Origin of the sequence: Teichococcus vastitatis, assembly GCF_003604215.1 — a bacterium.
GTDB classification, from domain to species: domain Bacteria; phylum Pseudomonadota; class Alphaproteobacteria; order Acetobacterales; family Acetobacteraceae; genus Pseudoroseomonas; species Pseudoroseomonas vastitatis.
Map to the genome: position 1 here is coordinate 1 of NZ_QXGS01000017.1, position 56439 is coordinate 56439.

A 56439-nucleotide genomic window follows, 5' to 3' on the forward strand; every position below is an offset into this window, starting at 1 on the left:
CTGAGGCCGCGACCCGGCCGCCGATGCGGTTCGTCGCCTTCAAGAGCGAGAAGCAGCTCGACGTGCAGATCCTGCACTGCGCGAACTCGGAGTGCACCAACTGGTCGAGCTCCTGAGGCGAGGACGTCCGAGCCTCGATGCCTAACTCAGCCAGGCGGAGCTGGAGGGCTGGTGTGACGAGCGTCTGCCTCAGTTCAGCGCAGAGATGCGCGATGATCTCGACCCGCGTTCCTTGGAGCGCGAAGAGCACGGTCCAGGATCGTGCCGCATAGCCGGCAAGCCCTGCTTCCGCCACTGTGAGGATAGCGGGCTGTCGCTGGCTCCGGTGATCGCCTGCCACGGCTAGGATCCGGATCGTGCCGGCTTCCGCTTGAGGAAAGGCAGTAGGCAGGTTGAGAAAGCTGAAGGTGATGCGGCTTGCCATGAGGTCGCTCAGGGCCGGTCCGCCACCCCTGTAGACAATATGGGTCACCGACACACCTGCCCTCATCTGAACAGGTGGTCTGCCAGGTGCTGTGACCCTCCGATTCCTGCTTGCTCCGCTTCGCGGCGAAGCAGTGAGACGAGACCTTGCAGATCCTGAGCCGGGAGGGACGCTGGAACGCAGAGCGCCAGCGGGATATCTTCCAGCACCGAGACGCCAGCAAAGGCCACACGGTGATCCAGATCGCGAGATGGTACGATCAGGGAGGTCATCACGTGGTTGCTGGCCGATGAGATCAGCAAGGTGTAGCCGTCCGCTGCCGCACGGATGGCTACGCCGTGCCGAAGGCTCCGCCGGCGCCGGCACGGTTGTCGACCATCAAGCTGGTACCGAGCGCTGCCTCCAGGCGGGGTATAGTATCGTTTGATGCACCGGCTGCGAAGGGAACAATCACGGCCACCGTGCGCTTCGGCTATCGCGACTAACCAGCCGCAGGGCGGCAGGAGCCGCCTATAGCGTACCTATCAAAGCAAGACAACTCTTGCGTTGCAGCGCTCGCCGTCTGCGACCGCGTTGTTCCTTCCGCATCGGGCATTCGTTCTCTTTTTGTATTCTTGCGGATAAAGTGCAGAAAACAAACCCATGCTTAAGATCGTTGCATCCCGCAGGATACAAAATAACAAGGTCTGGAGGGTATTTCCTCAGAAAGCTTGACGCCAGCGCCTGCTGTCATTCCCGCCTGCTGAGCCTCTGCAAAAGCCGGCATCATGTGGACTGCCTGCTTCGGAACAGCTGAACTGAGGTGGTCCTCGGGATTCGGGCATTTGGATTAGCTCGGTTAGGCCTCAGAAGGACGGACCCGATGACGAGCAAGCGGACGCGGTATTCAGCGAAGTTCAAGGTCAAGGTGGCAGTGGAGGCGCTGCGGGGTGAGCTGACGACAGTGCGCCTGGCGACCAAGTGGCGGGCCGTGGAGGAGATGGCCGCGGGATTTTCCGGCCGGACAGCGGCGCAGGAGACGAAGTCGAAGGAGGCCGAGGTGGAGAAGCTGCATGCTAGGATCGGACAGCTGCTGGTGGAACAGGACTTGCCCGACGAGAGGCTACGGGGCAGCTGAGATGAGGAGACTGGCGGCCTGACGCCAACCAACCGAGCTTATCCCCTCTACCTAACTGTGCGGCCAATGGGAACCACCTCAGAACAGCTCGGCTACAGCCGCTTGACCATTGTTCTCCGCCCGTTGATCTGATGCTGATCGCACCCGGACAAAAAAAATCAAACGGACTCGGGAGCGCGGCATAGGTGGAAGGCCTACGGAACGCTCCGGGAACCGGGCGCAATGTCGGGCTTGGCGGTTCCGCCGCAAATGCGACCACGGCAGGAACGTTGACTGTCCACATTTACGAAACAAGACCGCCACGGCGCTCCTTGTGCTAACGTGGCTGAAGCGGAACCTCGCCTCTATCGTGGCTCCAGGATCAATCTTTCGCCGCGGAGCGGGGAGGGGTCAGGCAGTGGTCGCCAGCCTCGGAACACCGGGCGTAGGCCGGAGGCCAAACTCGCAACCACAATTCTCCGCAGGATAAACGGAAACCATTCCGGTTCAAGCGAAGACAAGGTCGCCTGCACGCAGATTGCTCACGCCTTCCAGCAGAATCTCACCCGTCTCGTAAACGGCCGGGAAGCTCAGCAGCAGGCCCCTGGCAGTCTGCGTGAAGGTCAGGTCGGCCGCCGAGACGTAGTAGCCGCTGAGATCAATCTTGTCGGTACCAGATTGGAAATCGCGGATGGTGTCACGCCCGCCATTCGCGTCCGAGGCGTCACCGCTGTCGCTGTAGGCGTAGAGGAAGATATCGCTTCCGGCGCCGCCCCGCAGGTAATCGGTGCCGTAACCGCTCGAGATGATGTCGTTGCCGTCGCCGCCGCTGATGCCGTCGGTGCCACTTCCGCCATGGAGAATGTCATGGCCGGCGCCACCCAGGAGCTGGTCGTTGCCACCACCGCCGAAGATGCGGTCATTGCCCGCGCCGCCATCCAGGAGATCGGCACCGTCGCGCTCGGCATAGGCGAAGGTGGCGCCGGCCGTCAGGCCACCGGCCCCGTAGCCGTAAATGGTATCATCGCCGCTGCCGCTCTGCACGAAGTCGCTGCCATAGCCAGCATAGATCGTGTCATCGCCGGAGCCGGAACGGATCGTGTTGTTGCTGAGCTGCGCCGGGGTATCGTGCAGACCATCGCCGTAGATCGTGTAGTTCGCCGTACGAGTAGAGAGGTTAATGTTATCCGCTTTTGCGGAACCATAGAAAATTGGCATGGCTTGTTCTCTCTCGGCACAGGCAGGAACGCTCTGTGGAGAGGTTTACCGGACCACTCGAGTCAATGCTCATGTCGAATCACTAGTATGCACGCATAAGTAGTAAAATACCCGTGAACATACACCATATAATTAATATTCTGTTCACACCTGTTGCCAAGTAGTGAATCAAAGGAACACCGAGCTGACCTGAGCCGCGGCACTTCTGCCAGCGGCAGGTCGCGTCCGTGGCTTGTTTGGAGACGGACATAGCGGGCAGACGGTGTCCGCAAGAGCAGATCATTGGGGTGTTGCGGGAGCAGGAAGCTGGGCTGAAGGCGGCGGATCTCTGCCGCCAGCATGGGATCTCGGAAGCGACCTCCTATGCCTGAGAGGCTAGGTATGGCGGCCTTGGTGTGTTGGAAGCCAAGCGGCTGCTGGGCGAGGCGATGCTGGACAACGCCGTGCTGAAGGACCTCGCCGCAAGAACGTATGGCCCACCCCGTCCGCAAGCAGTTTTGCGACCTGGTCTGATCAGTCTACGCCAACGTATCCGGTCTCGGAGCGACGCCCCGGCCAAGATGGAGATCCGCGCGTCCTGGTCCTCATAAAGTTCACGGCGTCGAGCGCCATTTTTTGCGTCAGGTTTCCAGTACGCCGATCGACTGTCAGGCCATCTTACTTCCACCACCCGCAGACCTCATCCAGCCGCTCGCGCCGGGTGGGCGCGAACGACCGATCCCTGGCGCTACGACATGCTCGTGCCCTGCATCCCGAACCGCTGCCCGCTGCGCAGCACCGCGCAGATGATCCGCGCCAGCTTGGCCGCCAGTGCCACCACCACGGTGTTCACGTGCGCTCGGGCCCGTAGTCCCCCCGCAGCCAGTCACCCAGTGGTGTTTCGGCCGTCGACAAGCTCGGCAGCGCGGCGCGGGCACCGTGGATCAGCATCTTGCGCAGGTACGCATTGCCGCGCTTGCTGATCCCCAGCAGCTTCGGTTTGCCGCCTGTGGTCATCTGCCTGGGCACCAAACCTAGCCACGCCGCCAGATCTCGGCCGCGTCCGAACGTTTCAGCCTTGCCAACCGCGGCGACCAGCGCCGTCGCGTTCAGGGGGCCGATACCCGGGATCGTGGTCAGCAGACGGGCGGCCTCGTCGGTGCGGGCGTGCAGCGCGAACTCCTCGTCAAAAGCCAAGATGCGCCGGTCCAGTTCACGCCACTCCGCCCGCTGGTCCTCCACCAGCAGCCGGGTGCGCGGGCTGAGCGCGGCCTGATCCTCGACCAGCAAGGCTTCGAGGAACAGTTCCAGCTTGCGCCGTCCCTGGGGCACGGTGATGCCACGCTCGAGCAGGATGGCGCGCAACTGGTTGATCAAGGCCGTCCGCTCCCCCACCAGTCGGTCCCTGGCACGATGCAGGCTCTGCATGTCGAGCTGGGCTTCGCTCTTGAGCTCCACGAACCGCATGGCCGGTCGGGTCGCCGCCTCGGCAATCGCCTCCGCATCCCGGTCGTCGTTCTTTTGCGCCTTCACGTAGGGGCGCACGTACTCAGGGGACATCAGCCGGACCTCGTGGCCCTGCTCGCGCAGCCTGCGGCCGAGGTGGTGCGCTCCACAGCAGGCCTCCATCGCCACTACGCAGCCCGGCATACCCGCCGCCAGCTTGGCGATCCCATCCCGGTGCAGGCGCCGCCGCATGAGCACGCGCCCTCCCGCATCCAGGCCGACCACGCTGCAGCTGTTCTTGCCCAGGTCGATCCCCAGCACTGCGATCTGCATTGACCCGCTCCCATTCCTCCAGTTGCCCCCTCAGCCTAGGGTGAGGAAAGCGAGGGGTGGGCCATCCCATAAAGTTCTGACGCCTGCGGCCAAGGCGGGCGGCGGCTCACGCCCGGGAGGTGCATGGGATCAGCCCGTGGCAGACATGTTCGCTGCTCGGCGCCGACCGGACGTCGATCCGCTACCGAACCCGGCGCCTTGACGATCCGCCAGGTTCGGGCGAGGCGGTGGGAACTGGCGGCCGGACGCCGTCGGTTCGGCTATCGGTGGCTGGGGATCCTGCCGGCATGGGAGGGCGCGGTTGAACCACCAGAAGCTGCGGCGGCTGCATGCCGAGGAGAAGCTGCCGGTGCGCCGTCGAGGTGGCGGGAAGCGGGCTGTGGGCCTGCGGCCGCCGATGGTGCTGCCGAAGGCATCGAATCGGCGCTGGTCGCTGGTACTTCGTGTCCGATGCGCTAGCCGGCGGGTGACGGTTCCGCATCCTGGCAGCGGCCGGCGGCTTCAGCCGCGAGTGCCTGGCGCTGGTGACCGACACGTCGCGATCCGGCGCCCGGGTGGCCCGCGGGCTGGACGCCGTGATGGCGCAGCGAGGTCGCCCCCTGATGTGCGCCAGCAACAACGGCACCGAACTCACCAGCAACGCCATGCTGAAGTGGAGCCAGGACCGGCAGGTGGAGTGGCATCCTATCGCCCCTGGCAGGCCGCGGCAGAACGCCTTCGTGAAAGGCTTCAACGGCCGCTTGCGTGACGAAGGCCTGATCGAAACCCCGTTCACCTCGCTGGCTCACGCCCGAGCGGTGCTGGCCAGGTAGCAGACCGACTACAACCACGTCCGGCCGCACTCAGCTCACCCTGGGCTGGACTTTCTTCGGAGAGGTGGAGGTTCCTGATGAGGCAAAGGGAACTCCATGACGCAGCAGAGACGGTTCACGAGGGACTAAGAGGGCGAGGCGGTCCGGCTGGTCCGGACAAACGGGCGGAGCCAGCACGAGATCGCCGCGGATCTCGGGATCGGCCTGTTGACGCTGATTCGATGGATCAGCCGAAGCCGGGACCGGCCAATCGATGCGCCGCACCGCTCCGGACAGGAAGACGTCGCGGCCGGGTTGAAGCGGCTGCGGCGGGAAAACGAGATCCTCCGCCAGGAGCGGGACATCCCCAGGCGGGCCACGGCTTTTCGCTCGGGAGGGAAGTCGGTGAGGTTCGCGCTCGTCGATGCGGCGAAGGAGGAGTTCCCCATGCATCATCTCTGCCACGTTCTTGGCGTCAGCCAGAGCGGCTCCTTTGCCTGGAGGCCGCCTGGCCTGCCGCCGCCAGCACGAGGTGCTGCTCGTCCATGGCCATTCGGCCTTTGCGCTGTCCCATGGCACCTGTGGCAGCCTGCGGATGACGCGGGAACTGCAGAACAGCGGCCTGGCCGTCGGGCGCCGCCGGACGGCCCGCGTGATGCGGGAGAATGGCCTCCGCGCCCGGCAGACGGGGCGGTTCCGACGAGCCACCAACACAGCCACCATGCCTGGCCGATCGCGCCCAACCTGCTGGACCAGGACTTCTCAGCCGATGGCCCCGGCCAGAAGGGGCAGCGACATCTCATGTATCTGGACCGCGAAGGCTGGCTGCATCTGGCGGTGGTCATCGACCTGTTCGCACGACGCATTGTCGGCTGGGCCGTGGCGGATCGGCTGCATCGGGAGCTCGCCCTGGCCGCCCTCCGCAAGGACCTCCTTATACGCCCCCGGCCCCAGGGCTGATCCATCATGCCGACCGTGGCAGCCAGTCCTGCTCCACGGACTACCAGGCCGCCCTTCGAAAGCACGGCCTCCTGATCTCGATATGGGGCACGGGGACTTGCTACCACAACACGGTGGTGGAGCGTTCTTCAAGACGCTGAAGTCGGAACTCGTCTGGCGCACCGTCTTCGAGACCCGCCATGAAGCCAAGCAGGCCATCAGCCGCTACATCGACGGCTTCTACACCCTGTCCGGCGCCACTCCGCGCTCCATATCGCAAGCCCGGCCTAGTTCAAGAGGATGGCTGCCAATCGATCCAACGCCTCCCCACCCAACCAAAGCAAGTCCAGGCGACATCCGCCGAGATTGGCAGGCGAGCCATCAAGTCCCGGATGGCGGAAATCCTTGCCAACCCGCTCCCGCAACGGCGGACAATCATCGAGAATTTTAGCTCAACCTCAAGAAATTTCTGGGCTCAGGTTCACCGATCATGAAGCGGCTCACGCCGCCGCCCGGGAAGCTCTCATCGCAGTGCGCTGGATCATGCCGGAAAGCGTGTGGACCCAAAGCATCGAAGCTCGGGCGTGTTGCCGGAGATGCCGATTTGGCGAGTGTTGGGGAGCTGATGTTTCCGGCTGGGGGGAGGTGAGGGAGGCGAACCGCCTGTGCCACAGAATCCGACGGATGCACCGCATCATCGCTCCGTTCCGAGGGTCGTGATCCTCAATGCGGCTGGAATAGTCCGCGCCCTTGCACGGTCTCAGGTCGCGCCACTGCGCGGACGCTTTCGCAGCGAGCGGACGAAGCCGCGGTTAGCGGCAGTGAAACCGAGCGTCTCGCAAAAAGATGCCAGATCATCGCATTCCTGCTCGGTGGCAATGGTGAGCTGGTCACAGCCCGCCGTGCGTGCCGCCTGGGAAGCGGCCTTGATCAACAGGCGGCCGATCCCGTTCCGGCGCTCCGCCTCATCGACAACCAAGGCGGTGATCTGCGCCACAGGCCGGTCCGCTTGTAAAACGCTGTTCCAGTGAAGAGCGATCAGCGCGCTGACCGCGCCGTTCCACGCGGTGGCCACCAGCACAGTGCCGGACGGATCGCCAAGAACCCGTTCCACACGCTCCGCCACCTGACGCTGTTCCACGCACAGTCCGAGTTGTCGGAGCAGGCCCGCGATCTCCAGCGTATCTGCGGGCAGGGCGGTCCGGACCTCCACGCCCGAGCGACTGCCAAACACCATGGTCCCCCCGTCCGAGCTTGTTGAAAAAGCAGGCTGCCGCGACACAGCCGCCCTGCGCTTTCGTGGAGCGGATCGCTTGGGAAGTCTATGCGCCTTCCCGATCCTGCTGGCGCTTCGACCCTTCACCGGGTCCCAAGGTTCAGGACCTGCCCCCCGGCGCAGAGGAGTTCATGCCGAATGAAGCTTGTCTGTCGTGGAGCCGCGTTCACCGGGCAGAAAACAAAAAGCCCAGGGTTGATCGCCGATTAATCATCGCGACGCGATGGTTGCGGATCAGCCTGCGGCGCGTTCCAGCATGCCGGGCACAGTGTCGCCGTCGCGGATGGAGGTCAGGAGGGCCGCGGCCTTGTCCGCGCCCAGCACGGGCGCAACCAACTCGCGGAACTTGGCGTCGAGTTCGGCATCGGTCAGCGGCTGTTCGGGATCGCCCTTCCGGCTCGGCTGTTCGTGGTCGAAAACGCGGCCGTCCAGCAGCGTCAGGCGAAGGCGGGCAGCCCGGCGCTTGGGATAAGCCTCCGCCAGATCCGGTGCCATGCTGACGGAAACCTTCGGCATGAAGGCGAGCAGGGTCGGATCGCGCAGCCGGGCGGGGGCGAAAGCTTCCAGCCGTACCCCGCCAAGGTGCAGCAGGGCGGCGACGCAGTACTGCACACTGAAACGCGCCTCCTGCTCTGATGTGACAACAGGTCGATCGCACATCTCCGCCGTGGCACGGTAACCGGCGACGTGGATCGCCTCAATATCGTGGGGGGTGAAACCGTGGCGGTCACGCAGCGCCAGCAGCCCATCCAGCGCAGGAAAGATGTGACCACAGCAGCCATGATTCTTGAAGGTCATGCTGCCGATCACGAATTCTTCGTCCAGACCCGAGAGGGCCTCCATCCATCGGCCAGTGGAGTCACTAGTGGCCGCGGCGAAGCCGGCCTCGCCATGCAGCACGTCCGGCGCGCCCGTCACTTCGGCGGCGGCGGCACGCGCAGCCAGGATGCCCGCTTCGGCGGCATGGCCTGCGTGCAGGGGCTTGCTCATGCCCTGACCTCGGAAGGCCTGCTGCAGGCCTCCGCTGGAGGTGGCGGCGAGCGCGATCGCATGGCCGATCCTTACGGCATCGCTGCTCAGCAGTAGGGAGGCGGCCACGGCAGCGCTGATGGTGCCCACCGTCGCCGTGGTGTGCCACATGTGGTAGTGGCTGGGCTGCACCGCGAGGGCGATACGCCCTCCTACCTCGTAGCCAGCGGCCATGGCGCGCAGCAGCGCATCCATGCCGGCGCCTCTCGCCTGCGCCACGGCCAGGGCGGCGGCGATCGTGGGGCTGCCGGGATGCAGGCCGGAATCGCGATGGATGTCGTCGAACTCGAGTGTATGGCTGGCAACGGCGTTCAGCAGCGCGGCATGGCGCGCCGCGCCGCGCTGCCCATCGGCATAGCAGATCGCCTGGCCCTGTCCCCGTTCATCGGCCAGGGCAGCCGCCAGCAAGGTGGCGGGCGCGCGGCGCGTGCCGGGCAAGGTTGCGGCGAACCAGTCCAGCAGTGCCCGCCGGGCGTGGTGCTCCAGTCCTCCCGGCCAGGGGCGCCGGTGCCAACTCGCCGCGTGGACGGCAAGGGTGGTCAGCGGATTTCCGATCACCGTAGGACCACCAGCCCGTCTACAGCGCGGACGCCCTGCCCCTCGGGCAGCACGAATAGCGGGTTGATCTCCGCTTCCAGCAGCCGCTCCCCCGCTGTTCCGGCCATGGTGGCGAAGGCCATGACCGCATCCACCAGCGCCGGCACATCCGCTGCCGGGGCGCCCCGGTAGCCGCGCAGCAGGCGCGCCGCCTTCAGTTCCTCCACCATCGCCTCGGCATCGCCGCGCGCGATCGGCAGCAGGCGCAGGGCGGTGTCCTGGAACAGCTCCGCCGCCACCCCGCCGGAGCCGAGCAGGATCACCGGTCCCAGCTGCGGGTCGCGATGGAAGCCCAGGATCATCTCCACGCCGCCCCGAACGCGCTCCTGCACTAGGAAGCCCTCGGGTGTCGGCGCCCCGGCCTGTTGAAGCCTGTGCAGCATGGTGGCACAGGCGTCCGGCACCTCACCCGCCGCCAGCCCGACGCGGACGCCGCCGATGTCGCTCTTGTGGGCAATGGCGCGGGACAGCACCTTCAGCACCACCTCTCCTGCCAACTCATGCGCCGCGGCCGTGGCGGCCCGCGCATCGGCGGCCACGTGCTCGCGTGTCACCGGCATCCCGAAGCGGGCAAAGAGGGCCTTGCTCTCGGCCTCGTTGAGGTTGCCAGGGGGAAGGCTGGCCAGCACCGACGGGTTCTCGGCCACTGCTTGCGGCGCGGCCGGCACCGTGGGGCGATGCAGGGCTCGCAACACGGTGGCACAGCTTTCCGGCGTGGCGAAGGCGGGGATGCCCTGGCTGTTCAGCAGCCGCACCAGGTGCGGGGCGTGCGGGCTGACATAGGCCAGCACGGGCTTCCCGCTGCGCGCCTGGCACTCGACGATGGCGCCCGCCACGATGTCCGGCGTGGCCAGCGCAGAGGAGCCGATCACCACCACCACCGCATCATAGCCGGGGCTTTCCAGCAGCGCGTCGATGGCGCCGCGGAACAGGTCAGGCCGTAGCCCGGCCAGCGTGACGTCCACCGGATTGCGTCCGATCGCGCCGGGATCCTCGTTCAGCAAGGCAGCCAGGCGCCGGGTGGTCGCCATGTCCGGCGCGGGAACCTCGATGCCGGCCAAGCCGCAATTATCGGCCAGCAGCGTTCCGGCGCCACCCGTGGAGGTCAGGATGGCCACCCGGTTCCCTGCCATGCGGCGCCCGGAGGCCAGGGCGGCCGGGATGTCGAGCAGATCGGTGAAGCTTTCGGCGCGGATCACGCCGCACTGCCGGAACAACGCGTCGTAGACACGGTCCGCCCCGGCAAGTGCGCCGGTATGGGACGTCGCGGCCCGCGCACCGGACTCGGAGCGGCCGACCTTGTACACCACGATAGGCTTGCCCAGCTCCGCCGCGCGTCGCGCGGCCTGCTTGAAGACCTCGGGCCGCCGCAGCCCTTCCATGTAGACGGCGATGACGTCGGTGGCCCCGTCCTCCAGCAGGTGCGTGATCATCTCGCTGCTGTCGATGTCCGCCTCGTTGCCGGTGGAGACCAGCTTGGCGAAGCCGATGCCGCGATCCGCCGCGCGCGACAGCAGGGAACCCAGGATGCCGCCGCTCTGCGACACCACCGAGATGCGGCCGGCGGCGAGGTTGCCCACCTCCAGCGCGCCGGTGGCGGAGAGCATCATGCCGTCCGTCAGGTTCACCAGCCCGATCGTGTTGGGGCCGAGCAGCCGCATCGTTCCGGCGGCCTCCTTCAGGGCTTCCTGCCGGCGGCCGCCGGTCTCATTCGCCTCGCCATAGCCGCTGGCCAGCACGATGGCCGCCTGGCAGCCCTTCGCCGCGAGATCGCGCACCGCCGCCTCGGCCCGCTCCGGGCCCAGCAGCACGATGGCGGCATCCGGAGCGCCGGGAAGCGAGGCGATGTCGGGGAAGCAGCGCAGCCCGGCGATGCTGTCGGTGCGCGGGTTGACCGGCCAGATCTCGCCATCGAAGCCGTATTTCTGCAGATAGCCGACCGGCCTGCCGGTCATCTTGCCGGCATCGGCGGAGGCACCGATCACCGCGACGCTGCGCGGATGCAGCAGGGCGCCGATTCCGTTCATGCCACGCCGCCTTTTCCCTGCGCGGCGCGGCGTTGCGCCACGCCTTCCAGAAATGCCGCGACGGATTCCTGATGCTCGCGGGAACTGTAGCAGATCGCCTGCGCCTGGCTGCCGAGTGAGAAAACCTGCTCCACCGACAGCTCGAAGGTTTGGTCGAGGATGTTCTTGCCCAGCGCCAGGGCGGCGGGGGCGCCGTGGCTCAGTTCGGTGGCCCAGTTGCAGGCGTCCTCCAGCAGCCTCGCGGCGCCCGTGACGCGATCGATCATGCCGATCCGCAGCGCTTCCTCCGGCTCCACCGTGCGGCCGGTGAAGATCAGCTCCTTGGCGCGGGACAGGCCGACGCGGCGCGGCAGGAAGTACATGCCCCCCCCATCCGGGATCAATCCCCGCAGGATGTAGCTCATGGCGAAGCGTGCGTCGTCGGAGGCGATGATGAAGTCGCAGCACAGCGCGACATCGCAGCCGAGGCCGGTGGCCGCGCCGTTGACCGCCGCGATCGTCGGCTTGGGCAGGGAGTGCAGCATGGAGATGGCATGGTGCGTGCGCTGCTGCCGGCGCCAGCCGTTCAGCGCCACCTCACCCGGCGGCACCGACAGGCGGGCCTGCATCGACTTCACGTCGCCGCCGGCGCAGAAGCCCTTGCCGGCTCCGGTGACCACCAGTGCCTTGATGGAATCGGTTCTCGCGACATGGTCCAGCGCCGCCATCAGTTCCGCCCGCATGGCATCGTCGATCGCGTTGCGCGCGGTTGGGCGGTTCAGGGTCAGCACAGCGACGGAGCCTTCCGCCCGAAGAAGGATGGCGTCGGCTTCACCGGAATAGGAGGTCATGATGCTCGGTCCTCGTCAGGATCTCGCGGCTGCGTTCAGCGGCCGCGGCAGGCAGGCGCCTTGGTTCCACGCCCGCAGGCATTCCGTGGCACCCCCGAAATATTGGCGGAAGTTCTGTTGCGTGACGTAGCCGAGATGCGGCGTCAGGATCGTGTTGGGAGCCTCGCGGATCGGATCGCCGGCAGCCATCGGCTCGGGCTCATGCGTGTCGATGGCGGCGCCGCCCAGATGGCCGCTCTGGAGAGCACCGATCAGCGCCGCTTGGTCCACCAGCGGGCCACGCGCGGTGTTCACCAGCAGCGCGCCCCGGCGCATGAGCCCGAGCTCCGCCGCGCCGATGATGCCGCGCGTTGAGGGGCCGAGACCCAGATGCAGCGTCACCACGTCGGCCCGCCGGAACAGCGTGCCTTTGTCGACCAGTTCGGCACCGGAGGCCTCGGCGGTCGCTGCCGTCATGTTCGGACTCCAGGCCAGCAGCCGCATGCCGAAGGCGCGACCGATGGCGGCCACCCCGGCACCGATCCGCCCCAGCCCGGCGATGGAGAGCGTCGTGCCGTCGAGGCCCAGCCCAGCGCCTTCCTGCCACGCACCCTGCCGCAGCCGTTGCTCCTGCTGGGGAATGCGACGCGCGAGAGCCAGGATCAGCCCCCAGGTCAGCTCCACCGTCGGCGAGGCGAGTGATGGCGTGCCGCAGACAGCGACGCCGGCGGCATCGCAAGCGTTAAGATCCAGCGTGCGGTTGTGCATGCCCGTGGTCACCACCAGGCGCAGCCTCGGCAGCCGCCGCAGCAGGGTGGCCGGGAAGGCGCTGCGCTCGCGGATCAGCACGACACCATCCGCGTCGGCGAGCCGGGCCGCCAGATCATCCTCGTTCAGCTTCTCGTTCAGGAAGGTGACGGGCAGGCCGGACCAGTCGGCCGACTCCGGCGCCGCGTCACCGAAATCATCCAGCACCAGGACACGGCGGAGCGGGGCGCGCGGTGTCATTCGGCCCGGATCCCGGCGCGCGTCACGACTTCCTGCCAGCGCTTCCGGTCCACCTCGATGAAGCGGGCGTAAGCGGCCGGGGTGGGGCTCGCCTCGATATCCACGCCTTCCTCGGACAAACGCTGCTTGGCGCCCGCCTCGGCCAGCGTGGCGTTCAGCGCGCCGTGCAGCGCCGCCACCCGATCGGCCGGCAGGCCGGCGGGACCCAGCAGCCCGTACCATGTCGAGGACAGGATCGCCGGAAAGCCCTGCTCCACCGTGGTCGGCACGTCGGGCAGGAACTCCAGGCGCCGCGGGGCGGCCACGGCCACCGCCCGCAGCCCGCCCGAGGCGATGTGGGGCCGGAGCGGCGCCGCGGCGTTGGTCAGGATCTGGACGCGTCCTGCCAGGACGTCCGTGATGGCAGGCCCCGTCCCGCGGTAAGGGATGTGCTCCATCTCGGCGCCGAATTCGAGCGCGAGCAGTGCGCCCAGCACATGTCCCGTGGTGCCCACACCGGGGCTGGCATAGGACAGCGGCGGCATGGCCCGGCGGGCCAGGTCCCGCAGCTCGCCCATGGCGCGGGCCTCGACCTTGGGGTTCACCGTGATGACGTTGGGTGCGTTGCCGATGAAGCCGACCGGCGCGAAATCCCGGATGATGTCATAGGGAACCTTGGGCTGCACCAGGCTGCTGATCAGGAAGCTGCCGCTGCCACCCAGCAGCAGCGTGTAGCCATCGCTGGCCGATGTCGCCACGGCCTCGTTGCCGAGGATGCCGCCGGCCCCGCCACGGTTCTCCACCACAAAGGTCTGGCCGAGCCGCGCGGCCATGCCTTCCGCGATGACACGGCCGACGATGTCGTTGCTGCCACCGGCCGCGAAGGGGATGATCAGACGGATCGGCCGGTCGGGATAGCGCTCCTGGGCGCGAACAGCGGGTGCGTGCAACCCGATCAAGCCGGGGAGCAGCGTCAGGGCCGTACGGCGGTTCATGGGCGTTTGTCCTCCGGTGGCTGACCCGTGCGGCCATGCCACCGGGTTCCGTGTTTCCCACAGTCTCCGCCGGCGAACGAGGTACGCGAAGTCCAAGAGTTTCTTGCCGTACCCCAACCTGATGTTAGGCTAAGCCATGCATCGTCCGATCTTGCCTTTTGAGAGCCTCTGGGCCTTCCGCGTCATCGCGGAAACCGGCAGCTTGACCGCAGCGGCAGCGGTGCTGGGCATCACTCAACCCGCCGTAAGCAAGCGGCTGCGCAATCTGGAAGTGGTGCTGGGATGTCCGCTGGTGCGGCGCGGCGTCAATGCCATTGCCCTGACCGAGGCCGGGCAACATTTCGCGGACGAGTTGCGGAGTGGTTTCACCCAGATCCAGGCCGCCGTGGATCACCTGCGCGCCGAGCGGTCGCCGCTTCGCATTCGCGCCTACACCACCTGGGCACTGCGCTGGCTCATCCCGCGCCTACCGCGCTTCCATGCGGACCATCCGGGCATCGACGTGGAAGTCTCCACATCAACAGCCGTGGTCGATCTGGCGCGGGAGGGCGTGGACGCGGCTGTGCGCACGGTTGCCAAGGGCACGCCGCCGCCGCCAGGAGGGCGGCGCCTGCAGTCTGTGGACATCTCGCCTTTCGCGGCCCCGGCAATGGTTGCAGGTATGTCGGGTCACTGGCCCGCCTCCGCGCGGCTGCTGGGCAGCAGGATCCGTCCCGGGGACTGGGAGTTGTGGCAGCGAGAAGCCGGCTTTGCCGCGACTCAGCCGCCCCTGCTGTTTGAAAGCACGACGCTGGCCATCCAGGCCGCGATGGAGGGCCTCGGCATCGTCATCTGCTCCCCCTCCTTTGTTCGGGAGGAGGTTGAAACGGGGCGGCTGGTGCGCCTCTCGGAAACCAGCATCCCGACGGGCGACCTGTACTGGTTGTTTCTGCCAACGGGTCGTCTCGGAGACGCGATCGGCACCTTTGCGGACTGGCTCGTCCGCGAAGCCCGGAGCTGAAGCCCTGCCTCTGTTCGGGGCTTCCCCATTGCTGGCGGAATTTCTCGCGTTCCGGTGAGGGTGCATACCGACCCCATCGGGGCTGCGCGAGATGAAGCCGGAAGGACTGCTCCGGCATTCCTGGTCGGCCCATGCTCCGGCCGCAGATCATGTCGATGTTTCTAAACAGGTTTATAGATGATGGCGGAGGCAAATGGGTCAGGCGACGATGACGGCGAGCCGAAGCAGAAGCCGCGCCGGCTGATGAGCATCTCCATACGGGTGGCGCTGGCGATCTTCCTCGTCAGGAACCTCGGACGAGGGCTCGGCTGAGGCCGGGTGGTAGTGCAGGATCCCTGCTGCTTCGTCCGGATGCTGGTTCCAGAAGGCAGCCGGTTTCCTCCTGCCGGAGGATCGTTTCATTGGCGTATCGGGCGCTTCATAAAGCGTTCGGGTGGGCCTTGAACGTTCCCTCTGTCAATCGCCTGGGGTAGGATCCGCTTGTTTGATGCAGCATCATTCCGGCACATGACGAGCGGGGCATCGACGGCTGGGGCGGGGTCAATATGGCAAAAGCCCGCCCGGTCAAGAGCCGGGCGGGAAGGGAAGGTTCGTTCGGGTGGCAAGAGACAGGTACTACAATGCACACAACGGCAATTTTAGGTTGTGGTTCCCGGAAGAATACATTTTTCAAGATATAGAAGAAAATGGATCGGACTGGCAGGCGAGCCACCGCGACCATGTCACGACGATCGCTGGCAACGATCGCCGTCGAGCAGGTCGCTGGGGAACCGCGCCTGCTCTCCAGGTTGATCTCCAAACGGTGACCTTCCGTTTAGCTCAGCGGAGGAGAAGCAACGTCTTGCATTCTTTCAAACATGGCCCCGCATGTGACCGCCCCGAACAACAACAGCGCGGCCCAGGGACCGGCTCCGTCGAGCACGGCCCCGAAGAGTGGCGCACCGACCGTTTGACCCGACGCGACCGCCAGGAATGGTATTCCGAGCCCAAGTTCGGGCCGGTCCGGAAGGAGCGCGATGCCCCGGATCAGCAGGACGCCGCTGGAGACAATATAGGCGACCCCGAACAGGCCCATCGCCGCGAAGGCGAGTAGCGGAGCCACCGTGGCAGCCGCGAGGATCCCGTAGCAGAGGGCTATCCCGAAGAGCGCCGCTTGGTGGATCGACCCGATCCCGAAGCGGGCGACGAGCATGCCGGTTGATGATCCGGCGAGCCCGCCGAGACCCAGCGCAATCCAGGCAACCGGAATGTTGGCCTCCGGAAAGCTGAGCACGCTGCGCAGGATATGGGCACCGAATGTCCAGACCGCGGTGCTCGAAACGCCCATCAGGAAGCCAGCCACGCACAAGCCAGCCAAGCCCGGTCGTGCCAGATCCTGTGAGATCCCGGCATCATTTCTTCGCACAGGCGAGCCTGCCGGCAGTGCGAACCATAGCCAGATCGTTATCAGCCCGCCGATCAAGGCGAACAGCGCGTAGAGTTCGCGCCAGGCCGTACCGACAACCATCGCGACGATGCCGGAGAACACGATTCCCGCCGCCGTGCCGGAATTGATCATTCCATTTGCCTTGGGACGCGCGGGCCCGTCGAATCCCTGTGCAACAGCCGCTGCAAGCGGCGGCGAGGTAAAGCCGGTGCTGAGCCCGGCCAGAGCGATCGCGGCCCCCAGCACCGAGGTCGAAGGAGCAAGGGCAACCAGTCCCACGCCGAGCGTTGCGGTGAGGCCTGCCAGCACGGCCATCATTCGTGCCCCGAGCCTCGCACCCAGCAGTGACGCGGCGACGATGCCCACGCAATAGGCGGCGAAGGCCCCGCCGCTCACCCACCCCGCTGCAACGGCGCCGAGCGGTAGGTCCTCCCGGATCTGCGGCAGCAAAAGGCCATAGGCGAAGCGGGCCAGCCCGTAGGACAAGGCCGTCAGCGCGAAGGCAGCAGCGACAAGGTTGCCGCCGCCTTTCAAGGCGCAGATCTCCGCGCCGCCTCGAGAAGCGAGACGGCCGCAGCCTTGGCCTCGTCGATCACAGAGAGATCAGCGACGCTTGCCGCCGCTGTCGCCCCCTCGAACAGAAGCCAGATCTGCGTCGCGAGGCTGTTGTCATGTCGCCTGAGCACCGCCTGCACGCGCGCGGCGATCATATCGCGGAACTCATCCTTTTGCCGCCGGACAAGAGCGACAATCTCCGCGCTCGCACCGGAGAACTCGGCACGGGCGCGCAGGAGCATGCATCCCCGCGCGCCATGCTCCTCCAGCCAATGCCGCTGCGTATCAAACAGCACAGCCACCGCGTCATCGTGATCCCTGGCGCATTCGAGGCGCCGATTGAAGCGGCGATGCCGCTCCTCGAGAACGGCAAGTACCAGACCGTCCTTGGAGCCAAAATGCTTGTACAGCGTTCGAGTGGAGGCCCCCGATGGCGCCAAAACCTTGTCCACGCCGATCCCGCGGAAGCCTTCGACCTCGAAGGTGGCTGCGGCACCCGAGATGATATCCGTTCGCTTGTCCATGCCGATAATGTAAAGCGATCGTTTTATATAGCAAGGCGCTGCCGCCGAATGTCCTGTTTCGGCGAGATCGGCCGTCCACAATCAGCGGATTGATGGTGGCCTCATCCGTTGGCCCGGAGGCTCACCCGCCATCGGTGCATCTGTGACAAAGGATGCCGGCTTCCATGGTCTTGGGGAGGCGTGAATCGTCGGCTTGGACAGGATCCCGAATCCACCAGCGTAGAGGCTGATACAGAGCGGTGACGCCGACAATGGCTTGCCGGTGACACAGGCCAAGCGGTCTCGCACACCGTCGCGCAGTGGGCCTTCATTTGGCGCCCAGTTCTCAGGACCACATCCCTATAGTTCTGACTGCCCTGCCAAGTGCTCGAAGATGGATTTCTGGACGCCATGGATGCCTTCGGTGAACCTGGTTGCTCGCGCGGTCGGATGGCCGTCAACATCATCCCTGCGTCACCGGCAGCGCGAGGGCAGGTTGAACGGTGGCCGTTCACTGTTCGGCACAAGAATCATCTCCATGCAACTGCCGGATCCTCAGTGCCAAGGCATCCCATTGCGCCAGACACTTCGATCCGTTCAGCAGTTCCTTGGAGAACGGAGATCCCTCAAGAGGCCACCGCCTGGGCATCGGACTGATCAGATCCCTGGCGAGGCACCGTCAGTCCTTGCTTCTCCGCCCTTTCTGTTGAGAATCTGAACCAGAGCGGTGGCAAGTTCCCCGGCGCGGAATGGCTTGCTCAGGCGTGGAAGGTCGGCGGCAACGCCGTCATCCTCCGCGTAGCCGGAAACCACGAGCACGGGCAGGTGGGGCCACCTGGTTCGCAGTTGCTGCGCCAGACTTGTGCCGGTGATGCCTGGCATCAGGTGATCCGTTATCAGGATGTCGAATACCTCACCCCGCTCAGCAACCTGCAGAGCGCCTTCCGCCGATGCTGCCTCGATGACGCGATAGCCAAGGTCGCTCAGCATATTGGCCGTGCTCAGCCGTACAAATTCCTCATCGTCGACCAGCAATGCTGTGCCCCGGACCGGCACGGCCGCGGACGTGCTGGATGGTGGTGCCACCGCATCAGGGGGAGCATCGCTCTGCGGCAACCAGAGCTCGACATTGGTGCCGAGACCGGGCCGGCTCCGGATGGTGAGAGCGCCACCCAACTGCAAGGCGAGGCCATGCACCATGGAGAGGCCGAGACCGGTTCCCTTGCCGATTCCCTTTGTTGAGAAAAACGGTTCGATGGCTCGGGCACGCGTAATCTCGTCCATGCCTGTCCCGGTATCCGCTACCGACAGGCAGATGTAGTTTCCGGGCATCAGCCCTGGCCTGTTGGGGCTTACGATGGTCTTCGCGCTGGCTGAGATCCGCAGGGTTCCGCCCTCGGTCATCGCATCGCGCGCGTTCACGCTGAGGTTCAGAAGCGCCATTTCCAATTGGCTGGGGTCGATCTTGGCAGGGGGCAGATCGGCGGGAGTATCGATCGTGACCCTGATCTGCGGACCCGTGGTGCTCGCCACCAACTCGCCCATGTCGCTGACGAGCTTGGCGATGTTCACCGGAATCGCCTGGAGCGGCTGGCGCCTTGCGAAGGCGAGCAGCCGCTGGACCAGTATTTTCGCACGCTCAGCCGCTTGCATGGCAGCGCTGATCAGCCGCTTCTCACGCTCCCCGCCCAGCTCCTTGCGCTGGAGCATGTCGAGTGATCCGAAGATGGGAGTCAGCAGATTGTTGAAGTCATGGGCGACGCCACCTGTCAACTGCCCCATCGCTTCCATCTTCTGCGCTTGGTGCAGTGCCTCCGTACGTTCGGCCACTTGGGCCTCCAGCGTGCCGTTAAGTTCCCGCAGCCGCGTTTCGGCGCCCACGCGCTCAACATGGGCCCAGCAACGCTCGGCCACAGCCTCGACGAGCGAGATCTCATCTTCGGTCCAAGCACGGGGGCGGTCCTGATGGACCGCCATCATCGCGACCAACCGGCCACCTTTCACCAAGGGACAGCAGATGATCGCCGCGATCCCGATGGCCTCGAACATCTCCCGGCCTTCACCGGATTCGAGTTCGGCGGGCACGTCGCGAACCACCAGCGTGCGACCGCCATGCATGCTGGCTGCCGCCCGCGGGCCGAACAAATCGAGGCTGTAGGTTCCCACCGTGCTGATGATGCCGGAGGCGACATAGTCGCTTCTGATGGTGAACTGATCATGATCTGCGCTGACATCGGCGTAGGCGCAGCGCGACACGCCGAGATGCCTGCCGAGCAACCCCGCTGCCTCACTCATGGCAACCGGAGCCTCGGTCGTTCCGCGCAGCCGCTCCTCCACCTCCGCAGTGAAGCGAAGCTGCGTCTCGCTGCTGCGGAGACGCTCTTCGGTGAGCTTCCGGTCATGGATGTCGATCGACGTGCCGACCCAGCCGTCGACCGCGCCTTCGGCGCCGCGGAGAGGTTCGGCGCGGGCCACATGCCAGCGATACATCCCGTCACGCCTGCGGTACCGCACCTCGATCTCATAGTTTGCAGCATGGCGCCTTGCATCGGCCCAGGTTTTCGTTGTTCGTGCCACGTCGTCAGGGTGAAGTGTATCGACCCAGCCACTGGGCAAGGCCTGATCGGGAATTTGACCAGTGTACTCGTACCAACGGTTATTGAGATAGTGCAGCTCGCCATCGCTGGTCGCAAGCCAAACGAAGGCTGGCAGCGTATTGGTCAGCGTGCGCAGCCGCATCTCCGCTTCACGTTGCCGCGCCTCGCCTTCCCGGCGTTCATCGATGTCGATCACGGAGCCGACATGGCCTAGGAACTCGCCATCCATGGCGAAGCGCGGGGCGGCAGCGTCGATCACCCATCGGTAGCTGCCATCGGCCCGCAGAAGCCGATACTCGGCCTGGAACGATGCTTTGGCTGCGATGGCGCTCCGGAAGGCCTGCTCGGCCTCTGCCTTGTCTTCTGGGTGCGTGGCTTCGAGCCAGCCAAAGCCGCCCGTCTGATCAGCCGTTTGACCGGTGAATTGATACCAGCTGCGATTGAGATACGTGCAGGAACCGCTGGGGTCGGTGACCCAGATCATCACCGGAGTCTGGTCGGCTAGATTGCGAAAGCGAGCTTCGCTTTCGCGGAGAGCGTGCTCGGCGAGCACCTGACCTGTCGTCTCGGTGCAGGCGCAGAACATGCCTGCGATCCGGCCATCATCGTCACGCACGGGCGAGTAGGAGAAGGTGAACCAAGTCTGCTCCTCATATCCGTTCCGGGTCATGAGAAGCGGCAAGTTCTCGCGGAAGGTTGCCTCGCCCCGCATGGCGCCGTCGATCAGCGGCGAGATATCGGCCCATACATTATGAAAGCCTCGCCCAAGAGCCCGGGGGTGCTTGTTGCCGAGGATCTGGGCGTAGGAATCATTGTACAGGAAGCTCAGTGCCGGCCCCCAAGCCACGAACATGGGGAATTCCGAGTTCAGCATCAGGTTGACCACGAGGCGGAGCGACTGCGGCCAATTTGCCGGCACGCCGAGCGGGGATGCCGTCCAGTCATGGGCTCGCATCAATGCGCCCATGCTGCCCCCGCCTGCCAAGAACTCGGTCGCTAGTATCGAATCTGGAAAAGACGCCACGCCTGAGGCCTCCGCTGCCCCTGAAATGGTGGGCTCGCGCCTGTAATATATCGAACCAGATCGCGATAGTCATGGAGAATTGCCAAGCTGATGGTTCTCTGGTTTAGCTGGATCAGCAGCGGAGGCTTTGTGATCTATTCACGCGTCCCAGGTGTCGCCCATTGATTCGGCAGACAACTCTTTGTCGCAGTTCACCTCTTGCTTCCTTATCAGGTCTCGCCCGACGGGGTGTAGATGCACGCAATGCTGAGGCTGAGATCTTTGGGAAGCAGCCTGCCGATCCCCGTGCTTGGCGAGCAAGGGTCGACGAATGGTGCGCGGCGCCTGCTTGCGGTGGGCGCGCCACCCTGGTGGTCGACGATGATAATGCTGGTTGTCCGGGATGTCTGGCCGCCGTCATCGTGGCTCGAAGTGCAACGGGAGTGCGGATCCAGGCAGCGGCCTCAGCGCCGGATCAGAACCGCGCCTCGATCGGCCAAGGCCGGTTGATCAATCCGCCAGCCAAGGTTCGCCGCCTGACGGATGACCCGTCGGACTTGACCCTGGGCGGTCCCTCTCATGAAGAACCAGTGCCGCCCGGTCAGGGCCGATGAGCAGCAGCGGCTTCGGTCGTCGCCAGCGATGGCGCGGACGCCAACGTCGGACGACAAGTGTTATCCGTGCAGCAATCGAAAGAGGTGCGAGCGGAGGGAAATTCGTACCCAGAGCATCAGGCGTTCTGCGGCCTTACCTTCTTGGCACACCCTGATCCACGATCAGCAGTTCAACGCTTGCAGGATAATACGACCGATCGTACTATTCTAGCATGAAGTCCGATATGACCCGGCTCCGGCTGCTTAGCCACGGCCTTCGCGCACTGAGTACCGATGGATTGTCGGGCGTGACCCTTGGTCGGCTGGCAGAGGCAGCCAGCCTGTCCAAGAGCGGCCTCTTTGCCCATTTCCGCTCCAAGCAGCAGCTTGAGATTGCTCTCCTCTATGAAGCGGCGCGGTCGGCGCATGGCCATGTGGTTGAGCCAGCCATGGATGCGCCAGCAGGATTGCCTCAGCTCCAGGCCCTGGTGGAGCGGTGGCTGGGTTGGCCGATGCGCGCCGGTCTGCCTGGCGGCTGTCCCATCGCAGCCGCGTTGTTCGAGCTTGATGACAGGGAGGGCGAGGTCCGCGAGCACGTCGCCGCACTTGAGAGGGAGTGGCGGCTCCTCCTGGGCTCCCTCGTGGCTTCCGCAGTGGCGCTCGGGCACCTCCGCAAGGGCACGGACCTGGACCAGTTCGTCTGGGAACTTTGCGGCATCTATCTGAGCCATCACGTTTCAGCCCGCTTCCTGCGCGATCCTTCCGCCGAGGAGCACGCGCGTCTTGCCTTCGGGGCCCTGCTCCGCCGCTCGGGCGCGACGTCGCCCGCCTGATCCTGCCGAAAGTGCTGCGCCTTGCCGACTGTCGCCCTAGTTTCGATCACCGCTGTCAGCTTGGCCTGACCTCTGCATGGAATCTCCCGCGCAGCTTGGTATCTGTCCGGTGCGGCGTATGCATTGCGGCGCCTGTTCCGCGCAAGGATTCCGCCACTTGAGCCACGGCAACCTGGCGCCTGTCGGGAAACGGGTGCCGCGTTGCAATGGAGGGACGACCGGTGACTGACGAGGCTCTGAAGTTCACCGCGACGCAGCAGGATGTCGGCGATGGTGCGCCCGGTGCCACGGCCGCCTTTCCGTATGACCGGATGACGGTGGAGCGGTTTCGTAAGGCCTTTCCCCGCGCCCGGTGGCGCGACGATTTCGGTGCCTGGTTTGTGCCGGGCACGCGGGCGGAACAGCGCCTGACAAAATGGATGAGCCGCGAATGGTCGGGGGTGCTGGCCTATGCCGACCAGCGCGGCCGGGACGCCTTCGCGTTCGAGCCCATCGCCAGCCCTTACCTGGAAGTTGCTGACGGATTTCTGGTTCGAACCCCGTATTCCCGCACGGTCGTGGCTGAGTTACGGGCAGTACCCTGGGCCCGGTGGGATCCCGGGTTGAAGGTCTGGCGCGTGCCGTTCCGCTCGTTCGAGCAGTTGCACAAGCACTGGCCCGCGATTGAAGCCGCTGCCCGATTGGCTGAGCCTGCAGAGCGGCGCAAGCGCGATGAGAGCCGCAAGGCCTCGCCTGAGCAGGCGGACCGCCGATCCGAGGCTGCCGAGCGCCGCCGGCATCGCTATCCGGTGCCGGAGGATGCCATCCCGCCGCTCGGCCGCGTGCTGATGACCCATGCAGGATGCTTGGTGTTTGAGACGGTCACGGGCGAACTGGTGGAGCCCGAAACCGCCGCGCGCTTCTACCCAAAGGTCAGCACTGGACCAGCTGCGCTGGTCTGGACCACTTGGCGCAGGCCCAGCCACGCCGAGTTGGTTCAGGCTTGGCCCGCACGGACGTCGCCCGGCCAAGCCGACAGGGGCCGCGGCTGGTGGCAGCCAACGATCGAAGTGCTGCGTGAGGAACGCCGCAGGGCGGCATCTCTGGAGCGTGCACTGGCGACGCGCCGGGCCGGGCGCGGCATCTTGCCGCAAGGGTGATGATAGTTGGCGGTGTAACCGCCATCCCTGGCGGCAGGGGATCATGCTCTCCGCCGAAAGGTGCCGCTTCGCCTGCTCCGGTGTGAAAGGCACCTGACGCAGCGCCTCACTGTGGGGCGTGAACGGCATCGGCCATCGCCGCGGCCATCATGAGACGCCGGCTTAGCCATTATCCCTGTTCAGCGAGACCTCCGCCACGCCGGCGTACTCCACCGTTGCGGGCAGGGAAGGAAAGGCCGTAGCGCGGCCGGGCGACGGAGAGTCGAGATCCGACAGGGCCGCCACTCCGTTCAGCACCGCCAAGCTGGTGCCGCTGCCTGCGATGAGTTGCCATCGGATCCTAGCATCAACAGGAACGGCGAAGCGCCTTCAGCCGCGTGCCCGGGCGCGAGCAGTGGGCGCCGCGGTTCCGGACACAAAAACCTTTGTGCCTTTTCCTGACCGTATGGCGCCCATGCCACGGCTTACGGTGGAGACGTGCGCATCCCGCCCTGGATCAACAAGGTGAAGGCTTTGATCGCCTCAGGCTCCCTGCACCTGCCGCGAACCACCGCAGCCGAGAGCGCCTCGCCCGCGCCGACCAAGCCGACGCAGCATTGTTCCAGCTCAGCCGGCGATCGGCTGCTGTGTGGCTCCAACACCGATACGAACAAGCGTACACAATTGTCGAGCAATTCCTGAAACACCGCGGCCTTCTCCTCGCTGCCTGCCAGCGCAGCGCCTACCGCGTGGAAGTCGCCATTCATGTCCGCCGCGCAATGGATGTAGGCCGCTGCCAGGATCTCGGCCGTGTTCTCAAGGCTCCGCAGGCTGGTGGCCAGCGCGTCTTGGAACGCATTCATCCACTGTGCGTCGATCCACCGGTAGAGCTCGATCAGCAGCCCCGACCGGGTGCCGAAATGGTCATATGCGACGGGCTTGGAGATGCCCGCACGCGTGGCGAGATGCCCCAGGGTCAGTCGGTCCGCCCCCTCCTCCCGGATGATCCGCAGGGCCGTATCGAGCAGTTGCCGCCGCCGCTCGGGTTTTGAAAGCCGGCGCGGCGCCACCTGTTCGGTCGATGTCCTCATGCTGCTCCCCGCCCCAAGCCACCCTTGAAACCTACCGAAGGTAGACAAAATAGCAAAAGCTACCAAACGTAGCTTCCCCGGGGTCGAGGTAAGGAGGCAAGCCAATGTCATTGGATCCTATTCTATTGATCGGCGGCGCCGGCGTGGTCGGCCGTTGGACCGCGCAGTTTCTGCGCGCCAGCCATCCCGATGTGCCGCTGCTGATCGGTGGCCGAAATCTTGCCGGTGCGAATGACTTCGCGGCCGAGATCGGCCCTGCGGAGGGCGTGGCGGTTGATCTGGCCGCAGGTGATCTCGGCCTCGGCGGACGCCCGGTCAGCGCGGTTGTTGTCTTCTTCACGGATGAAAAAATCGCCGGACTTCGGTTCGCCCAGTCATGGGGCGTGCCCCATGTCAGCATCTCCCCCGGCATCATCGAGATCGCCCCCGAGGTGGCAGCCTATGTTCACGCGCCGCGGGCCGCGCCGGTTGTGCTCGGCACAGAATGGCTCGTCGGCGCCACCACAATTCCCACGCTGACCTTCGCCAGGGCCTTCGGGCGGGTCCGCGACATCACCATCGGCGCCCTGCTCGATGAGCAGGATGCCTTCGGTCCGGCCGCAGGGGCGGATCTGGAGCGGCAGACGAAAACCATGCCCGCGGCGCTGGCCCGCCGCGACGGCGCCTTTGTCTGGCGCGTTGGAGACGACGCGAAGGGTCGCTTTCACGCCGTGGACGGCACCGAGATGCAGGCCACCGCACTATCGCCCTATGATGTCGTCGGCCTGGCGACGGCACTTGGTGCGCCGAATGTCCGGTTCGACCTCGCGGTCGGGATGAGCTCGACCCGCCGCCGCGGCGGGCCGCTGTCGACCGAGATCGTCATCGAATTGACTGGGGAAGACCATGCGGGCCGGCCGCTCCGCACACGCCACGCTCTTGTGCATTCCGGGGGGCAGATGCCGCCGACCGGACTCGGGGTGGCGATGCTTCTCGAACGGCTCCTCGGGCTTGACGGCAATCCGCCAGTTCCGGCTGGCCTCTACTTTCCGTATCAACTGCTCGAGCCGGCCGCCTATCTCGCCCGCCTTCGGCAAAGCGGCGCCTCGATTCTGACGCTGGAACGGCCCTGACGCGAGGGGCCGGTGTCTTCCTCCGGGAGGCCTTCCTACAGGAGACTTCGCCACCAGCGTCGCGTCAGCCAGAGTGCCAGCAGCCCCTCCGCAGCCGACAGCGCAACTGCGTGATGCGCACCGATGGCGTCGGCCAACAAGCCAAGATGCACGAACCCCAGCGGACCGACACCAATGCAGACCGAGAGCAGGCCAAGCACGCGACTCCGCATCTCCGGCGGTGTGGCAAGGAACACCAGCGTGGTCTGCATGATGCTGAACCCCGATCCGCCCAATCCTGCCAGCAACAACGCCGAGCCGGAGGGCAGAGCATGCGGGAGCAGCGCGAACAGCACCATCATGGCGCAGTAGGATGCCACCCCGCCAACAAAGAGGTGCCCATAATGGGTCGACCGTGCATACCAGGCGATAATGACCGCTCCGAAGAAAGCGCCGATCCCATCCATGCTGGTAAGAACGCCGACACCCTGCGGCCCGAGCATCAGGCGGTCCTGACCGATCACCGGGATCATGCTCATCGTCGGCCAGGCGAAGATGTTGTAGATCAGCGTGATGAGCATGACCGCCATCAGGCGCCGCTCGGCCAGCACCAGTGTGATGCCCGCGGTGACGCGGCTCAGCACGCTTCCCGCTGAAGCTGGCATATCATTGCGGTAGTTCAGGCGAAGTGCCGCTGCAATTGCCAGGAGATAGCACAGGGCACTCAGCAGAAAGGCACCTGCGATCCCGGTGGTCGCCAGCAGCAGGCCGCCCAACACTGGTCCGAGCATGCGGCTGGCATTGTTGGTCCCGACATCCACCGACATCGCCGTGCTCATGCGATCCGCACCGACCACCTGGCCGAGCATCATGCGGCGGACGGGATTATCGGCCGCCCAGCTGACGCCGTTGATAAGAATGGCAAGCGCGAGATGCCAGACCTGCAGCGCCTCGGCCAATGCCAGCACTCCCAACGCCAGAGACGCCCCGAAGGAGCCGATCACCATGATCAGGAGTGCGGTCCTGCGCTCCACCCGCTCCGCCCAGGCACCCAGGAACGCGCCGAGCAGCGCCATCGGTACCAGGCGCAGCAGCATCATGAATGCGACGAGAAGCGCCGAGCCTTGTTCCTGATAGACGAAAATGCCGACGGCCGTGGTCTCCAGCCAGCGCACGCCGAAGATCACGAGGCCGATCACCCAGAGACGACGAAAATCCGGAACGGCGAAAACGGCATGTAGCGGTACGCCGCGCGGCTGCGCGGCTCCGGCATCTGGCACCTTGGCGTTCCTTCCCCGGCGGTTATTCTTGTGCTCTTCGGGGATGTTCCACCGTCCTGCTCATCGCGGCAACAGGTCGTTCCAGTCGGGATCTTTCGGAGCGGGTGGCGGTGCGGCCGTGGCAGTGAAACAGGCGGAAGCAGCACTTCCAGGGCCGGTGCCGATCCGGCGGGATGATCGACACGGTTCTCCGGTTCCGCCGCAGGGCAGGTTCTGCAGCAGGGTACTGCCGGCCCGTCAACCGGGAGATCGGTTGGGCGTCAACACGAAGCCGAGCGGCCATCCGGATTTGTCACTCGTCCCGTGGATGTCGCGGGTGCGGGCACCTGATGAGGGGTGCATGAGGTGCGCACAGATCGCCGCTACGGCAGGAACAGCTTGGATCGCCGTGGTACTGAACGCCGTCAGGGGCACGACGGCAGGACGGGACCTGCCCTTGTTTTCCTGCGAGGACCCGTGTGCCGGGTCAGCAATGCTCAAATCCGTAAAGATTTCGCGGATTCTCCACGAGAACACGCGACAGCAGGGAGGTGTCCGCCAGCCATGTGGATAGAGCGTCCAGCAGATCACCATCGTCCGGCATCTTCCGGTCACGAAGCGGGTGCGGCCAGTTGCTTCCCCATAACAGCCGATCGGGTCGAAGGCGTGCCAGCTCCCCGATCAGGGGAATGAGATCCGGGAACGGTGCGTCGCGTTGCGAGGAGCGGTAGCCGATCAGCTTGACCCAGCCGTGCCCCTTGTCCAGGAGACGCAGGATGCCACGGAACACGGGGTCATCCCGTCCCTGGCCTGGATCCAGATCTCCAAGGTGATCCACGACCACTGGTACGGGAAGCTGCAGCAACAACGGCACGGCCTCGACGAACACGGGGCGTGGCAGGAAGACCTGCAGGTGCCATCCATGATCAGCCAGACACGCGGCGAAGTTGCGAAGGGCCGCCACGTCCGGGCCGCGGCCGCTGACCAGATTCAGCCGCAGGCCGCGGATACCCGCGCGGTGCCAGGCAACGATCGTGTTCCGGTCTGGTGCGTCGCATCCACTGGCGGCAACTCCCCGGGCTTCCCTGGAGCCCAGGCGCTCAAGCGCGTCCAGCAGGCAGGAATGATCCAGGCCATAGACGCTGGGTTGGACAATGACGCAGCGCTGCAGGCGGAGGGTGCGCATGACCGCGCGGAACCGGTCGAGGCTCGCCTCCGGCGGTGTGTAGCTCCGGTCCCCTTGAAGCGGGAATTCCCGGTACGGGCCGAAGACGTGGAAGTGGCAGTCACAGGCACCAGGCGGCGCGATGAAGCGTGGGGTACGGATCCTCGGCAGGGGCGCAGGGCAGTCGGGGACCGGCTCATTCATGTTTCTGTCTGACCGGCCTGATGCCTGGCCAACGCCGCCAGACGCCGATCCCGCCAAGCCTGTCGGGCGGCGATGTCCTCCAGCGGAAGGTCGTCTCGCCGGGCTGCCGCGATGCGCTCCACCAAGGCCGCGTCCCAGCGCCGCGGTGGCATCTGATGCTGCAAGGCCTCGTAGAGCGCACCGTATCGCGCGCAGAAATCCCTGATGCCGCCGGGGGCATTGAGGTCAATCGTCTCCAGCGGGCCCATGAACGACCAGCGCGGGCCCAGCGCATGCCTCACCACCGTATCGACATCCTCCGGCTCGGTCAGCCCATCACCGATCATGCGGAAGGCTTCTGCCAGCAGCGCGCCCTGGAGCCGGTTGAGAATGAAGCCATCCACCTCCTTGTGCAGGGCCGCGGGGCGGCGTCCGGCGTCCAGCATCAATTGTCGGGTGCGCAGCATGGCCTGCGCCGTGGTCCAGGGGGAGGGGCAGAGCTCCACCAGCGGCAACAGATAGGGCGGATTGGCCGGATGGGCGACCAGGCAACGCCCGCGTCCCGGAAGAGCCTCCGTGAAGCTGCTCGGGCGCATCCCGCTGGTGGAACTGGCCAGGATCGCCTGCGCCGGAGCCAGTGCGTCGAGTTCGGCAAACAATGCGCGGCGGGTTGCAAGGTCTTCCGGTCCGTTCTCCTGAACATGATCCGCGTCCGAGACCGCTTCGGCGAGCGTCGCGTGATCGCAAATGCGGTTCATGAGGATGCCGGGTGCTTCGGACAGCAGTTGCGCCGTCGCCAGTTCCTCCAGTTTTCGCCGGACCTGATCCATCGCGCGGGGTACCGCCGCCTGATCAGGATCCCACAGCGCGATGCGGTAGCCGGCCTGGGCGAAGGTGATGGCCCAGCCCTGGCCGATCATGCCTGCACCGACCACCGCGACGCGCCGCTGATGATCCGTCATGCCAGGGGCTTTCGTCGGGAACGATGATGTGCGTCGGCAGCGATGCCAAGCATCGTGGAAGGATCCTTTCCGCTCAGCTGAGTTCGGTATGGGCTGTCTCGCGCGGCCGCCAGATGGCCAGGGCAGAGATCAGCGCCGCGAACATGATGAAGAAGGCAATGGAAACAGGAGCGCCGCTCCGTGCGATCATCCAGGACGCGATGAAGGGAGCGAAGCCGCCGAAGATCATGGACTGCAAATTATAGGCCGTGGCCAATCCGGTCAGCCGCCTTGCTGTGGGGAACATCTCAACGAGAGCCGCAGGCATGGCACCAAGGAACAGGCCGCAGAAGCTGGCGAACACGGCCTGGATCATGATCGTGGTCGTGATCGAGCCACTGGCCAGCAGCCATGACAGCAGCGGATAGGCGAACACCAGGGACAGGATGCAGGAGGCTATCAGGCAGCGCTTCCGGCCGATGCTGTCCGACAGCCGCCCGGAGGCGACGCAGCTGCTGCCCATCACGAAAGTTGCGAGAGCTGTCGACCAGAGTGCGGTTCCCGCATCGAGGCCGGCGAAGCGTTGGGTGAAGGTGGGGAAGTAGCTCAGGAACAGGTAGGTGAGGACCGACTGCAGGGCCGGAAAGGCGAATGCGACCGCCATGGCGCGCATCATCGGAAACGTCGCCGCGGCGGAGTGGCCGGGTTCCGCCTTGGCTTTCCTGAAGGCCGGGGTTTCGTGCAATTGACGGCGTGCCAGCAGGCCGAGCGGGCCGATCAGCGCGCCGAGGAGAAAGGGAACGCGCCAGCCCCAGTCGCCCATCGCCTCATTGCCGAGGAGCGTGGTCAGGCCGGCCGCGATGCCGGCGCCCAGCAACTGGCCGGCGCAGATGGCGGCGGGATGGAAGCTGCCGTAAAGGCCGCGCCGGTTGGCTGGGGCCCATTCCACGAGGAAGGAGGCCGCGCTTCCCCACTCACCGCCTGCCGAGATGCCCTGCAGCAGCCGCGCCACCACAAGCAGGATAGGAGCGGCGACACCGATGGTCTCGTAGGTGGGGAGAATGCCGATCATACCGGTGGAGAAGGCGATCAGCCCGAAGGTGAGGAGCAGCGCCGGCTTGCGCCCGAATCGGTCGCCGAACATACCGATCAAAATGCCGCCCAGCGGCCGGGCGACGAAGCCGACGCCAAAAACGGCGAAGGTCGCGAGCAGGGCAGTGGTCTCGTCCCCGGAACTGAAGAACTTCCGTCCAATGATGGCCGCGAGATAGGCGTAGACTGTGAAATCATACCATTCGAGAACATTGCCGATACCGGCGCCGAGCACGGCCTTTGCACGGCCGCGAAAGCCTTCGGCGCTTTCCAGCGGTGCGGAGGCGGAGCCGCCCAGCGGCACGCCCTTGGATGCTGACATGGAGACGCGTCCTACCGTTGATCTTGTTGTGGGGAATGCGGCGCACCGCACCCCATTGGCCGCGATGTTCCGCGCCCGATCCGTTGCCCGCCAATCGATAAGTGAATAACTTCGATCGAAAGATGGAATACCGTGTCATGCCGGCTTCAACTTCGGCCGCCCTGGCCGATCGCGTGCGCCTCAAGCAGCTGAGACTGATCGCCGTGGTCGGCGAGCAGGGCAGCCTTCGCCATGCCGCCACTGTGATCAACGTCACCCAGCCGACCGCCACCAAGATGCTGGCGGAACTGGAAGCCAGTCTCGGCTTCGCCGTCTATGAACGGCGGCCGAGGGGCTTGCACGTGACGGCGGCGGGAGGCGACGTGCTGGCCTTCGCCCTGCGGGTCATGTCGGAGTTCGACCGGCTGATCATGGCCATGGAAACCCGCCGGCGTGGCGGCGGCGACACGCTGACCGTCGGCACCATTCTGGGCGCCACGCCCGACCTGATCGCGCAGGCCGTTGCCGACATGAAGCAGCGGCACCCGCTCCTCACCATCCGCCTCCATGGCGAATCCAGTGACCACGCGCTGCAGCTACTGGCGTCGCGGAGTGCCGATCTGGCGGTTGGCCGCTTCAATGAGGCACGACAGCACAACCTGTATGATTATGAACCGCTCGGTGACGAGGCCCTCTGCATCGTGGCGCGGGCGGGCCATCCCGCGGCCCGCCGGCGCAGGCTCACGCTGGCAGCCCTGGCCGATCAGCGCTGGGTGATGCAGTCGATGGCCACTCCGGCGCGGCAATTGCTGGAGGCCGAGTTCGCCAAGGCCGGCGTTCCGACCCCGGCCGATATGGTCGAGGCGAACTCCATCCTGACGATGATCCAGCTGCTGGAGCGATCGGATGCCGTGGCGATGTTGTCGGAGCCGCTGGTGCGGGATCATGTCGCGGCCGGCCTGCTGCGGCAACTGCCGATCGTGATCGAGGCGAAGCTGAGCGGGTTCGGCATCCTGACCCGCCGCGGTGAGCGGCTGAGCGGCATGTCGGCCGAATTCGCGGGTCTTTTGCGCGGCGTTGCACGACTGGATGCAGCTTGATGCTGGCGATGACCACGTCCCGCTGAGAGCGGAAATGTGATCCAGAAGCGCTTCCATCCTCTGAGAAAATGGGCGATGGAGGTCGCTCGAAGCTACAAAGAGGGCTGGCCCTGCTCCCTTGATCCTGCCGCTCGTCAACACGCCAGCATTCACCGAGCTGGTCGGGTTGAAGGGCAACCTTCCGATACAGGGTGTCAGGGGCTCCCGGATGTGTCTCTCATGATGGCGCGCCAGATCTGAGCCGGCAATCCGCCGCCTGATACGCCGAGCATGGGCGTGTTGTCGCTGTTGCCGAGCCAGACACCAGCCACATAATGTTCGGTGAAGCCGATGAACCAGGCATCACGGCTGGCTGTGGTTGTTCCGGTCTTGCCTGCCGCCCAGAAGCCGGGATCCGCAGCTTGACCGGTTCCTTTCCGAACAACATCCGCGAGCATCTGTCGCATGGCATCGGCATGCTGCGGCGCGACGACTTGCCTGATCTCTGAAGGTGCCGGCAGCACGCGTGTCAATGTTTCGGTGCCGGCTGAATCCTGAACTCTCTGGACGGCATAGGGAATGACCATCCTGCCGCGGTTCGCAATACTGGCGAAAGCTGCCGTCAGATCAACCAGCTTGGCCTCATAGGTACCGAGCGCCAAGTCCCCGGCCTCGCCGGCCGGAACATCCCCGATGTTCAGTGTCTTGATCAGCTCCCGGACTTTTCCGGTATTCTGCATCGCCAGCCGAACTGCGGCCGTGTTGGAGGACTTCTCCAGCGCTGCCGCCAGGGAGATCTCGCCACTGTACCGGTCATCGAAATTCCTGACTGGCCGGCCACCCAGGGTCAACGCAGCGTCGCTGATCCGCGTGTCAGGCGTGCTGCCATCCTGAAGCGCTGCGAGATACACGAACAGCTTGGCCACGGAGCCCGGCTGCCGTTTGGCTTGGGTGGCATGATCCCATTCCTTCTGCTTGTAATCACGGCCGCCCACCAGCGCTACCACCGCGCCGTCATAGCGCATGACGACCACCGCGCCCTCTGCGATGTGGCTTGGCCGCGCGTGCTGGCGGAGTGCTTGTTGCAGGTGCCTATCAGCTGATGCCTGAATGCCCAGGTCCAGGGTAGTGCTTATGGTTCTCGTACCTTGCCGTGCAGTAGCTACGGAATTGGCATTGGCTTCTTTTTCGGCCCAATGGGCGAACCAGCCGATCTGCGTGCCGCGGGGATAAACGCCTCCCCAGGCGGATCTGGATGGAGCGATGCTGACACCTTGCCGTTTGGCGCGGTCCGCAGCCGCCCGTGAGAGATAATTGGCCTCCACCATCTGCTCGATGACCCGAAAGCCTCTGTCGCGCGATACCTCGAGATTGCGGTGGGGGTTGAACCGATTGGGCGCAGGAAGCAACCCGACCATCATGGCGGATTCCAGGACGCTCAAGTTCCGCGCATACTTGTTGAAGTACACTCGCGCGGCGGCCTCGATGCCATATGCATTTCCGCCGAAGAAGACCCTGTTGAGGTACACGAGCAAGATGTCGTCCTTGCTCAGGTTCAACTCCAGGATCGGCGCCAGCACGGGCTCCTCCAGAAGCTTCCGGACGATTGGGCTGTGTTCCTTAAGATAAATCTCTTTGATGGCCTGCTGGGTCAGGGTGCTGCCGCCCTGCGTGCGCCCCGTAAGCGTTGACCAGACAGCGCGGGCCATGGACCTGGGATCCAGCCCCCAGTGTTCATAGAACCGGCGGTCTTCGCTGGCGACCAGCGCATTGATCAGATGCCTGGGAAGCTGGGCAAACGGCACCGGCGGGCCGTAATACGCTCCGCGCGCACCGATGAACTCCCCTTTTGCACTGAGCAGCCGCACTCCGTCTTCGCGATTATGAGCGATCAGCTCATCGGCATCTGTGAACTCCAGCGCCTCGGAACGGCGAGGAGTTCCGGCTGCCAGGCCCAGCAAGGCGAGGAAACCCCGACGATCGAAAGGTTCGTCAACGAACATGGCATTGCCAGCGCATGTCCTCTCCTACACTACGCCGCGTCCGGCGACACTTAACAATATGCGGCGCCTATGCCGGATACGGTCAGGCGCTCGCTGCCTCGGTTCTGCCTGTTGCTCCGAAGACGCGCTTCGCGGCGCCTTGCAAGACCGGACGCAGTTGCTTGGTTTGGGTCCTTTCAGCGCTTCCAAACCGCGCCTCGTCGGGATGAGGGAAACTCCTTTACTGGGATATGAGATGCGAATCCTGGTCGTGGCTTGCGGTACCCATGCAGCAGGACTTCCCGGTTGCCGGGCTCCCGCACACCGCGCATCCTGCGCGATACAGTGGCACATCCTACCGGCATGGATGATGAAGGGAAATCTTATGGCAGGGCAGGGCCGGCGGCATCAGGCCCGGATCTTCACATCCGGGTTTGGCGGGCGGCGCCCGCTGGTTCCCTGCGCGCCGGAAGCATTGGAGCATGCGGCGCAGGCCAGCATGACCCGCCGCGCCTGGGCCTATATTGCCGGCGGCGCAGGGTTGGAACGTACCGCCGCCGCCAACCGTGCCGCGTTCGACCATTATCGGATCCTGCAGCGCATGTTGCGTGACGTCTCGGAACGGAAACTCGCGGTTGAGTTGTTTGGCAGAATCATGCCACTTCCCGTTCTGCTGGCCCCGATTGGCGTGTTGGGCATGGCGCACCGGGAGGCCGACCTCGCTGCGGCCCGTGCCGCCGCGGCGGAGGGCCTCACCTTCATCACCTCCAGCCAGGCCTCCTATCCAATGGAGGCCGTTGCTTCGGCCTGTGCCGGCAGCCCTCGCTGGTTTCAGCTTTACTGGTCCGCGCGGGACGAGGTGGCGGCCAGCTTCCTGCGCCGTGCCGAAACGGCGGGCTACGAGGCCATCGTCGTCACGCTGGATACGACGCAGCTCGGCTGGCGCCCGCGAGACCTGGACGGGGGATACCTGCCCTTTCTGCACGGTCGTGGCATCGCCAACTACGTCTCGGATCCCGCCTTCTGCGCCCTGCCGCCGCCGGCGGCGGATCCGTCCGAGCGTCCTGCGCTCGGCCTCCGCTCCCTGCCGGCCGTGGTTGAGTTGCTGCGCTCGTGGCCTCAGGGCATGCTGCGCGCCCTGTCCTCGCCGACAGCGGTCGTGCAGGCAGTGCAGCAATTCGTCGCGGGCTACTCCCGTCCCGACCTGACGTGGGACGATCTGCCCCGGCTTCGGCAGATGACAAGCCTGCCCATCCTGGTGAAGGGCATTCTGCATCCCGATGATGCCTGCAAGGCGCTGGAGGCCGGCATGGATGGCATCATCGTTTCCAATCATGGTGGTCGGCAGGTGGACGGCGCTGTGGCCTCCCTGGACATGTTACCGGCCGTCGTGGAGGCGATCGGCGGGCGCATCCCCGTCCTGTTCGACAGCGGCATCAGGACCGGATCCGACGTGATCAAGGCGCTTGCCTTAGGAGCCAGGGCGGTGCTGCTGGGCCGCCCCTACATATACGGCCTGGCGCTGGGCGGCGAGGCTGGTGTGCGTGCCGTGTTGCAAGCGCTGGCCGCGGATCTGGACCTGACCCTGGCCCTGATGGGCTGCCGGAGCGTCCACGAGTTGAACCGCTCAGTGCTGGTGGAGCCACACGGGATCGGCGTGACGCCCTCGTCGCGAAGATCTGGATTAGATGGCGAAACGGGCCTGCCGAGATCAAGCTGTTGAGGCCACCATCGGCACGATTGCCAGAAGGAGTGGCAGGCTCCTTTCTCCGCCTCCAGCAGCAGTCTTCCCGAAGCTTCCGGATGTTTCGTCTGGAAAGTCGACAGGGCAGAAGATGCTGGTGATGAACAGAGGAGCACGATGATGACGCCATTTCCAAGGTCAGTTTCACGGGCTCCCCTTCAGAGGTCTACCCCTAGATGCTTGACCCTGCTGATGCCAGGCTTCAACGCTGCATGGCGTCTGCGAAATAGCGCATGACCTGGGAGGCTGGATTAGGCCGCCCGAAATTGAAGCCTTGTGCCTGGGTACATCCAGCTTCCTGGAGGAGACGAAGCTGCTCGCTCGTTTCAACGCCTTCCGCGGTGGTTTCCATGCCGAGCTTCTGCGCCAATTCCGCCACGGCATTGACGATTAATGCACCATCAGCCCGAACTCCCAGATCCTGAACGAAGGATCGATCGATCTTGATCTGATCGAAAGGAAAGCTCCGGAGATAACTGAGCGAAGCGTATCCGGTTCCGAAATCGTCGAGTGCAATGCGAAGGCCGAGTGCCTTAAGCTGATGCAGCGTCTGGATGGTAGCCTCATCCTCCTTCAGCAGGACCGATTCGGTGATCTCCAGCTCAAGACGGCGGGCGGGGAGGCCGCTGGAATGCAGTGCGTCGCGCACCACTTGCAGCAGATTCGCTTTCTCGAACTGCAGGACAGATAGATTCACGGCGACGCGGACGCCAGATGGCCATCGTGCCGCATCGGCACAGGCTTGCTGAATCACCCAATCTCCGATTTCGATGATTAGCCCAGTTTCCTCGGCAACCGGGATGAAGTCGACAGGCGACACCATGCCGCGCTCCGGATGATGCCAGCGTAGCAGCGCCTCGAAGCCGACGATGGAACGATCGGACAGACTGAAGATAGGCTGGTAGTAGAGCTCCAGCTCCCGCCTCTCAAGTGCGCCGCGGAGTTCCGCCTGGATGGCTCTTCGTGCCTCTAATTGCGCCTGCATGTTCTGCTCGAAAAAGCGGACGTCCCGCCCGCCAGCTGATTTCGTGCGGTAGAGCGCGATATCGGCTTTCTTGAGAAGATCATCAGCCTCAATCGCATCGAGGGGAGATAAGCTCACGCCGATACTCAAGCCAACGACCAAGTTCTGGCCATCGATCTCAACAGGCTCGGCAACTTCGGATATTAATTGCTGCGCGAGGATGCGCACGCGCTCAACGTCGCCCATCGAGGGGTAGAGGATCGCAAACTCATCGCCGCTCAGGCGCGCCACTTCGCCATCACTACCGACGCAATGGCGAAGCCGTTGCGCGACTTCCTTGAGCAGAGTATCGCCAGCCGGATGACCCAGTGTGTCGTTAACCTCCTTGAAGCTGTCGAGATCAAGGCACAGAACAGCGAGAGGTTGATCCGACCGGCCGAGGACCGCCAAAGAATGCTCCAGTCTCTCGCGAAACAGGACGCGATTGAGGAGGCCTGTGAGCGGGTCGTAATGCGCCAGATATGCGATTCTCGCCTCGGTCTGGCGGCGTTCTGTGATGTCCTCGTATGTGGCGATCCAGCCCGCGCCCATCGGACGGTGGAAAACAGCCAATGCCTGTCCGCTGCTATGTTCGCAAAAAAAGTCAGCCGCCTCACGCGTACGGATCAGAAGCTCCTGCCTGGCATAGATCTCTCTGGCCAGTGCGGCTCGAGGCCCGCCCTTTCTCATGACGGCCTGCAGAACCATCTGGATCGGAGCGCGGGTGTTCGCGATCTGCTGGGTTAACTCGAACAACTCCAGAAAGCGATGATTGCACACGATCAGGCGCCCATCGGCGTCAACCATGCACAAAGCCTGCGACATGTTGTTCAATGCCGCATCGAAGCGCCCGTTCTGCGTGTCCAGTTGATGCGAGCGATCGAGGAGTTGCCGGTGAACCTGTCGCAGCAGATTATTTCTCAGGAGAAGGAGAATAAACAACCCCAGGCCACAGGCAGCCAGGATCACCATGGCGCCCGAGAAAAACCAGTGCAATTGGCTGAGTTGTCGTTGATCCTCAGCGACAAGATCACCACCGCGCACATTGGCTGCTGCAGCAAGCCTCGCCAGCCTTTGCTCAAATGGTGTCAGCAGCACTAGCATGGCGCGGGAGGTTTGCGGCGCCTCGAGCAAAGGGATCATCGGCTGAACGCGATGGAGAACAAGGTCAAGATCGGCGATGACCGTCGACACCTCAGGGTTCAGGAGGGCGAGATCCCGGACATCCGGACCGGCCAGAACGCTGACGCGGTTGAAGAGGATATCCAGGCGCAGCTGAACCTCATCCTGGTCCACGTCGCTGCCCGGAACACCCGAAGCGGCAATGCGCTGTTCAAGCTTGAGAAGCTCGGAAACAGCCTGACTGGCCACCCATGCTACATTGTACCGCGAGGTCTGCTTCAGCGCGTCCTGCCGCTCTGCGATCAGGTGAGACGTGTAGACAGCAGCCGAAACAAAGATTGCCGCCACGCCCGCCAACGCTGGCTTGAAAATGCGCCAAGCCAGCGTCTTGCTATTTTCTGATTGTCGCAGGGCTTCCGGCATGAACGAAGTTGCCCTCCAAACGTACTGAGGCGCCTATCAGCTCACGGTAAGCCGTGCGAGCTGCCATGCTGACCGGCTGTAGAAACGCTGGTGCTTCAATTCAGGATCGCTGTCGAAAGGATATATGATGAAGAGCGGACCCTTGTCCCTTACGGGCATGTAAGCGCCATCCCGCTTCAGGGCCAGCAGGACATTATACTTCCTGAAGTCGCTGATCGGCAGCTCCGTGCTGTAATCATTCAGAGCGTAAGCGAGCACTCGCTCCCCGAACGCACCGACGGTCTCCATCAAACGATCCATACGCACGCCGTCAAAACGGGCAGTGCCCTGGTACCAGGGCGTTGTTGTCTCGAATGACGTCATGCCGAGGCTCTCCAGCATGGCACGATCGAACTGGGCCGTTTCGCCCTTATTGCGCACGTTGATTTTCCCAGAAATGGTTAGGATAGGCTTCTGGGTGGGCGCGGCTAGAACGGCCGCAGTTGCGGGGCGAGCGACCACACCGGCGAGCGCCGCCTTGGCAGTGTAAAGCCCAAGATTCCGCTTGGTGAAAAGCATAGGATGCCGTGCCTTTTCAGATGTTTAGCCAAGCATAGCCAGTAGCTTACGAGGATTTCCTACGATTGCCGGATGGTAGCTTGCATCTGAGACCGAAGGTTTTCCTTGCTTCCAATTACCAAATCGTGATTTCATACTCAAGAACATTTGATCGTTGCCCGGAGCAGAATGGGCGGATCTGACACCTCGTTGTGGAAAATCTTCATGAGCATGACGATCCGCCGCCTGATGCGCACGCGACTGGGTAACGAAAGCCTCGACCTGTCACTCGATGGCTCAGAAAAGGCCCTGATGGTGGGCTCTGCCGCCGAGAAACTCAGAGAGCTTTTCGATGTCCTGCAGATCGACCATCGGAACGACCACAATACCCGGGACACACCGCAACGGGTCGCCAAGATGCTGGTCGAGGAGACACTTCGCGGGCGCTACGACTCTCCGCCAGATATTACAGAGTTCGAGAACGTTCGCGGTTTCGATCAGCTCATCATCACAGGCCCGATCGATCTCCGGTCAACCTGCGCGCACCACCTGATGCCCATCTATGGTCGGGCCTATGTCGGCATCCTCCCGGATGCTGACGGCAAGATCCTGGGCCTGTCGAAGTACGATCGCATCGTCGATTACTTCGCCGCGCGACTGCAGATCCAAGAGGAGTTGGTGAAGCAGATTGGTCAGCACATCGTCGATCTGACCTCCCCGCGGGGTCTCGCAGTTCGTATCAGTGCTGTGCACATGTGCAAGACTCATCGGGGTGTTCGTGCAAGTCATAACAGCCGGATGGTCAGCAGTTCCTATCATGGCGCCTTGGCGACAGATCAGAGCCTGCGTGAAGAGTTCCTCCAAGAATGTATCGCGCTCGAGCGCGGCTGCTGAGACCGTGCCCTGATGCGTCTCACGCCCTGCAGGCTGGAAGTTCGTCGACAGCTCATCCCAAGGAGGATCGGATGAACGCGGATCTGGCTGTCAAAACTCAAACCGGCCGCAGGCCTCGCGGCGAGACCGCCCTCTACCGCTCCACCAAGACGTACGATCATAGCGAGGGCCTGTCCTGCTGCTTCCGTCAATGGCGGGCCGCCGAATCCCATTGTCGCCTGGTGCATGGATACGCGCTTGCCTTCAAGTTCACCTTCGCGACGCATGAGCTTGACGAGCGGAATTGGTGTATGGATTTCGGCGGATTGAAGGTGATCAGGGCTTGGCTGCACGAGCTTTTCGACCACACAATGGTCGTTGCAGAGGACGATCCGCACCTCAGCGATTTCCAGGCACTGGCAGACAAAGGCTTGGTATCGGTTCGAGTCATGCCCAGCGTCGGGTGCGAAGCCACGGCACAATATGTGTTCGATTTTGTTGCGACCTTCGTGTCGCAGCAGACGCGTTCGCGGGTGTGGCTGGAGAGTGTCGAAGTGAGGGAGCATGGCGGAAATTCGGCGATATACGAGAGCCGCTAATGCTACTCTGATTTCGCTATGACGCTGCAGCCTGACGCGTCGCTTAGCGTTGAACCTTCCTGCGATATTGTCCGCGTCGCCCTACCTCGGGGGAAATGGATTGTGAATAGTGTAGGATGAGCCGAAGCTTTCGCTCCTGACTCTGGTCTCGACGTCAACGTCGCTCGTTGGATCATGTGACCTTCAAGTGCGCTGCCAAGTCACCCGGAAGACTGCTCGTACAGTTCGAAAGCTCTCCTTCGGGCGGACTGACTCAGAAAGCGGCTCCGCTGCCAGTCCGATCTCCAGCCGAGCTAGGTCCGCCTCACGTCGGCAATCCGTGTTCTGGCCTCGACGTGCTCTGGCGTCGACTGGTCAGAGCTGATGCCTTTCCGGTTGCCAGCCGAAGCACCGTTCCGGCGTGCATGAGGCAAAGCCGGGCCTGGGAGGTGGCCGGGGCAAGTTGCCCGGCCATGCTCTCATAGGTCACCGAGTTTGGATCGACCCTTCGAACATGGCCGAATCTGTGGCAGCTGCTGCTGCGGTCACCGGAATCGTGCCAACCCGGACGAGAGCTCCTGGACTTGATTCATTCTGCCCGCTGGCTTGGCCCGCACCGGCGTATCAGCCTGCATTTCATGGATCAGAGATCCCCCGCCGCGACGATATGCTCGATCGCTACCGGGAAGTGCCGCACGCGCACGCCCGTCGCGTGCCAGATCGCATTCGCGATCGCGCCGGCCGTGCCGGTGATGCCGATTTCACCCACGCCCTTGATGCCGAGTGCGTTCACGTGTGGATCTTCCTCATCAACCAGGATCGCCTCGAGCGACGGCACATCTGCATTCACGGGCACACGGTACTCGGCGAGATCGGCATTCACCACCCGTGCCGTGCGAGGGTCCAGAACGGCCCGCTCATGCAGGGCGAAGGACAAACCCCAGATCATACCTCCGTAGTATTGGCTTCGCACGAGTCTCGGATTGATGATGCGGCCGGCGGCAAAGGCGCCCACCAGCCGCGTCACCCGGACCTGCCCAAGCTCTGGGTCCACCTTCACCTCGGCAAAAACGGCGCCATGCGCGTGCATCGCGTAGCGCTCCGCAGCAGTCGGATCCGCGTTGGCCATACCGCGCGCCTCCACCTCCTGCAGGCCGGCGCGGGCGAGGATGTCACCGAAGGCCTCGCTGCGGCTTCCGTCGTCCCACCGGACCAGGCGACCGGAACGCGCGACCACGCCGATATTGCCGGCGCCGAAGAGTGGAGAGCGCGGATCGGCTACCGCGATCTCCGTCAGCCGTGCAATGACCTGCGCGCCCGCGACGTGGATCGCGCCGCCGGCCGTCGCGGTGTGCGCCGAGCCGCCGGCGATGCCTGCATTCGGCAGGTCTGAACGGCCGGCGCGGAACTCGAGCCTGCTGGCGTCGAGGCCGAGGCTTTCGGCGGCGATCTGCGCCAGCGCCGTCCAGGCGCCCTGTCCCATGTCATGCGCGCCGGTCTCGACCAGGCCGGTGCCGTCCTGCCGCAAAACGGCACGTGCTTCGCCCTGGAACATCAGCGCGGGAAACGTCGCGGTGCCGAGGCCCCAGCCGACCAGCATCCCGTTCTCGTCGCGCATGCTGCGCGGCAGGAGGGGTCGCCCCGCCCAACCGAAGCTGGCCGCGCCCTCCACATAGCATTCGCGCAGCGCCTTCGAGGAGAAGGGTTTGCCCGAAACCGGCTCGATCTCGGCGTAATTGCGCAGGCGGAACTCCAGTGGATCCATGCCGCAGCTGTACGCCATTTCGTCGATTGCGCTCTCCAGCGCGATGCTGCCACTTGCCTCTCCGGGGGCCCGCATGAAGCCGGGCGTGCCCGTGTCCAACCGCACGGCCTCGTTCGTCGTCGCGATGGCCGGCGCGGCATAGAGCGTGTGACTTACGCCGGCCGAGGGCTCGAGGAAGTCGTCAAAGCGGCTCGTCGCCGTGCGGACATGGTGATGGATGGCCGTCAGACCACCATCCGCCGCGGCGCCGAGGCGCAGCCGCTGCCGCGTCGGCGCGCGATGGGTGACGGGGCCGTACATCTGCTCGCGCCGCAGCACGAGCTTCACCGGCCGGCCGACCAGCCGCGCGGCGAGAATGCCCAGCACCTGCGGTCCGCTCAGCAGCTTCGATCCGAAGCCGCCTCCGATGAAGGGACTGCGGATGTGGATCTCCTCGGGCTGGATGCCGAACAGCGCGGCCAACCGCATCTGGGTCAGGCTGAGACCCTGGGTCGGCATGTCGAGCGACAAACGGTTGCCTTCCCAGGCCGCCACGACGGCGTGCGGCTCCATCGCATTGTGGAACTGCATCGGCGTCTCGAAGGTGGCGTCGATCCGATGCTCGGCTGCGGCCAGGCCAGCGTCAACATCGCCGTGCCATGTCTCACCTGGGGCGCCGGCGCCGACGACCTCCGGCACGAAGACATCCGCCGCATCCAGCGAGGCCTCGACCGGTTCGGCCTCGTAGCGGGGCGCGAGCAGCGCGGCGCCCTCGGTCGCGGCCTCCAGAGTCCTCGCGATCACCACGGCGATGGGCTGGCCTGCGTAGCGCACGCGGTCATTCTGCAGCAGGTCGAGCCGGAAGGAGAAGGGGACCGATTTGTCGTCCGGGTCCTGCGCCAGCGCCGGGCGATTCGCCGGTGTCATCACCTCCACCACACCGGGATGCGCGCGCGCCGCGGCGAGGTCGAGGAAGGCGACACGGCCGCGGGCGATGCGGGCGGTCGCGAGCACGGCGTGCAGCAGGCCGGGCGGGTGGTTGTCGGCGGCGTAGGACGCCTGGCCGGTGACCTTCAGTACGCCGTCGCGGCGCGTGAGAGGCTGCCCGATGCCGGACCCGTGCCGCAGGCGCGCGACCTCAACCATGGAGACCTCCGGGAAGGGGGGCGAAGGGGGATGCGGGCAGGGCCGGCAGCCGCTCGGGCGTGCCGGCGGCGGCGAGGCGCAGCGCGCGTGCCGCGATGCGTCGCGCCAGCTCGATCTTGAAGGTGTTGTCACCGGATGGGCGGGCCTCGGCCAATGCGATCGTGGCGGCCTGTTGGAACGCGGCCTCAGCGGGTGCAGCTCCGAGGAGGAACGCTTCCGCCGCCCTGGCGCGCCAGGGCTTGGCGGCGACGCCGCCGAGCGCGAGCCGCGCCGCAGCGATCTGACCCTCCTGGATCCGCAGGCAGGCCGCAGCGGACACTACCGCGAAAGCAAAGGAGGTGCGCTCGCGCAGCTTCACGTAGCGCGCATGAGCGGCGAAGCCTGCTGCCTCCGGCGGCAGGCGCAGCGCGACCACGAGTTCGCCAGGTGCCAGAACGCTTTCCCGCTCCGGCGTGGCGTCGGGCAGCAGGTGAAAGTCTGCCAGCGGGACCTCGCGCCAGCCTTCTGGCCCTTCGATCTCCATGATGGCGTCCAGCGCGACCAGCGGGACGCAGAAGTCGGAAGGGTGGGTCGCGATGCAGGTCTTGCTCCAGCCGAGTACGGCGTGCAACCGGTTCTCTCTGCCATGGGCGTCGCAGCCGCTGCCAGGGGCGCGCTTGTTGCAGGCGCTGGCGGTGTCCTGGAAATAGGCGCAGCGCGTCCGCTGCAGCAGGTTGCCACCGGTCGTCGCCATGTTGCGCAGCTGCCCCGAGGCGCCGGACAGCAGCGCCTCTGCCACCGCCGGAAAGCGCCGGCGGAACGCCAAATCATGCGCCAGATCGGCGTTGCGCACGCGCGCCCCGATGCGCACTCCGCCGTCAGGCAGTTCCTCGATCGTGTCGAGGCCAGCCAGGTAATTCAGATCCACCAGCCGGGCAGGGCGCGCGACGCCGATCTTCATGAGGTCGAGCAGGTTGGTGCCGGCGGCGAGATAGGCGCTGCCCGGCTGCGCGCCGGCCGCGACAGCCTCGGCGACGGTGCGCGGCCGGACGTAGTCGAACCGGTTCATGCCGCCGTCTCCTGCGGAGCGCCGGCCATGGTCCGGCTCGCCTCGACCACCGCCTCGGTAATGCCGCGATAGGCGCCGCAGCGGCAGAGATTGCCGCTCATGCCCTCACGCACGCGCTCCGGGTCGTCGCCGGCCTGGCCTTCAGTGATGAGGCCGAGGGCACTCATGATCTGGCCGGGGGTGCAGAAGCCGCACTGGAGCGCGTCATGGGCGATGAAGGCAGCCTGCAGGGGATGCAGCGCTTCGCCTTCGGCGAGGCCTTCGATGGTCAGGATCTCCGCGCCGTCATGGCTGAGGGCGAGTGCCAGACAGGCGTTCACGCGCTGGCCATTCAGCAGGATGGTACAGGCGCCGCATTGGCCGCGGTCGCAGCCCTTCTTGGTGCCGGTGAGATCCAGCCGCTCCCGTAGCAGGTCGAGCAACGTGACGCGCGGGTCATCCAGCTCGACCTGTTGCAGCACGTGGTTGATGGTGAGGGTGACCGACAAGCTCATGCGGAGCCTCCGATGAGGGCGGTGTCAGGGCAGGCCGCCCCGCCCGGGGCCATCTCAGCAGCCCAGTGCGGGACATTGGTCTGGGCACGAGGGACTGCTCCACGCGCCGCTGGAATGTGATAGATGGAGACACCCTCCGCTTGCAAGACGAAAACGGAGGCGCCCTCCATTTATGCGGGAGACAAAGCCTGCCCATGACCGACCGAGCTGCCAATCGCCAACGCAGGCCGCGTGCTGACGCAGTCCGGAATCGCGAGCGCGTGCTTGAAGCGGCCAAGGCCGTGTTCAGCCAGGGAGGGGCTGAAGCCGGCCTGGAAGCCGTGGCCCGGCAGGCTGGCGTGGGTATTGGAACGCTTTATCGCCACTTCCCGACGCGCGAGGCACTTTACGAGGCAGTCTACCGGCGCGAGGTCGAGCAACTGGCCGAGATGGCCCGACACCTCGCCACGGAGTTGCCGCCCTTGCCCGCGCTGCGCCGCTGGATGCAGGCATTGGTGGAGTTCATCGCGACAAAGAAGGGGATGGCCACGGCGCTGGCCCTGGCCGCCCATAAGCCGCCGGAGCTCATGACCTATACGACTGGCCGGTTGCAGGAGGCGATCGGGACGCTGCTGTTCCCGGCGGCCGAGGCTGGCGAAGTCCGCGGCGATGTCGGCCCGGATGAGCTGCTGCGCGCGGTGATCGGACTGTCCTACCTGCAGGACGGGCCCGACTGGCAGGCGCGGGTGATCCGCCTTCTTGACGTCTTCCTGGATGGGCTGCGCCTTCGGCCTGATGCATCCGATGGAAGGCCTCCGACTGACCATTGAGGGGAAGGTGCTGCGCCTGCCCATTCAAGGCGTGGTGGAGTTTCTCGCGGCTGAGCCCCTCACTGCCACGATCCCGGATCACAATCCTGATGTCGCAGCGGTGCAGATGGCCTGCATCGACCGGCTCATGCGCGCGAGATTGTCGTCAGGGAAGGAGCGAAAGGGGCTCGTCACCCGGCCGGGCGGCCACAGTCCTGCTGGCTTCTGGCGAGCATTCATGCGGGAGCCTCGCCGCTCCGCGACCGCGACGTCGCCACGCCATCCACACTTGTCACTTTTGGTCCCTCGGGAAGGCCGACAGTACGTTCATGGCCGGCGGAAACCGCAAATCCGCCGATCCCGGCGGGACCGCGGGAGAAGGCTTCCGAAGATCGTTCCGAGAGGAGTTCAAGACCATTGCGGCCTGGATCCCTCCTCCGGCCTGCTCGTCGCCAGAGGTCCAATTGTGATCGGCCTGCTGGGCGGCGTCCTTCTCCGGGCGGCAATTAACGACGCCTGGTCGACTCTGCGGCGTCGTGCATCTTGAGCATCCCGGCGAGGATGGCGTTGAACGCGTCCGCCGCCTCATAGGACACCCAGTGTCCTGCCTTGGGGATCACCCTCACATCGGCGCCCGGACAGAGGGAACGGATCAGATCCACCCGATCGGCCACGTAGGGGTAGGCGATCGCGTCACGCTCGCCGAAAATGGCGTGAACCGGCACGTTGATGGCCGGCAGCACGTCCCGCACAGCCGCGTCTGACACGACGTTCCGGCTGCGGAAGCGCGCGTGATCGCTGTTCCAGCTCTGGATTTCGAGGGCCAGATCGTCGATCGAGGCGGGGTCGGCGAGCATCAGGCTGGCAAGATTGGCACAATGCGCCGCCATGCGGTCCTGCTCCGACCGGTTGCGGACGGACACCAGCGGCGTCGCCTCGCGTCGTAGCCCGAGCGCCCCGGGGCCGGTGAGGACGACCCTCTTCAGTCCCATCACAGGACGGGCTGCGATGTGCGATGCGATCACCGCGCCGAAGGAAAAGCCCACCAGATCATAGCTCGCGCCTGGTCCGATCTGTGCGGTGATCCCATCCGCGAGGATGTCGGCCAGGCTCCAGAGACTGGTGCCTGCAGGCGGCAGGTCGGACTCGCCCAAGCCTGGTGTATCGGGCGCGAGGACGCGTCGGCTGCGCGACAGAAACAAGATGTTGCGTGCCCAGTGCCGCCAGGACCCGGCGCCTCCATGCAACAAAACCAGAGGCTCGCCCTCGCCCCACTCATGCCAGACGACATGGCCTGCCCCGCACGTCGTTCGCGAACGCCGGGAACCAGCTTCAAGGGTTTCGAGGGAAGGATTCACGGTCGGCATCAACCTTGATGACAATGGGAACGTGCAGGATCAGCGGTGGGCAGGAAAGCAAAGCTTCGCGGCGTGCATCGTACCGTCACACCTGCAGCGCAAACGGGTTCCGGGCCTTGCTTCCCGGAACTTCCCGCATCGCCTTCCTGTCCAGGAGCCATTTCACGAAACGTGTCCATCCGGTGCGGCACGCGGTCTGGCGCCTATCAGGCACGGCAAAATCCAACCTCGCGCTTGAACGGACCGTTCAGTCACGGCCCGGGTAACCCAGCTCCGTGAAGTGGCTAGCAGAGTTGCACGGCTGCGCCAAGCTGCGACCACCACTGGTGTCAACACCCTTTCCATGGCGTCGCAAGGATGTGAATGATGGGGGTCCGTAACTGTTGACCCTGCGCGGTCGAGGCAGTGATTGGCAGGCATGAGGCACCCCTTCGAAGCCACCTGGAATGGGAGCGGCGCCGGGCGCTATCGGTGGTACGGAACATTCCTCTGAGTTCGTTGAGGAGCAGCTCATTCTCCGTGTTGCGGAGAAGCGTAGACCGGCGTCGCCAGCCCCTCGGCTCGTGCCTTGAGTTGCAAAGCCAGATAACGCGAGTAGTGGCGCGACTGAGCGAGATTGCCGCCGTGGAACCAAAGGCCCGGTTGCGCCGTCGGTTTCCACATGTTTCGCAGCTCGCCCTGCCATGGACCCGGATCGCGCGTTGTGCCGCTACCGAGGCCCCAGCAGCGCCCGACTTTCTCCGCGACATCCCTGGAAATCAGGAGCTCTGCCCATTCATCCATCGAGCCATAGCCGGTGGCATAGATGATCGTGTCCGCCGGGAGGATGGTTCCGTCGGACAGCCGCACCCCTTCCGGTACCACGGCCTCGACCGCGCCGCGTGCCAGCCCGATGCGGCCCTCCGCGATCAGCTCGGAGGTGCCGACGTCGATGTAGTAGCCAGAGCCCCGGCGCAGGTACTTCTGCGACAAGCCGGTTCCGTCCTCTCCGAAATCCAGCAGGAAGCCTGCCGCCCGGAGCCGGTCGTAGAATGCCGCGTCCTCCCGCGCGATCTCCTCCCAAAGCGGGCGCTGCAGCGCCGGCTGCACGCGGTAGGGTATGGAGGCGGCCAGAAGGTCCGCCTTTTCAGTGTCGATACCGCTCGCGACCGCCTCTTCGGAGTACAGCGCGCCCCAGCCGCGGCGCAGCATGGTGTCGGTCCGCACCACCAGGGTGGAGGACCTCTGCACCATAGTTACCTCCGCTCCATGCGCCCAGACGTCGGCGCAGATGTCATGGGCCGAGTTGTTGGAACCGACCACCACCACGCGCTTGCCGCGGTAGGCGACGCCGCCGGCGTGCTGGCTGGAATGGTGTTGCTCGCCGCGGAAGCTGTCCGTGCCGGGAAAGGACGGCATCTGCGGCATTCCGGCCATGCCGGTGGCCAGCACGAGCTGCCGGGGGTGCAGCGTCACCGCCTCGCCGTCCCGGTCCACCACGACCGTCCACCGCCCCTCCGTCTCATCGTAGGTGGCGCGCTCACAGCGCGTGCGGTTCCAGCAATCGAGCTCCATGACCTTCGCGTACATCTCAAGCCAGTCGCCGAGCTTGTCCTTCGGCGTGAACACGGGCCAGTGCGCGGGGAAGGGAAGATAGGGCATGTGGTCGTACCAGACTGGGTCGTGCAGGCAGAGCGACTTGTAGCGCTTGCGCCAGTTGTCGCCCGGCCGATCGTGCAGATCGATGACCAGGGTGGGAACGCGCAGCCGCTTCAGCCGCGCCGCCAAGCCGAGCCCGCCCTGGCCGCCGCCGACGATCAGAACCTCGGGTTGCTCGGACCGGCCCAGCCGCCCGGCTTCCTCCTGACGCCGCTCCAGCCAACTTGGCGCGCCGTGCTGACCCGGGAGGGGGGCGCCGCGCTCGCGGGTGGGGCCCTCATGCTCCTCAAAGCCCTTGAGTTCCCGCCCGGCCGTCAGCAAGATCCAGCACAGCCCGTCCCGCAGCCTCACGTACCCGCGGCCGCGCATCGCCGCGGTGTCGAAGGTGATCCAGCCCTCCACGGTGCCGTCGGCCGCCACCTTGGCCTCACCCTCCGGGGCGACGGTGCCGGGCTGCACCAGAGGAGCTTGCCGGGCCACCATCGCCCGAATGGCCTCGCGTCCTTCAGAGGTGTGCAGCGTCCAGGTGAAGGCGACGAGATCCCGCCAATAGGATTCGGCGCCGAACAGCGCGGCAACGGCGGATGCATCCCCCGCCGCGATCGCCGTGCCGAAGCGCGCCACCCAGTCGCGCAGCAAGGCAGTGGCAGGCCGGGCGGCGTCAGCGCGCGACATGACGGAACCCCGCATCCGCGGCTTCGAGCACGTGGTCGATATCTGCCTCCGTATGGGCACAGGACAGGAACATGTTGTGCTTGGGATGCAGATAGGCCCCGTGGCGCAGCGCCTCGGCGCAGAAGGCGTAGCCGCGCTTCCACCCGGGATCGTCGGCGAAGAGCACGGTGGGCATCTGCGGCGGGCCGCTCTGCTCGATCCGCAGTCCGTGCCGGGCCGCCCGTTCCTCTAGCCCGTCGCGCAGGCGCCGGCCCAGGGCGCGCATGAGGGCGGGGCCATCGAGGCGGTGCAGCTCCCGCAGCGTGGCGACCGCGGCCGCCATCGGCACGGCGCCGCACCAGAAGGAGCCCGTGGCGAACACCCGGGTGGCAGCCTCGCGGAAGCGCTCCCGCCCGGTCACGGCCGCGAGCGGATGGCCGTTGGCGATTGCCTTGCTCCAGGCTGAAAGGTCCGGCCGCACCCCCAGTGGCTCCCAGGATCCGCCGAGATCGATGCGGAAGCCGGCGCGGACATCGTCCAGGATCAGTGCCGCCCCGGTCTGGTCGCAGAGTGCACGGATGGCCTGGGCGAACTCCGGCGTGGGCAGCGCCTGAGGCTTCCCCATGTCGTGGCGGAAGGCGGAGGCCATGACCGCCGCCAGATCGGTTCCTGCCATCTCCGCCGCTGCGTGCAGGCTCGCGATGTCATTATAGGAATAGAATACGAGGTGCGCCCGGTCCTCCGCCGTCACGCCGGCCACGCTGGGCGAGCACCAGGGCACTGCACCGTGATACGCGCCGCGCGCCACCAGCACTTTGCGCCGGCCCGTCCCGGCGCGGGCGATGGTGACGCAGTTCGTCGTGGCATCGGTGCCGTTCTTGCCAAACTGGCACCAGTCGGCATGCGGAACCGTGGCGACGACCAGCTCCGCCAGTTCCACCAAAACCGGCGCCGGGCCGTTCATGCAGTCGCCCCGCGCCGCCTGCGCCGCCGCCGCCGCATCGACGGCCGGATGGTGGTGGCCGAGCACGATGGGACCCCAGGAACACATCATGTCGATGAACTGCCGGCCGTCGGCGTCGATCAGGCGGCAGCTTTCCGCACGCTCGAAGAACTGGGGATAGCCTTCCGGCAGAAGTCGCGCATTGAGATGCCCCCAAAGGCCACCGGGGATCACGCGCTCGGCCCGGGCGCGCAGAACCTGATCGGAACTGCTCGCGTGCGGAACCGCTTCGCTGTTGAACATGGCAGCCGCTCCTTCTTCAGGGCTCATGCAACCGATATATCATATATAAAAGATCGTCATCACCCAGTTGCTTGGTTTTCAACCGTCGCGTCGCATATCTTTGGCACCATGCCCCTGACCGCCTCACTTCCCGTCCTGACCCGCACCAGCCTGAACGACAGGGTCTATGAGACGCTCCGCGCCGCCCTGCTCGAAGGGCGCCTGCGCCCGCATCAGCGCCTCAAGATCCGCGACCTCGCCGCCACCATGGGTGTCTCGGAGACGCCGGTGCGAGAGGCGGTCATGCAACTCGTGCGTGAACGCGCGTTGACGCTGCAGACCAGCCGCTCCCTCACCGTGCCGCGGCTCTCGGCCGAGCAATACCTGGAGTTGCGGGAGATCCGGATGGAACTGGAAGGGCTGGCGGCCGCGCGCGCCGCCGAGCATGTCTCCACCCGCGACGTTGCGGCGCTCGCCAGGCTGCATGACCGCCTGCGCAAGGCCGAGGATGCGGGGAACGCGGCCGAGGCGGTGCGCAGCAACTGGCACTTCCACGCCCGCATCTACGAGGCGGCGGCCATGCCGGAACTTTTCCACATGATCCAGGGGCTCTGGCTCCGCAACGGCCCGCTGCTGACCTACCTCTATCCACACGCCGCGCCGTTCTACGCCGGACGTCACCGCCACCTCGACATCCTGGACGCCTTGCGTGCGCATGACGGTCCCGCCGTCCGCACCGCCATCCGGGCAGATACGATCGAGGGCGGCGCGAGGCTGCTGGACATGCTTCGGGAACTGGATGCCGGACGGCTGGACGAGAAACCCTTGGCCTCCGGCCCGGAGCTGGATGCGCTGCGCGCCGTGGCCTAGACCGGCGGAGGGCGGCGATCGGCCCAAGGCCGCGCCGCCTCCAGCACCGCGCCCAGCCGCAACAGATCAAGCTCCGCGCCCCAGCGCCCGATCAGTTGCACTCCGGTCGGCATCCCCGTTTCGTCGAACCCGCTGGGTACCGTCAGCGCCGGGTGTCCCGTCAGGTTGAAGGGGTAGACGTAGCTGCTCCATCCCTGCCGCGTGATCCCGCAGAGTTCCCCCTCGATTTCCACCTCGTCATGCGCGGCGTCGAAATCGGCGGGAAGTGCCGTGCGGGTTAACGTCGGCGTGATCAGCACGTCGAAGCGGTCGAACAGGCGCTGGATCGCGCGGAACAGCCGCGTCCGGGCGTACTGGCCTTCGCGGAATTCCGTCAGGCTGAAGGTCTCGCCGCGCTCCATGAAGGCCAGCAGCGTCGGGTCCATCCTGTCCCGCCACTCGGCCAAGTGGCACCGCTGCGAGATCGCGAAGTTGGCCTGGTACATCACGCGGCCCGGCATCTCCATCCAGTCCACGTCTCCGCCCGCCGCCTCGGTCGCGGCGCCCATGGCCTCGAACACGAAAACCGACGCCCGAAGGTTCGCCGCCACCTCCCGCTGCACGCGCGCGTTGCCGGTGCGTTCCATCACGCCGATCCGCAGGCCGTGCAGATCCCGCCCCGCCAGGCGCGGCGACAAGGGCAGGTCCGCGGCGCCGAGGCTCCAGGGGTCGGAAGCGTCCGGCCCGGCCAGCACGGAGCGCATGGTGGAAAGGTCGGCGATCGTCCGCGCCATCGGCCCGGCATAGGTGTAGTTGCCGAAGGCGTCCGCCCCCTGCTGCCAAGGGATCGAGCCGAGCGTCGGCTTCAGCCCCACGATCCCGCAGCATGCCGCCGGGATGCGGATCGAACCGGCACCGTCCATCCCGAGCGCGATCGGGCCCAACCCCGTCGCGACGGCGACCGCGGCTCCGCCGCTCGACCCGCCAGATGTGCGCGCGGTGTTCCACGGGTTGCGCGTGGTGCCGAAGCCGGGGCCGTCGGTCAGCGCCTTGTGCCCAAATTCCGGCAAGGTGGTCTTGGCGAAGATGATCGCCCCCGCCGCGCGCAGCCGCGCCACGGTCACGTCATCGACCTGTGCCTCCGGTGCGTCGGCGAAGATGGCGGAGCCATAGGTGGTGCGCACGCCCCGGACATCCACCTGATCCTTGATGCTGACCGGGACCCCATGGAGCGGACCGAGCCTCGCGCCATCCTGCACAGCCGCCTCCGCCGCACGCGCTGATGTCAGTGCCTCCTCCTCCAGCAGCACCACGAACGGGTTCAGCCGTTCCTGCACGCGTCTGGCCGCAGCGAGAACGGCCTCGGTGAGCGCGACCGGCGACAGCGCGCCATCCCGGATCAGGGCGGCGGCCCGGGTGGCCGAGGTGAAGAGCAGTTCGTCAGACATGGCGGGATGCCTCCTCGGAGAAGCAGGAGAACCGAAACCTCTTGCTCCTCGTGATATCGGATATATCGTGTATCAACAGTGCGCCGCGATCAAGCAAGGCGCCGCAGAATCGAAGGGGCGTCATGAGCACCATCACCGTATCGAGGCGCGGCGTGCTGGCGGGCGCAACCGCGCTCGCGCTTCCGGCGGCGCTGGGCTCCCATCCGGCCGCGGCGCAGCAGAAGCCGCTCACCGTCATGCTGGAATCCGAGGTCGTCATCCTCGACCCCCACATGACTACCGCCGCGATCACCCGCACCTTCAGCTACCATGTGTTCGACATGCTCTATGGCAGCGATGCGGCGGGGCGAATCCATCCGCAGATGGTGGAGAAGCACGAGGTTTCCGCCGACGGCCTGACCTGGAACTTCACGCTGCGGCCCGGATTGCGCTTCCACGACAACGCTCCCGTCACCGCGGCGGATTGCGTGGCATCCCTTCAGCGATGGGCCCCGAGGGACGCGCTGGGCCGCATGATGCTGGCCGCCGGTGCCAAGCCGGTTGCGAAGGGCGAGCGCGACTTCACGATCACGCTTTCCACGCCGTTTCCACTGATGTTGAACGTGCTCGGCAAACCCAATGCGCCCCTGCCGGCCATGATGCCGGCGCGGGTGGTGGCGGCTGCCGGCGAAGGACGGATCAAGGACGTCATCGGCTCCGGGCCGTTTCGTTTCGTCGCCGAGCGCTGGAGGGGCGGGGACAGCATGGTGCTGGCCCGCTTCGAAGGCTACGTTCCTCGCACGGAGCCGGCCGACTTCCTGGCGGGCGGCAAGACCGTGCACGTGCCGGAACTCGTGATCAAGATCATCGGCGACGACACCACCGGCGCCAATGCCCTGGCCGCCGGCGAGATCGACTACATGCAGTACCTGCCCTACGATCTCATCTCCATGCTGGCCCGCCTGCCGGATGTGCAGGTGATGACCCTGAGGGGCCTCGACATGTTTCAGGGCAATTTCCGCCTCAACGCCGCCACTGGTCCCTTCGCTGATCCGGCGGTGCGCTCCGTGCTCTGGAAGCTGGTGGACCAGAAGGAGATGCTGCAGGCCGCAGGCATTGGTCCCTCCGTACGGCTGGAGCGCTGCACCTCCTTCTTCATGTGCGACGCCCCCTTCTCCAGCGACGCAGGCTCCGACGTTGCCCAGTTCGACCCCGGAGCGGCGAAAGCTGCGCTGGCCCGTACCGGATACAAGGGCGAGCCCGTGGTGATGTTGCAGGTCACGGGCTCCATCTCCCAGGCGGCAGGCAGCCTCCTGGCGCAGCGGATGCGGGAAGCGGGCTTCACCGTGGACGAGCAGGTGATGGACTGGGGAACGGTGCTGCAGCGCCGGGGTTTGAAGGAGGGCTGGAGCGTGTTCCCGGTCTACAGCAACGGCGTGGACATGGCATCGCCATTGACGCACTTCTATATTTCCAACAATTGCGGCGATTATCCGGGCTGGAGCTGCAGCGAGCCGATGTCGGCGCTGCTGACCCAGTTCGCCGCGGCGCCGGACGATGCGTCGCGCGCGCGGATCGCCGCCGCCATTCAGGAGGACGCGTACCGCACCACGCCATCCGTGATGTGGGGCCAGTTCTCCCGTCCCGCCGGCTACCGCCGGAGGCTGCAGGGGCTGGCCCAATCATCCTATCCCATCTTCTGGGGTGTCAGGCTGGCGGCCGCCTGATGATCGTCGATGCCGCCGCGCTTCGCGCTGCCCTGCCTGACACGCGCAGCCCACAGATGCTGCGGGGTCTCGACGAGAAGGTCGTCGTGCACCGGGACGAGTGGGGCATCCCGCATATCAAGGCGCGGACAGAAGGCGATGCCCATTTCGCCCTGGGCTTTGTTCACGCCCAGGACAGATTGTTCCAGATGGAGCTCAGCCGCCGCCGCGCCCTGGGACGGGCGGCAGAATGGCTGGGAGCGGAGGCTGCCGAGAGCGACGCGCTTTGTCGCCGCCTGGGGATGGAAGCCGCCTGCCGCCGCGACTATGCCGCGCTCGGCGGCGAGGCGAGGTCGATGCTCGAGCACTACACCGCCGGGGTCAACGCATTCCTAGATTCCGGCGCGCCGTTGCCGGTCGAATACCTGATGCTCGGGGCTGCGCCGGAACGCTGGGAGGGCTGGCACCCGATCGCGGTGATGCGCCGCCTCGGCCTGCTGATGGGCTCCGTGTGGTTCAAGCTGGCCCGCATCCTGGCGCTGGCGGTCGTCGGCGTGGAAAACGCGGCCAAGCTGCGCTACGACGATGGTGGTGCGGAGCTGCTTTGCATTCCGGCCGGTGCCGTTGGCGAGCGCATGGCGGCCGACCTCGCCGCGCTCCGGCCCGCCATCGGTGCGTTGCTTACGGCCATGGGGCCGGACGAGACCGGCGGCGGCAGCAATAACTGGGCGGTCGGCCCTGGCAGAAGTGCCACTGGCAGGCCGATCCTGGCCGGGGACCCGCACCGCGCTTTCGAGATCCCGGGGATGTACACTCAGCATCACCTGGCCTGCGATGAGTGGGACGTGATCGGGCTGACCGTCCCTGGCGTTCCCGCCTTTCCGCACTTCATGCACAACGCTCGGGTCGCGTGCTGCGTCACTCATGCCTTCGTGGACATCCACGACCTGTTCCTCGAACGCTTCGATGACGGCGATTGCCTGTTCCAGGGCCGCCGCGAGCCTGTTCGCACCCGCACTGAGACGGTCTCTGTCCGCGGCGGGCCGATCATGTGGTTACCATCTGGGAAACCCGGCGCGGGCCGGTGGTGGCCGGCGATCCAGCCTCCGGCGCCGCCCTCGCGCTGCGCTCGGTTCAGTTCGTCGACACTGATCTCTCCTTCGACTGCCTGCCGCGGATGTTGCGCGCCGGGAGTGTTCCCGCGCTGTTCGAGGCAACGCGGGGCTGGGGACTGATCGACCACAACCTGGTTGCCGGCGATATCGAAGGGCGTATTGGACACCGGGTTCGCGCCCTGGTGCCGCGCCGGCCCCGCGAGAACGGCTGGTTCGCCGTGCCGGGCTGGACGGGAGAAGGGGAGTGGGAGGGTTATCTTCCGCACGAAGCCATGCCGGAGGTGATCGATCCGGAGGACGGCATCATCGTCACCGCCAACAATCGCGTGGTTGCCGATGGCGAGCCTTATCTCTGCACCGATTGCCATCCGCCTTACCGAGCCGCGCGCATCGTCGAGCTATTGCGCTCCCTGCCGCGCTTCCGGGTGGATGACGCCGCGGCGGTCCACGCGGATGTGCTTTCTCGGAACGCCGCATTGTTCCAGGGGCGGCTCCGCGGCCTGTCGGTTCCGGCGAACGCGGCCGCGGCCTCGCTGCGCGAGAAGCTGTTAGGCTGGGATGGACGAATGGACGCCGGCTCGGCCGCCGCCGGGCACTACAATGCGCTGCGACGGGCGATGACCGATATTCTTGCCCGCCGTTCGGGGCTGGCGGGGATGACGGCCCATCCCTGGGCCGCCGTGCCGCCGGGTGTGTCGCCAACAGGAAACCTCTGGTGGGCTTTGCCGACGCTGCTCCGGAACGACGATACTGGCATGCTGGATGGGTGGAGTTGGGACGACGTCTTGCGAAGCGCGTTGGAGGCAGCCGCGGCTGCACCGGCTTCGCCCTGGGGGGAGGAGCATCGCCCGGCCTTCCGTCATCCGCTCTCCGCCTTGTTTCCAGACGCCGCGCCGTTGTTGGATCCACCCTCCATGCCGCTCGGCGGGGATGGCGACACGGTCATGGCGGTCGGCCTGGCTCCCGCCGCAGGCCCCACCGCCACCTATGGCTCGCTGTGCCGCTACGTGATGGATGTCGGTGACTGGGAGGAGAGCCGCTGGGCCGTGTTCCACGGCGCATCCGGCCATCCAGGTGGTCCGCACTACTGCGATCAAGCGACGGAATGGGCGGCCTGCCGAATGGTGCCTATCTGTCTGGTTGTGAGACCTCCTTGGCAGCTTCAGCGATGAGGCGTGCGCGGGCGACATCGTCAGGTCCGGCGCGTTC

The 56439-nt window shown here is 65.6% G+C and carries 41 protein-coding genes and 5 pseudogenes; 18 read left to right on the top strand and 28 right to left on the bottom strand.

Annotated elements, in window-relative coordinates; genetic code table 11:
- Positions 1-136: 136 nt before the first annotated feature.
- Positions 137-490, bottom strand: a pseudogene (locus tag D2K64_RS24480) (tripartite tricarboxylate transporter substrate-binding protein); the annotation flags it as partial.
- A complete protein-coding gene (locus tag D2K64_RS26190; RefSeq protein ID WP_238384235.1) occupies positions 487-696 on the bottom strand; it encodes a hypothetical protein in 210 nt (69 codons plus the stop codon). The gene D2K64_RS26190 and the pseudogene D2K64_RS24480, both read right to left, overlap by 4 nt.
- A gap of 590 nt (positions 697-1286) precedes the next feature.
- Here D2K64_RS26190 and D2K64_RS16320 point away from each other — a divergent pair.
- Positions 1287-1511: pseudogene (locus tag D2K64_RS16320) on the top strand (IS3 family transposase); the annotation flags it as partial.
- 516 nt (positions 1512-2027) lie between these two features.
- On the opposite strand, the gene D2K64_RS16325 reads toward D2K64_RS16320, so the two are convergent.
- Positions 2028-2738: a calcium-binding protein gene (locus tag D2K64_RS16325; RefSeq protein WP_120009452.1), complete on the bottom strand. Its 711-nt coding sequence runs from the start codon at positions 2736-2738 to the stop codon at positions 2028-2030.
- Positions 2739-2965: 227 nt separating this feature from the next.
- Between D2K64_RS16325 and D2K64_RS26195 the strand changes: the two genes are divergently transcribed.
- A complete protein-coding gene (locus D2K64_RS26195) occupies positions 2966-3109 on the top strand; it encodes a transposase (protein WP_120009453.1) in 144 nt (47 codons plus the stop codon).
- Between the two features lie 356 nt (positions 3110-3465).
- Here the strand turns inward: D2K64_RS26195 and D2K64_RS16335 are convergent.
- A pseudogene (locus D2K64_RS16335) lies at positions 3466-4496 on the bottom strand (IS110 family RNA-guided transposase).
- A gap of 482 nt (positions 4497-4978) precedes the next feature.
- Here D2K64_RS16335 and D2K64_RS16340 point away from each other — a divergent pair.
- Together D2K64_RS16340 and D2K64_RS16345 are read left to right on the top strand one after the other, a co-directional pair.
- Positions 4979-5308 carry an integrase core domain-containing protein gene (locus tag D2K64_RS16340; protein ID WP_370765029.1) on the top strand — a complete coding sequence of 110 codons (330 nt, stop codon included), beginning with the start codon at positions 4979-4981 and terminating at the stop codon, positions 5306-5308.
- A 147-nt stretch (positions 5309-5455) separates the two neighbouring features.
- Positions 5456-6517: pseudogene (locus tag D2K64_RS16345) on the top strand (IS3 family transposase).
- Positions 6518-6986: 469 nt separating this feature from the next.
- On the opposite strand, the gene D2K64_RS16350 reads toward D2K64_RS16345, so the two are convergent.
- From D2K64_RS16350 to D2K64_RS16375, 6 genes are all read right to left on the bottom strand, one after another.
- Entirely contained in the window at positions 6987-7463 is a 477-nt protein-coding gene (locus tag D2K64_RS16350; protein WP_120009455.1) for a GNAT family N-acetyltransferase, read from the bottom strand.
- 273 nt (positions 7464-7736) lie between these two features.
- Complete coding sequence (locus D2K64_RS16355) at positions 7737-9089, bottom strand: MmgE/PrpD family protein (RefSeq protein ID WP_238384236.1); 1353 nt, start codon at positions 9087-9089, stop codon at positions 7737-7739.
- Positions 9086-11155 (bottom strand): acetate--CoA ligase family protein, encoded by a 2070-nt coding sequence (locus D2K64_RS16360; RefSeq protein WP_120009456.1) that lies wholly within the window; start codon positions 11153-11155, stop codon positions 9086-9088. The genes D2K64_RS16355 and D2K64_RS16360 overlap by 4 nt, the downstream gene beginning before the upstream one ends.
- Positions 11152-11985, bottom strand: coding sequence for an enoyl-CoA hydratase/isomerase family protein (locus D2K64_RS16365; RefSeq protein WP_120009457.1), 834 nt, complete (start codon positions 11983-11985; stop codon positions 11152-11154). The genes D2K64_RS16360 and D2K64_RS16365 overlap by 4 nt, the downstream gene beginning before the upstream one ends.
- A 15-nt stretch (positions 11986-12000) precedes the next feature.
- Positions 12001-12972 (bottom strand): D-2-hydroxyacid dehydrogenase family protein, encoded by a 972-nt coding sequence (locus tag D2K64_RS16370; RefSeq protein WP_120009458.1) that lies wholly within the window; start codon positions 12970-12972, stop codon positions 12001-12003.
- Positions 12969-13946: a Bug family tripartite tricarboxylate transporter substrate binding protein gene (locus D2K64_RS16375; RefSeq protein WP_120009459.1), complete on the bottom strand. Its 978-nt coding sequence runs from the start codon at positions 13944-13946 to the stop codon at positions 12969-12971. The genes D2K64_RS16370 and D2K64_RS16375 overlap by 4 nt, the downstream gene beginning before the upstream one ends.
- Before the next feature lie 136 nt (positions 13947-14082).
- On the opposite strand from D2K64_RS16375, the gene D2K64_RS16380 reads away from it, so the two are divergent.
- Together D2K64_RS16380 and D2K64_RS25955 are read left to right on the top strand one after the other, a co-directional pair.
- Positions 14083-14946, top strand: a complete 864-nt coding sequence (locus D2K64_RS16380; RefSeq protein WP_120009460.1) for a LysR substrate-binding domain-containing protein — start codon at positions 14083-14085, stop codon at positions 14944-14946.
- Between the two features lie 180 nt (positions 14947-15126).
- Complete coding sequence (locus D2K64_RS25955; protein WP_274379308.1) at positions 15127-15258, top strand: hypothetical protein; 132 nt, start codon at positions 15127-15129, stop codon at positions 15256-15258.
- 502 nt (positions 15259-15760) lie between these two features.
- Here the strand turns inward: D2K64_RS25955 and D2K64_RS16385 are convergent.
- The 3 genes from D2K64_RS16385 to D2K64_RS16395 all read right to left on the bottom strand — a co-directional run bounded on the left by D2K64_RS16385 (position 15761) and on the right by D2K64_RS16395 (position 20994).
- On the bottom strand, positions 15761-16906 hold the full coding sequence (locus D2K64_RS16385) for an MFS transporter (protein ID WP_157985894.1): 1146 nt from the start codon (positions 16904-16906) through the stop codon (positions 15761-15763).
- Positions 16903-17451 carry a TetR/AcrR family transcriptional regulator gene (locus tag D2K64_RS16390; protein ID WP_120009462.1) on the bottom strand — a complete coding sequence of 183 codons (549 nt, stop codon included), beginning with the start codon at positions 17449-17451 and terminating at the stop codon, positions 16903-16905. The genes D2K64_RS16385 and D2K64_RS16390 overlap by 4 nt, the downstream gene beginning before the upstream one ends.
- A gap of 636 nt (positions 17452-18087) precedes the next feature.
- On the bottom strand, positions 18088-20994 hold the full coding sequence (locus D2K64_RS16395) for a PAS domain S-box protein (protein ID WP_120009463.1): 2907 nt from the start codon (positions 20992-20994) through the stop codon (positions 18088-18090).
- 874 nt (positions 20995-21868) lie between these two features.
- Between D2K64_RS16395 and D2K64_RS16400 the strand changes: the two genes are divergently transcribed.
- Both D2K64_RS16400 and D2K64_RS16405 read left to right on the top strand, forming a co-directional pair.
- Positions 21869-22456, top strand: a complete 588-nt coding sequence (locus D2K64_RS16400; protein ID WP_202910709.1) for a TetR/AcrR family transcriptional regulator — start codon at positions 21869-21871, stop codon at positions 22454-22456.
- A 221-nt stretch (positions 22457-22677) separates the two neighbouring features.
- A complete protein-coding gene (locus D2K64_RS16405; RefSeq protein ID WP_202910710.1) occupies positions 22678-23595 on the top strand; it encodes a hypothetical protein in 918 nt (305 codons plus the stop codon).
- 464 nt (positions 23596-24059) lie between these two features.
- Here D2K64_RS16405 and D2K64_RS16410 read toward each other — a convergent pair whose 3' ends face one another.
- Positions 24060-24644: a TetR/AcrR family transcriptional regulator gene (locus D2K64_RS16410; protein ID WP_202910711.1), complete on the bottom strand. Its 585-nt coding sequence runs from the start codon at positions 24642-24644 to the stop codon at positions 24060-24062.
- A 125-nt stretch (positions 24645-24769) separates the two neighbouring features.
- Here D2K64_RS16410 and D2K64_RS16415 point away from each other — a divergent pair, with 125 nt between their 5' ends.
- Positions 24770-25777, top strand: coding sequence for an NAD(P)-dependent oxidoreductase (locus D2K64_RS16415; protein WP_120009465.1), 1008 nt, complete (start codon positions 24770-24772; stop codon positions 25775-25777).
- Positions 25778-25812: 35 nt separating this feature from the next.
- Here the strand turns inward: D2K64_RS16415 and D2K64_RS16420 are convergent, their stop codons facing one another.
- The 4 genes from D2K64_RS16420 to D2K64_RS16435 all read right to left on the bottom strand — a co-directional run bounded on the left by D2K64_RS16420 (position 25813) and on the right by D2K64_RS16435 (position 30718).
- A complete protein-coding gene (locus D2K64_RS16420; protein ID WP_157985895.1) occupies positions 25813-27036 on the bottom strand; it encodes an MFS transporter in 1224 nt (407 codons plus the stop codon).
- A 466-nt stretch (positions 27037-27502) separates the two neighbouring features.
- The gene (locus D2K64_RS16425) at positions 27503-28384 is read right to left on the bottom strand and encodes an amidohydrolase family protein (RefSeq protein WP_120009467.1); all 882 of its coding nucleotides are present in this window, start codon (positions 28382-28384) and stop codon (positions 27503-27505) included.
- On the bottom strand, positions 28381-29325 hold the full coding sequence (locus tag D2K64_RS16430; protein WP_120009468.1) for a 3-hydroxyacyl-CoA dehydrogenase: 945 nt from the start codon (positions 29323-29325) through the stop codon (positions 28381-28383). Before D2K64_RS16430 ends, D2K64_RS16425 begins: the two co-directional genes overlap by 4 nt.
- Before the next feature lie 73 nt (positions 29326-29398).
- Positions 29399-30718: an MFS transporter gene (locus D2K64_RS16435; protein ID WP_120009469.1), complete on the bottom strand. Its 1320-nt coding sequence runs from the start codon at positions 30716-30718 to the stop codon at positions 29399-29401.
- Positions 30719-30855: 137 nt separating this feature from the next.
- On the opposite strand from D2K64_RS16435, the gene D2K64_RS16440 reads away from it, so the two are divergent.
- A complete protein-coding gene (locus D2K64_RS16440; RefSeq protein WP_162306207.1) occupies positions 30856-31797 on the top strand; it encodes a LysR family transcriptional regulator in 942 nt (313 codons plus the stop codon).
- Positions 31798-31991: 194 nt separating this feature from the next.
- Here D2K64_RS16440 and D2K64_RS16445 read toward each other — a convergent pair whose 3' ends face one another.
- Positions 31992-33779, bottom strand: a complete 1788-nt coding sequence (locus D2K64_RS16445) for a transglycosylase domain-containing protein (protein WP_120009471.1) — start codon at positions 33777-33779, stop codon at positions 31992-31994.
- A gap of 139 nt (positions 33780-33918) precedes the next feature.
- On the opposite strand from D2K64_RS16445, the gene D2K64_RS16450 reads away from it, so the two are divergent.
- On the top strand, positions 33919-35481 hold the full coding sequence (locus D2K64_RS16450; protein WP_238384237.1) for an alpha-hydroxy-acid oxidizing protein: 1563 nt from the start codon (positions 33919-33921) through the stop codon (positions 35479-35481).
- A gap of 223 nt (positions 35482-35704) precedes the next feature.
- On the opposite strand, the gene D2K64_RS16455 is transcribed toward D2K64_RS16450, so the two are convergent.
- Positions 35705-38050, bottom strand: coding sequence for a putative bifunctional diguanylate cyclase/phosphodiesterase (locus D2K64_RS16455; protein ID WP_120009473.1), 2346 nt, complete (start codon positions 38048-38050; stop codon positions 35705-35707).
- 36 nt (positions 38051-38086) lie between these two features.
- Complete coding sequence (locus tag D2K64_RS16460; protein WP_202910712.1) at positions 38087-38608, bottom strand: molybdopterin-dependent oxidoreductase; 522 nt, start codon at positions 38606-38608, stop codon at positions 38087-38089.
- 204 nt (positions 38609-38812) lie between these two features.
- Between D2K64_RS16460 and folE the strand changes: the two genes are divergently transcribed.
- The gene (gene folE, locus D2K64_RS16465) at positions 38813-39481 is read left to right on the top strand and encodes a GTP cyclohydrolase I (RefSeq protein WP_157985896.1); all 669 of its coding nucleotides are present in this window, start codon (positions 38813-38815) and stop codon (positions 39479-39481) included.
- Between the two features lie 71 nt (positions 39482-39552).
- Positions 39553-40059 carry a 6-pyruvoyl trahydropterin synthase family protein gene (locus D2K64_RS16470; RefSeq protein ID WP_120009475.1) on the top strand — a complete coding sequence of 169 codons (507 nt, stop codon included), beginning with the start codon at positions 39553-39555 and terminating at the stop codon, positions 40057-40059.
- A 622-nt stretch (positions 40060-40681) separates the two neighbouring features.
- On the opposite strand, the gene D2K64_RS16475 is transcribed toward D2K64_RS16470, so the two are convergent.
- The 3 genes from D2K64_RS16475 to D2K64_RS16485 are packed head-to-tail and all read right to left on the bottom strand — an operon-like array spanning position 40682 to position 44470.
- Complete coding sequence (locus D2K64_RS16475) at positions 40682-42928, bottom strand: xanthine dehydrogenase family protein molybdopterin-binding subunit (protein WP_120009476.1); 2247 nt, start codon at positions 42926-42928, stop codon at positions 40682-40684.
- Positions 42921-43976, bottom strand: a complete 1056-nt coding sequence (locus D2K64_RS16480) for an FAD binding domain-containing protein (RefSeq protein WP_120009477.1) — start codon at positions 43974-43976, stop codon at positions 42921-42923. Before D2K64_RS16480 ends, D2K64_RS16475 begins: the two co-directional genes overlap by 8 nt.
- Positions 43973-44470 (bottom strand): (2Fe-2S)-binding protein, encoded by a 498-nt coding sequence (locus D2K64_RS16485; RefSeq protein WP_120009478.1) that lies wholly within the window; start codon positions 44468-44470, stop codon positions 43973-43975. Before D2K64_RS16485 ends, D2K64_RS16480 begins: the two co-directional genes overlap by 4 nt.
- 194 nt (positions 44471-44664) lie before the next feature.
- Between D2K64_RS16485 and D2K64_RS16490 the strand changes: the two genes are divergently transcribed.
- The gene (locus D2K64_RS16490; RefSeq protein WP_120009479.1) at positions 44665-45279 is read left to right on the top strand and encodes a TetR/AcrR family transcriptional regulator; all 615 of its coding nucleotides are present in this window, start codon (positions 44665-44667) and stop codon (positions 45277-45279) included.
- 485 nt (positions 45280-45764) lie between these two features.
- Here D2K64_RS16490 and D2K64_RS16495 read toward each other — a convergent pair whose 3' ends face one another.
- From D2K64_RS16495 to D2K64_RS16505, 3 genes are all read right to left on the bottom strand, one after another.
- Positions 45765-46625: an alpha/beta fold hydrolase gene (locus D2K64_RS16495; RefSeq protein ID WP_120009480.1), complete on the bottom strand. Its 861-nt coding sequence runs from the start codon at positions 46623-46625 to the stop codon at positions 45765-45767.
- A gap of 501 nt (positions 46626-47126) precedes the next feature.
- Complete coding sequence (locus tag D2K64_RS16500; RefSeq protein ID WP_120009481.1) at positions 47127-48929, bottom strand: flavin-containing monooxygenase; 1803 nt, start codon at positions 48927-48929, stop codon at positions 47127-47129.
- Entirely contained in the window at positions 48916-50154 is a 1239-nt protein-coding gene (locus D2K64_RS16505) for an aminotransferase class III-fold pyridoxal phosphate-dependent enzyme (RefSeq protein ID WP_120009482.1), read from the bottom strand. Before D2K64_RS16505 ends, D2K64_RS16500 begins: the two co-directional genes overlap by 14 nt.
- Positions 50155-50262: 108 nt before the next feature.
- Here D2K64_RS16505 and D2K64_RS16510 point away from each other — a divergent pair, with 108 nt between their 5' ends.
- Positions 50263-51003: a GntR family transcriptional regulator gene (locus tag D2K64_RS16510; protein ID WP_202910713.1), complete on the top strand. Its 741-nt coding sequence runs from the start codon at positions 50263-50265 to the stop codon at positions 51001-51003.
- On the opposite strand, the gene D2K64_RS16515 is transcribed toward D2K64_RS16510, so the two are convergent.
- Positions 51000-52430 carry an amidase gene (locus D2K64_RS16515; protein ID WP_120009483.1) on the bottom strand — a complete coding sequence of 477 codons (1431 nt, stop codon included), beginning with the start codon at positions 52428-52430 and terminating at the stop codon, positions 51000-51002. The genes D2K64_RS16510 and D2K64_RS16515 overlap by 4 nt on opposite strands.
- Positions 52431-52552: 122 nt before the next feature.
- Here D2K64_RS16515 and D2K64_RS16520 point away from each other — a divergent pair, with 122 nt between their 5' ends.
- From D2K64_RS16520 to D2K64_RS25965, 3 genes and pseudogenes are all read left to right on the top strand, one after another.
- A complete protein-coding gene (locus D2K64_RS16520) occupies positions 52553-54136 on the top strand; it encodes an ABC transporter substrate-binding protein (protein ID WP_120009484.1) in 1584 nt (527 codons plus the stop codon).
- A gap of 56 nt (positions 54137-54192) precedes the next feature.
- Positions 54193-55146 (top strand): annotated as a pseudogene (locus D2K64_RS25960) (penicillin acylase family protein); the annotation flags it as partial.
- A gap of 20 nt (positions 55147-55166) precedes the next feature.
- Positions 55167-56402: a penicillin acylase family protein gene (locus D2K64_RS25965; protein WP_120009491.1), complete on the top strand. Its 1236-nt coding sequence runs from the start codon at positions 55167-55169 to the stop codon at positions 56400-56402.
- Positions 56403-56439 lie beyond the last annotated feature (37 nt).

What these genes read in the sequence shown, in the direction of transcription:
- D2K64_RS16370 (WP_120009458.1), bottom strand. Translation starts at nt 12,972, where the DNA reads ATGACACCGCGCGCCCCGCTCCGCCGTGTCCTGGTGCTGGATGATTTC.
- D2K64_RS16390 (WP_120009462.1), bottom strand. Translation starts at nt 17,451, where the DNA reads ATGGACAAGCGAACGGATATCATCTCGGGTGCCGCAGCCACCTTCGAG.
- D2K64_RS16485 (WP_120009478.1), bottom strand. Translation starts at nt 44,470, where the DNA reads ATGAGCTTGTCGGTCACCCTCACCATCAACCACGTGCTGCAACAGGTC.
- D2K64_RS16440 (WP_162306207.1), top strand. Translation starts at nt 30,856, where the DNA reads ATGCCGGCTTCAACTTCGGCCGCCCTGGCCGATCGCGTGCGCCTCAAG.
- D2K64_RS25955 (WP_274379308.1), top strand. Translation starts at nt 15,127, where the DNA reads ATGGCGGAGGCAAATGGGTCAGGCGACGATGACGGCGAGCCGAAGCAG.
- D2K64_RS16395 (WP_120009463.1), bottom strand. Translation starts at nt 20,994, where the DNA reads ATGGGCGCATTGATGCGAGCCCATGACTGGACGGCATCCCCGCTCGGC.
- D2K64_RS16520 (WP_120009484.1), top strand. Translation starts at nt 52,553, where the DNA reads ATGAGCACCATCACCGTATCGAGGCGCGGCGTGCTGGCGGGCGCAACC.
- D2K64_RS16515 (WP_120009483.1), bottom strand. Translation starts at nt 52,430, where the DNA reads ATGTCTGACGAACTGCTCTTCACCTCGGCCACCCGGGCCGCCGCCCTG.
- D2K64_RS16350 (WP_120009455.1), bottom strand. Translation starts at nt 7,463, where the DNA reads ATGGTGTTTGGCAGTCGCTCGGGCGTGGAGGTCCGGACCGCCCTGCCC.
- D2K64_RS16435 (WP_120009469.1), bottom strand. Translation starts at nt 30,718, where the DNA reads ATGTCAGCATCCAAGGGCGTGCCGCTGGGCGGCTCCGCCTCCGCACCG.
- D2K64_RS16495 (WP_120009480.1), bottom strand. Translation starts at nt 46,625, where the DNA reads ATGCCGACCGTGAATCCTTCCCTCGAAACCCTTGAAGCTGGTTCCCGG.
- D2K64_RS26190 (WP_238384235.1), bottom strand. Translation starts at nt 696, where the DNA reads ATGACCTCCCTGATCGTACCATCTCGCGATCTGGATCACCGTGTGGCC.
- D2K64_RS16400 (WP_202910709.1), top strand. Translation starts at nt 21,869, where the DNA reads ATGACCCGGCTCCGGCTGCTTAGCCACGGCCTTCGCGCACTGAGTACC.
- D2K64_RS16505 (WP_120009482.1), bottom strand. Translation starts at nt 50,154, where the DNA reads ATGTTCAACAGCGAAGCGGTTCCGCACGCGAGCAGTTCCGATCAGGTT.
- D2K64_RS16365 (WP_120009457.1), bottom strand. Translation starts at nt 11,985, where the DNA reads ATGACCTCCTATTCCGGTGAAGCCGACGCCATCCTTCTTCGGGCGGAA.
- D2K64_RS16510 (WP_202910713.1), top strand. Translation starts at nt 50,263, where the DNA reads ATGCCCCTGACCGCCTCACTTCCCGTCCTGACCCGCACCAGCCTGAAC.
- D2K64_RS16470 (WP_120009475.1), top strand. Translation starts at nt 39,553, where the DNA reads ATGAACGCGGATCTGGCTGTCAAAACTCAAACCGGCCGCAGGCCTCGC.
- D2K64_RS16360 (WP_120009456.1), bottom strand. Translation starts at nt 11,155, where the DNA reads ATGAACGGAATCGGCGCCCTGCTGCATCCGCGCAGCGTCGCGGTGATC.
- D2K64_RS16460 (WP_202910712.1), bottom strand. Translation starts at nt 38,608, where the DNA reads ATGCTTTTCACCAAGCGGAATCTTGGGCTTTACACTGCCAAGGCGGCG.
- D2K64_RS16415 (WP_120009465.1), top strand. Translation starts at nt 24,770, where the DNA reads ATGTCATTGGATCCTATTCTATTGATCGGCGGCGCCGGCGTGGTCGGC.
- D2K64_RS16500 (WP_120009481.1), bottom strand. Translation starts at nt 48,929, where the DNA reads ATGTCGCGCGCTGACGCCGCCCGGCCTGCCACTGCCTTGCTGCGCGAC.
- D2K64_RS16430 (WP_120009468.1), bottom strand. Translation starts at nt 29,325, where the DNA reads ATGACGGATCATCAGCGGCGCGTCGCGGTGGTCGGTGCAGGCATGATC.
- D2K64_RS16325 (WP_120009452.1), bottom strand. Translation starts at nt 2,738, where the DNA reads ATGCCAATTTTCTATGGTTCCGCAAAAGCGGATAACATTAACCTCTCT.
- D2K64_RS16455 (WP_120009473.1), bottom strand. Translation starts at nt 38,050, where the DNA reads ATGCCGGAAGCCCTGCGACAATCAGAAAATAGCAAGACGCTGGCTTGG.
- D2K64_RS16375 (WP_120009459.1), bottom strand. Translation starts at nt 13,946, where the DNA reads ATGAACCGCCGTACGGCCCTGACGCTGCTCCCCGGCTTGATCGGGTTG.
- D2K64_RS16380 (WP_120009460.1), top strand. Translation starts at nt 14,083, where the DNA reads ATGCATCGTCCGATCTTGCCTTTTGAGAGCCTCTGGGCCTTCCGCGTC.
- D2K64_RS16490 (WP_120009479.1), top strand. Translation starts at nt 44,665, where the DNA reads ATGACCGACCGAGCTGCCAATCGCCAACGCAGGCCGCGTGCTGACGCA.
- folE (WP_157985896.1), top strand. Translation starts at nt 38,813, where the DNA reads ATGAGCATGACGATCCGCCGCCTGATGCGCACGCGACTGGGTAACGAA.
- D2K64_RS16480 (WP_120009477.1), bottom strand. Translation starts at nt 43,976, where the DNA reads ATGAACCGGTTCGACTACGTCCGGCCGCGCACCGTCGCCGAGGCTGTC.
- D2K64_RS16425 (WP_120009467.1), bottom strand. Translation starts at nt 28,384, where the DNA reads ATGAATGAGCCGGTCCCCGACTGCCCTGCGCCCCTGCCGAGGATCCGT.
- D2K64_RS16475 (WP_120009476.1), bottom strand. Translation starts at nt 42,928, where the DNA reads ATGGTTGAGGTCGCGCGCCTGCGGCACGGGTCCGGCATCGGGCAGCCT.
- D2K64_RS16445 (WP_120009471.1), bottom strand. Translation starts at nt 33,779, where the DNA reads ATGTTCGTTGACGAACCTTTCGATCGTCGGGGTTTCCTCGCCTTGCTG.